The 57671-nt window shown below is 71.7% G+C and carries 30 protein-coding genes (2 of these 30 cut by a window edge); 11 read left to right on the top strand and 19 right to left on the bottom strand.

What is annotated here, in order from left to right:
* Positions 1-51: the start of a MerR family transcriptional regulator gene (locus H343_RS0103300; RefSeq protein WP_028429964.1), read on the bottom strand. The gene continues 291 nt to the left of window position 1, outside the view; 51 of the gene's 342 nt are visible here — the first part of the coding sequence; it begins with the start codon at positions 49-51; its stop codon lies beyond the left edge, outside the window.
* A 1203-nt stretch (positions 52-1254) separates the two neighbouring features.
* On the opposite strand from H343_RS0103300, the gene H343_RS0103295 reads away from it, so the two are divergent.
* Positions 1255-2664 carry a GntP family permease gene (locus tag H343_RS0103295; RefSeq protein WP_028429963.1) on the top strand — a complete coding sequence of 470 codons (1410 nt, stop codon included), beginning with the start codon at positions 1255-1257 and terminating at the stop codon, positions 2662-2664.
* Positions 2665-2776: 112 nt separating this feature from the next.
* Here the strand turns inward: H343_RS0103295 and H343_RS33475 are convergent, their stop codons facing one another.
* The 4 genes from H343_RS33475 to H343_RS0103275 all read right to left on the bottom strand — a co-directional run bounded on the left by H343_RS33475 (position 2777) and on the right by H343_RS0103275 (position 7251).
* Positions 2777-3256 (bottom strand): Ig-like domain-containing protein, encoded by a 480-nt coding sequence (locus H343_RS33475; protein ID WP_486586767.1) that lies wholly within the window; start codon positions 3254-3256, stop codon positions 2777-2779.
* Positions 3257-3521: 265 nt separating this feature from the next.
* Positions 3522-4580 (bottom strand): IPT/TIG domain-containing protein, encoded by a 1059-nt coding sequence (locus H343_RS0103285; RefSeq protein WP_051264544.1) that lies wholly within the window; start codon positions 4578-4580, stop codon positions 3522-3524.
* Between the two features lie 257 nt (positions 4581-4837).
* A complete protein-coding gene (locus tag H343_RS0103280) occupies positions 4838-5581 on the bottom strand; it encodes an IPT/TIG domain-containing protein (protein WP_028429961.1) in 744 nt (247 codons plus the stop codon).
* A 461-nt stretch (positions 5582-6042) separates the two neighbouring features.
* Positions 6043-7251 (bottom strand): amidase, encoded by a 1209-nt coding sequence (locus H343_RS0103275; RefSeq protein WP_051264543.1) that lies wholly within the window; start codon positions 7249-7251, stop codon positions 6043-6045.
* Positions 7252-7516: 265 nt separating this feature from the next.
* Between H343_RS0103275 and H343_RS28665 the strand changes: the two genes are divergently transcribed.
* Positions 7517-8167 (top strand): hypothetical protein, encoded by a 651-nt coding sequence (locus tag H343_RS28665; protein ID WP_051264542.1) that lies wholly within the window; start codon positions 7517-7519, stop codon positions 8165-8167.
* A gap of 25 nt (positions 8168-8192) precedes the next feature.
* On the opposite strand, the gene H343_RS0103265 is transcribed toward H343_RS28665, so the two are convergent.
* Positions 8193-8660: an SRPBCC family protein gene (locus H343_RS0103265; protein WP_051264541.1), complete on the bottom strand. Its 468-nt coding sequence runs from the start codon at positions 8658-8660 to the stop codon at positions 8193-8195.
* A gap of 63 nt (positions 8661-8723) precedes the next feature.
* On the opposite strand from H343_RS0103265, the gene H343_RS0103260 reads away from it, so the two are divergent.
* On the top strand, positions 8724-9335 hold the full coding sequence (locus tag H343_RS0103260; RefSeq protein WP_051264540.1) for a TetR/AcrR family transcriptional regulator: 612 nt from the start codon (positions 8724-8726) through the stop codon (positions 9333-9335).
* A 155-nt stretch (positions 9336-9490) separates the two neighbouring features.
* Complete coding sequence (locus tag H343_RS28660) at positions 9491-10432, top strand: alpha/beta hydrolase-fold protein (protein WP_051264539.1); 942 nt, start codon at positions 9491-9493, stop codon at positions 10430-10432.
* Positions 10433-10635: 203 nt separating this feature from the next.
* On the opposite strand, the gene H343_RS0103250 is transcribed toward H343_RS28660, so the two are convergent.
* The 6 genes from H343_RS0103250 to H343_RS0103225 form a co-directional block, all read right to left on the bottom strand.
* Entirely contained in the window at positions 10636-12063 is a 1428-nt protein-coding gene (locus H343_RS0103250) for a lipase family protein (protein ID WP_028429957.1), read from the bottom strand.
* A gap of 244 nt (positions 12064-12307) precedes the next feature.
* Complete coding sequence (locus H343_RS33470) at positions 12308-16060, bottom strand: type I polyketide synthase (RefSeq protein WP_051264538.1); 3753 nt, start codon at positions 16058-16060, stop codon at positions 12308-12310.
* Positions 16057-21219 (bottom strand): non-ribosomal peptide synthetase, encoded by a 5163-nt coding sequence (locus H343_RS0103240; RefSeq protein WP_158679504.1) that lies wholly within the window; start codon positions 21217-21219, stop codon positions 16057-16059. The genes H343_RS33470 and H343_RS0103240 overlap by 4 nt, the downstream gene beginning before the upstream one ends.
* Positions 21220-21350: 131 nt before the next feature.
* Complete coding sequence (locus tag H343_RS28650; protein WP_051264537.1) at positions 21351-23798, bottom strand: SpoIIE family protein phosphatase; 2448 nt, start codon at positions 23796-23798, stop codon at positions 21351-21353.
* 170 nt (positions 23799-23968) lie between these two features.
* Positions 23969-24976, bottom strand: coding sequence for a 1-aminocyclopropane-1-carboxylate deaminase (locus H343_RS0103230; RefSeq protein ID WP_028429955.1), 1008 nt, complete (start codon positions 24974-24976; stop codon positions 23969-23971).
* 81 nt (positions 24977-25057) lie between these two features.
* Positions 25058-25753: a GntR family transcriptional regulator gene (locus H343_RS0103225; RefSeq protein WP_028429954.1), complete on the bottom strand. Its 696-nt coding sequence runs from the start codon at positions 25751-25753 to the stop codon at positions 25058-25060.
* Between the two features lie 309 nt (positions 25754-26062).
* Here H343_RS0103225 and H343_RS28645 point away from each other — a divergent pair, with 309 nt between their 5' ends.
* Together H343_RS28645 and H343_RS28640 are read left to right on the top strand one after the other, a co-directional pair.
* A complete protein-coding gene (locus H343_RS28645; protein WP_078504974.1) occupies positions 26063-27127 on the top strand; it encodes a pirin family protein in 1065 nt (354 codons plus the stop codon).
* A gap of 680 nt (positions 27128-27807) precedes the next feature.
* Complete coding sequence (locus tag H343_RS28640) at positions 27808-29250, top strand: Glu/Leu/Phe/Val dehydrogenase dimerization domain-containing protein (RefSeq protein WP_078504973.1); 1443 nt, start codon at positions 27808-27810, stop codon at positions 29248-29250.
* Positions 29251-29349: 99 nt separating this feature from the next.
* On the opposite strand, the gene H343_RS0103210 is transcribed toward H343_RS28640, so the two are convergent.
* Complete coding sequence (locus H343_RS0103210; RefSeq protein ID WP_028429953.1) at positions 29350-29856, bottom strand: Lrp/AsnC family transcriptional regulator; 507 nt, start codon at positions 29854-29856, stop codon at positions 29350-29352.
* A 128-nt stretch (positions 29857-29984) separates the two neighbouring features.
* Between H343_RS0103210 and H343_RS0103205 the strand changes: the two genes are divergently transcribed.
* Positions 29985-32339, top strand: coding sequence for a transketolase-like TK C-terminal-containing protein (locus tag H343_RS0103205; RefSeq protein WP_486586766.1), 2355 nt, complete (start codon positions 29985-29987; stop codon positions 32337-32339).
* Positions 32340-32394: 55 nt separating this feature from the next.
* On the opposite strand, the gene H343_RS0103200 is transcribed toward H343_RS0103205, so the two are convergent.
* The 3 genes from H343_RS0103200 to H343_RS28635 all read right to left on the bottom strand — a co-directional run bounded on the left by H343_RS0103200 (position 32395) and on the right by H343_RS28635 (position 35900).
* Complete coding sequence (locus tag H343_RS0103200; protein WP_028429951.1) at positions 32395-32892, bottom strand: hypothetical protein; 498 nt, start codon at positions 32890-32892, stop codon at positions 32395-32397.
* Positions 32893-32930: 38 nt separating this feature from the next.
* Entirely contained in the window at positions 32931-33632 is a 702-nt protein-coding gene (locus H343_RS0103195; RefSeq protein ID WP_051264535.1) for a response regulator transcription factor, read from the bottom strand.
* A 744-nt stretch (positions 33633-34376) separates the two neighbouring features.
* Positions 34377-35900: an MFS transporter gene (locus tag H343_RS28635; protein WP_051264534.1), complete on the bottom strand. Its 1524-nt coding sequence runs from the start codon at positions 35898-35900 to the stop codon at positions 34377-34379.
* A gap of 300 nt (positions 35901-36200) precedes the next feature.
* On the opposite strand from H343_RS28635, the gene H343_RS0103185 reads away from it, so the two are divergent.
* Positions 36201-37052 carry a cupin-like domain-containing protein gene (locus H343_RS0103185; RefSeq protein ID WP_028429949.1) on the top strand — a complete coding sequence of 284 codons (852 nt, stop codon included), beginning with the start codon at positions 36201-36203 and terminating at the stop codon, positions 37050-37052.
* Here the strand turns inward: H343_RS0103185 and H343_RS0103180 are convergent.
* Positions 37027-38046 (bottom strand): AMP-binding protein, encoded by a 1020-nt coding sequence (locus H343_RS0103180; RefSeq protein WP_106958765.1) that lies wholly within the window; start codon positions 38044-38046, stop codon positions 37027-37029. The two genes, H343_RS0103185 and H343_RS0103180, sit on opposite strands and share 26 nt — an antisense overlap.
* The gene (locus H343_RS33465) at positions 38043-44282 is read right to left on the bottom strand and encodes a non-ribosomal peptide synthetase (RefSeq protein ID WP_051264533.1); all 6240 of its coding nucleotides are present in this window, start codon (positions 44280-44282) and stop codon (positions 38043-38045) included. Before H343_RS33465 ends, H343_RS0103180 begins: the two co-directional genes overlap by 4 nt.
* A gap of 501 nt (positions 44283-44783) precedes the next feature.
* Here H343_RS33465 and H343_RS33460 point away from each other — a divergent pair.
* Positions 44784-45410, top strand: a complete 627-nt coding sequence (locus H343_RS33460) for a class I SAM-dependent methyltransferase (protein WP_051264532.1) — start codon at positions 44784-44786, stop codon at positions 45408-45410.
* Positions 45411-45567: 157 nt separating this feature from the next.
* Here H343_RS33460 and H343_RS0103165 read toward each other — a convergent pair whose 3' ends face one another.
* Positions 45568-46371: a tryptophan 2,3-dioxygenase family protein gene (locus H343_RS0103165; RefSeq protein WP_051264531.1), complete on the bottom strand. Its 804-nt coding sequence runs from the start codon at positions 46369-46371 to the stop codon at positions 45568-45570.
* A gap of 499 nt (positions 46372-46870) precedes the next feature.
* Between H343_RS0103165 and H343_RS28620 the strand changes: the two genes are divergently transcribed.
* Both H343_RS28620 and H343_RS28615 read left to right on the top strand, forming a co-directional pair.
* On the top strand, positions 46871-54697 hold the full coding sequence (locus H343_RS28620; protein WP_051264530.1) for a hybrid non-ribosomal peptide synthetase/type I polyketide synthase: 7827 nt from the start codon (positions 46871-46873) through the stop codon (positions 54695-54697).
* Positions 54694-57671: the 5' portion of a non-ribosomal peptide synthetase gene (locus H343_RS28615; protein ID WP_051264529.1), read on the top strand. It continues 325 nt past the right edge of the window; only the first 2978 of its 3303 coding nucleotides appear in the window; the start codon lies at positions 54694-54696; the stop codon falls past the right edge of the window. The genes H343_RS28620 and H343_RS28615 overlap by 4 nt, the downstream gene beginning before the upstream one ends.

Below are 57671 nucleotides of genomic sequence, written 5' to 3'. Positions count from 1 at the left end.
GTCGTCGTCATCGAGACGGTCGAGGGCTTCCGACTGGCTCTCTGCGGGCACTTTCACCTCTGTCCTCGGCTGTCTTCTGCTGTTTTCGGGTCCGGCGGAACTTCCGGGACGCGTCGAGGGGCCCCGGTGCCGAACGGCACCGGGGCCCCGAGGGGTTTCAACACCATCTGCCGACGCCGGGCGCCGGCTCCTTGGTTACCGCAAGCGGCCTGACGGGCCGGAATGCGGGGATCGCGGTTGCTGGACCGGGGACCACCTTCCAATCCGGGGTCTGCGGTACCCGGGCGACCACTGGTGCGACCCGGGCGATCCCGATGGCGTCTGACTCCTCTCCTGTGATCTTTGATGCGGCGGTTGTTCCTTCTCTGCGGTGTTACGGAGGCGGCCCCTGGGGCCGCCCGGTCCGGCAGTCGGTGACAGGACCTTCGACGTCCTTCCCGGCCCTGTCGTCACGCTGCCGTACCGTCCTGCGCGCGCGCCAGTTCGTCCTCTGTCGCGCCAATTCGGCTTCCTTGGTGACGAGAAGAACGCTACTCCGGCGCATGGGGCATGTCTACTCTCGCCACGACAGATTTTTGAGATCGCGGAAAGAGTTTCTGCCTGCCGCCCGACACGTCCGGCGGGCGGACGTGCTGACGTCGTGGACCGGGGTGGGCAGGTCCGCGAGGGCGGTCCGCTCTGTCTCCGTCCGCCGGTCCTGCGTGGCTCGGCGGCGGCCTCTGTGGTGGCCCTCCGTGTCCGTTCCGCTGCCCTGTGTCGAGGGCGGCGGAGTGCGTCGCCCCCGTGGGTCGCTTAAGTATGACCAAGGGACGCCGACCTATTGAATAAGTCGTACGTATGGGCTTGAGTGTGCTCTCGGCAACGAGGCCGACGAAGACAGCGAGAGCACGATGTCCCCTTCCCACCCCGCGGCCGTCCCGGTGACAGCCGGTTCGGGCAGACCAGGGGACGTTCACGGCCGCAGCGCCGGGCTCCTCCGAGCCACGCTCGCCGCCCTCGTCGGCCACCGCGCCGGTACCCGGGGCCTCCCGGACGCCGGGCTCCCGGCAGGGAGCCGGGCAGCGCGCCCGCCCCGCACACCGCCGGGCCTGGGGACGTCCGTCCGCGCGACCCCTTCAAAGACGGCGGGCCATGCACCACAGTGCCCGTCACAGCAGAACCGGAAGACCCCGCCCGGACGGCGGGCAGCCCTCCGTGAGAGTCACGAGCCGCACCAGGAAGCCGAAGGCCTGGAGATAACGATGGAGCGCCCCCATGGAAGCAATTGAGCCGGTTTACGGCACCGCCACGCTGCTGCTCATAGCAGCGGGCGCTGTCGCCCTGCTCCTGTTCCTGATCATGAAGGTGAAGCTGCACGCCTTCGTGGCGTTGGTTCTGGTGAGCGTGGTGACGGCGATGGCCGTCGGGTTCCCGCTCGGGGACATACCCGACGTCCTGATGTTCGGCTTCGCGGACACGATCGGATCAGTCGCACTGCTGGTCGCCTTCGGCGTCATGCTGGGGCGGCTGCTGGAAGTCACCGGAGGCGCGCAGACTCTGGCCGACACTCTGATCAACCGGTTCGGGGAGAAGCGGGCACCGCTCGCTCTCGGTGTGGCCTCCCTGCTGTTCGGCTTCCCGATCTTCTTCGACGCCGGTCTGGTCATCTTCCTGCCGATCATCCTCACGGTGGCCCGCCGCTTCGGCGGCTCACTTCTCCTCTACGCCCTGCCGGCAGCGGGTGCGTTCGCCTCGATGCACGCGATCGTCCCGCCGCACCCGGGACCGGTCGCGGCGGCCGAAGCCCTGGACGGCAGCATCGCCGTCACGATGCTGGTGGGCATTCCGCTCGCCGTGGTGGCCTGGTACGTCGGTGTCATGCCGATCTCCCGCTACCTCGCGGCGAGGATCGAAGTCTCCGTGCCCGAAGCACTGTTCGGTGAGGTCAACGACGGGCACGGGGGAGCGGAGGAGAAGGAAGAGGGCCCCGCCGTCCGGCGCTCCCCGTCCTTCGGCACCGTCCTGGCGATGCTGCTCCTGCCGCTGGTGCTGATCTCGCTCGGTACGGTCCTGGACACCCTCATCACGGCCGGGGCCGTCGCCGAGGACGCGGGCTGGGCGGCCTTCCTGCGGCTTCTGGGCAACACGCCGGTGGCCCTGATGATCACGGTCCTCGTCGCGATCGTCGTGCTCGGCCGTCCCCACAAGTCCCTCGCCCAGGTCACCAAGTTGCTGGACAGCGCCCTGGGGCCCGTCTGTTCCATCATCCTCATCACCGGCGCGGGCGGCATGTTCGGCGGCGTACTCGAACTCAGCGGTATCGGGGACGCCCTGAGCGGATCCCTCGCCGACCTGGGACTGCCGCTGATCCTTCAGGCGTTCATCATCGCCACGCTGCTGCGCGTCGCTCAGGGCTCCGCGACGGTGGCTCTGACCACCACGGCCGGGCTGATCGGCGGCGCGGTCGCCGACGCGAACCTGGGCGACTTCCAGATCGCGCTTCTGGTCGTCGCGGTCGCCGCGGGCGCCACCGTCCTCTCCCATGTCAACGACTCCGGCTTCTGGCTGGTCAGCCGCTTCTTCGGGATGGACGAGAAGACGACCCTGAAGACCTGGACCGTGATGGAGACGACTCTGGGCCTCTCGGCGTTCGTTCTGGCCTCGGCTCTCTGGGTCGTCACATAGAGACATCAGGGAGAGCCGGGACAGCCCGGGACACGACTGTGGGCGCCACCTGAGGTGGCGCCCACAGTCGTTCGTGCGCGGTGACCGGAGCGTCCGGTCACCCTGCCGGTGATCAGTTGTTCGTGGTCACCATGTCGCCGCCGCTGACGGTGATCGACCTGCCGCACGCGCAGGTTTCCGGAGACGGCGTCGGAGGTGTCGGCGGCGTCGGCGTCTCGCTCACCTCGACGGTGGTCGTGTTGTTCGAGGCGAAGCACTCGGGGTTGCCGTTGTACGCCGCGGTGATGGTGTACGAACCGGGGGTGTCGAAGGTGGCCGTGTACGTCGCCACTCCGTTCGCGTCGACCGGCACGGTGTCCAGGAGGTCACCTCCGGCGAAGAAGGTCATCCCCAGGCCACCGGAAGGGTCGTTGGCGCACGTCACGTTGGCCACCAGTTCCACGGGCTCTCCCACGGCCACGCTCGAGGGCGTCGCCTGGACCGTGGTCGTCGACTGGTCCTGTGCCGCAGCCGGTGACGCGAGCGCGACGACCGCGGCCATCGCCGCGAGGGCCGCCGTCCACCATGCTCTCCATACTCGCCAACGCTCCACGGTTCCTCCTTGTCGGCCGCCTTGGGCGGCTGTTCTGGCCGGGTGGTTCCGGAGCACTTTCTACGTCGCATCGTTGGTGATCCGGGGAGGAGCCGGTGTGATCGATCCACATGGTCTACGGACCTCACTCGAACGGGAGGCCGAGGAGAGGCCGGCATCGGCCGGCGTGCGCGGAGTCCCGTCGCATCCCGGACAACGGATCAACGGCACGCCGAAGTTGATTGCCGGGATGATGAAATGGCCGGGCTGGGGGAGAGGGCGGTGGCTAAACCATCGGCGGTGGTACGCGGGTGTAGGGCAGCGAGTTGCTGGTCCCGCCGGAGGTGGTGACGGTGACCGGCACCGTGCCTGCCGCCCCGGCCGGAGCGACTGCCGCGACCACGGAGTCCGACGCGACGGAGAACGCGGCGAGTGCGGAACCGAAGCGCACGGCGGAGGCGGTGGTCAGTCCGCTTCCGGTGAGGGTGACCGAGGCTCCGGAACTGACCGGCCCCTGGGACGGGGTGAGCGAGGTGAGCACCGGTGCCGCGACGTAGGACCAGGTCAGAGGGTTGCTGGTGCCGCCCGGCCCGGTGACGGTGACCGCGACGGAGCCGGCTGTCCCCGCGGGGGTGAGGGCGGTGATCTGGGTGGAGGAGTCGATGGTGAAGCTTGCGGGGGTGCTGCCGAAGTTGACGGCTGTGGCTCCGGTGAGGCCGGTGCCGGTGAGGGTGACGGTGGTGCCGCCGGAGGTGGGGCCCTGTGCGGGGGAGATCGCCGAGAGCGCCGGCGGCCCCACGTAGACGAAGTGGACCGGGCCGGAGACCCCGCCCGGTGTGACGACGGTGACGGGGGTGGAACCCGCCCCTCCGGGGGTGAGGGCGGTGATCTGGGTGGAGGAGTTGACGGTGAAGCTTGCGGGGGTGCTGCCGAAGTTGACGGCTGTGGCTCCGGTGAGGCCGGTGCCGGTGAGGGTGACGGTGGTGCCGCCGGAGGTGGGGCCCTGTGCGGGGGAGATCGCCGAGAGCGCCGGCGGCGCCGGTGGTGCCGCGTAGGTGTAGCTGACGGAGTTGCTGATCGTCACGGGCGTCCTGACGGTGACGCCCACGGTTCCCGTTCCCGCGGGGACCGAAGCGGTGATCTGCGTAGGGGAGTTGACGGTGAAGCCCGGGGAGGGACGGCTGCCGAACTGGACAGCGGTGATCCCCGAGAAGCCGGTGCCGTTCAGCGTGACGTTGTTGTTCCCGGCCGCCGGGCCGGTGTTGGGCACGACCGAGGTGAGAGCGGGCGCGGCCGCAAGCGCGGCCACCCGGGCCGGTCCCGCCGTGAAATCGCGATTGTCCACTTCGTCTCCACATGTTGTCGCGAAGGCCCCGGCCGGGAACCGGAGTCGGGGGCCGTGCCGGATACCCGGACATGCCCGGGGGCAGGGGCGCAATGGCGCCGTACGCAGGGGCTCCGGGAGCCTGATTCCGGCTCAGCGGTCCCGTTGCCGGCGGCTGGTGAGGCGCGGGGCGTTCGAGGAGGCGGAGCGGTGCGCTGCGGTCCTGCCGCGCACCGCTCCTGGTCACACGCTCCGGGCGGCCGGGCGCCCCGGGCGGGTCAGATGCCCGGCCCGGCGAGGTAGGTGAACCCGTCCGTCGCGGTCGCGCTGCCCGCGGCGTTGGTGACGACCACGTCCACCGCACCCGCGGCCCCCGGCGGGGTGACCGCTGAGACGGAGGTGTCCGAGATGACGGTGAAGGGCGCCGGGGTCGCGTCGAAGGTGACCTCGGTGGTGGAGGTGAGCCCGGTGCCCGGGATGGTCACCGCGGTGCCGCCCGAGGTGGGTCCCGAGGCGGGGCTGAGCACGCCCACCGTCGGGTCGGCGACGTAGGTGAACGACAGACCGTTGTTGGTGCCTCCTGCCGTGGTGACGGTGACGCCGACGGGGCCCGCGGCGCCCGCCGGAGTCGCGACGGTGAGCTGGCTGTCCGACACCACCGTCGGTACGGCGTTGGCGGCGCCGAAAGCGACGTTGGTGGCGGTGGAGAGACCGGTGCCGTTGATGGTGACGGTGTCACCGCCGGCGGTTCCGCCGGAGGTGGGGCTCAGCGTCTGCTTGAACGGCGCTCCGACGTAGAAGAACGGGATCGGATTGCTCGTCCCGCCCGGTGTCGTCACCGTGACGCCCACCGCTCCGCTGCCGGAGGGTGAGGTGGCGGTGACCTCGGTGGCCGAAACGACTGTGACTGCGGTGGCCGGCTTGTTGCCGAAGCGGACCGCGGTCGTTCCCGTGAGATTGGTGCCGGTGATGGTGACGGCGGTGCCGCCTCCGGTGGAACCCTGATTCGGGCTGATGGGCATGGCGGATTCCTCCCAGCCCGGAATGCGGTACATTGCCGGGCAGTGTGTGGGGCGTTCGGATCTCGCGTACGTCCCGGTGGAGGCGAGGTGCCTCTCGCATCCACTTCGGCCCCGGGGCCGCGGGGCCGGCGGTGTGGACCGTCGGCCCGCTGACCCGGGGTCAGCGATGAAGGGCTCCGGCTCCCGGCGGGCTGAACTTCCCCCCGGGTGCTTCTCCTTCATCTGCTGAGAATTCGTACGCTCACATCTGAAGTAGTCCATCAGCGTGGTGGCGATGGCAATCAAAAGGGCGCTGATTGACCCTCCCGGGCGAGCGCTCAGGGGTGAAATCCGGGCGTGTGCACGGCGTATTCGCGAAGTACTGTTCATCGCGCAATACGACCGGGGTCAACGCGTGCTTTTCTGACCCGTGTTGAGCGGTGTGCCGGCGACGCGTCAGGACGCGGGAGGTCTCCGCGGGCTCATCCGCCGCACAGGACGCCGAGTTCGAGCAGTTCCTCGTCGCTTCCGGGGGCCGCCACCACGCACAGGCCGAGAGGCCGGCCGCCCACCGCCATCGCGGGGAGGACGAGGGCGGGGAGGCCCGCCATGCTCGCCAGGCAGTTCAGCGGGATGGTGGCGTTCCGGGTGGGTGGCGGGCCCGCCCCGTCCGAGTGGGGAAGTGGTGCGGGGCCGCTCGTCGCGGGCAGCAGCAGCACCGTGCCCCGGGGAAGGGCCTCGTGAGCCGCGCGTACGGTCTCCTCCACCACCGCGTCGGCGGCCTCGCGTTCCTGGGCCGTGATCTTGGAGGCCCGGCCGAACCGCTCGCCGATCCCGGGGCCGAGCGCTCCGGGGTGCCGGCTCACCCACGGGCCGTCGCACTCCCACACCTGCGCTCCCTGCGCGGTGGAGAAGGCATCGGCCCGCGCCCGGGGGTCACCGCCGACGGTCGGGACCTCAACGATCTCCAGACCCACCCGTTCGGCCAGTCCGGCGGCGGCTGTGCCGAACGCGTCGCGTACCTCCGGGTCGGCGAGCGCGACGATGTCCGTCGACACCAGGGCGGTCCGGAAGGTGCGGTGCCCTTCGTCCTCACCCCGCTCCGGCAGGAGCACACGGCCCACCCGCGCCAGCGTCACCGCGTCCCGGGCCAGCCATCCGACGGTGTCGAAGGCCGGTGCCAGCGGCAGGACGCCCTCGGCGGAGACCGCTCCATGGGTGGGCCGCATGCCGTACAGCCCGCAGTAGGACGCCGGGACACGGATCGACCCGGCGGTGTCCGTGCCCAGGCCCACGTCCGCCTGGCCGAGCGCGACGGCGGAGGCCGGGCCGCTGGAGGAGCCGCCGGGGATGCGGCCCGGTGCGGCCGGGTTGGGAGGGGTCCCGTAGTGGACGTTCGTACCGTTCAGGCTGTAGGTGAGCTCATCGGTCTGGGCGATGCCGGTCACCTCGGCGCCCGCGTCCAGCAGGGCGGCGACTGCCCACGCGGAGGAGGTCTCCGGCTCCGCCTCGCTCAGCCATGCGGGAATGCCCGCTCCGATGCGGTGCCCGGCGACGCCGAAGACGTCCTTGACGGCGAGGCGCAGGCCCTTGAGCGGGCCGCCGTCCGCCCCGGCGACCAGCGGCGCGCCGCGCTCCCGCCACACGGCCTTCTCGGTGATGTCCTGCGTCGGCTCCTCAGGCGTCCCCATGGGGCTTCCTCCTCGAGCGGCACGCGTGCCGCCTCACCCGGGGCACCGGCTGTGCCGGTCTGTGCCGAGCATCTCCCGGTGTCCGGCTCCTCGCAAAAGGAGCCGGACACCGGGCGGGTGGCGGTAGGACGGGGGCGGCCCGTGGCCCGCGGCGGTGAGGCGGACGCGCGGGAGCGGTGCCGCGTGCAGTGATCGAACCCGTGTCCGTAGATGTATCCGGAAGTTGCCGGTGTCCTCATATGATCGGCGCCGGAGGGGTGATGGCGTGACGACATCTGGATTCGTCCGGTTCCCGGCGGCCTGGGCGGCCGGGACGGCGGTACTGCTGCTGGCGGGGTGCGCAGGCGGATCCGGGGCCGGCAGTGAGGACAGGGCCGCGGCGCTGCCCCGGAAGGATGTCGGGGCGGTTCTGCCCGGCAGGGAAGCCATGCCCGGCTGGAAGATGTCCGTGATGCCCTCGGCCGTGCCCATGAACAGCGCACGTGAGGAACAGGCGTGTGTGGAGGGTGAGGGATGTGAGGGCTCACGCTTCCACAACGTCTCGAGCTTCACCAGGGAGGACGGCACAGCCACCGTCGGCTTCTCGCTCGTCGCGTACAGGAACGGGAAGGCCGCGGCGGCCGCCTACGACGTGCTGTGGAAGCAGCACGAGCGCGCCGCCGGTGCGAAGTCCTCGAAACTGGACCTGAAGGCCGGTGACAGGAGCGACGCCCGGCTGGGCGTCGCCGGCTTCAGGAACGAACTGGGCGCCGTCGTCCAGATGCGCGTGGGGACGACCCTGGCCTGGGTGGAGCTGCGGGGCGAGGCCGAGGGCGCCTTCGACGACGGCCTCGTGCGGGAGCTCGCCGAGATGCTCTCCGAGCGTGCCCGGGAGGCGGAGGGGGGCGACACACCCACCGCCGGGCTGCGGGGCTGAGCACGGGGAGCCGCCGCCGTGTCCCTCAACCGGCCTGCCCGCCCCGTTCCTCCGTCTCCTTCTCTGCGTGGGCTGCCAGCCCTTCGGCGCACCGGCGGATGAAGCGGGCGAGAACGCCGCGCAGGAGGATTCCCGTCCCCGGGACCCGGGCGGTGAAGGACGACTGCCAGCGGATCGTGGTGCCCGCTGCCGCGGTGTCCAGGTGTACGTCCGCGCGGTAGTCGCGCACGGGGAGCCCGGAGAGCAGGGTGTAGCCGAAGTGCAGGCCGGGCTCCAGCGCCACGACCTCCTCGCGGCTGGTGATCCGCCCTGTACGGAAGACGCGTACCGCGCTGGGCCCTTCCCTCTCGCCTTCCCCGGGTCTCTCGAGCGTGAAGGAGCCGATGGGCGACCAGTTCGGCCAGCTCGCGCCGTTCCTCAGCAGTCCGTAGAGCACTGCCGGTCCGGCCGCGGTCCGGATGCGCACATCGATGTACCGGCGTCGGCGTCGCACGGCTCTCCCTCTTCTGTGTGAGGCGCGTGGTGCGGGGCGCCCGCGCCGTGATACTTGTACCAAGTGGTACACAGAGAATCCTCGCACGATACGGACGGGCCGAGAAGTACGCCGGCGAAGCAGCGGCTGCTGGAGGCCGCCGTGGAGCGCATCGCGGCGGACGGCCTGGGTGGGATGAGCCTGCGGCAGCTCGCCTCGTCGCTGGGCACCAGCCACCGCATGCTCATCTACCACTTCGGCTCGAAGGAGGGTCTGCTCGTCGAGGTGGTGCGTGCGGTGGAGGAACGCCGGCGCGCCGACTTCGCCGAGCTCGACCTCACCGTCGGGCCCGGCGACTCCCCCGCACAGACCGCCCGGCGGTTCTGGGAGACGCTGGCCGACCCCGGGATGTGGCCCCGGGAGAGGCTGTTCTTCGAGCTGTACGGACAGGCCCTGCAAGGCCGTCCGGGCACCACGGCCCTCCTCGACGGGGTCGTCGACGCCTGGCTCGCGCCGCTCACCGAGTGGCTGCGGACGCAGGGCGCGGATCCCGACAGCGCACGGACGGACGCCCGTCTGGGTCTGGCGGTCGTACGCGGCCTGCTGCTCGACCTGTTGGCCACCGGGGCGCGGGAGGACGTCGACCGGGCCATGCGGCGCTTCTTGTCCCTCTACGCCGCGGAGCTGGAGCGCTGAGCCCCGCACGCTGCGAACGGCGTGCTGCGCGGCCGTACCGGGCAGGACCGGTGCCCCATAGGATCGGCGCCGTAAGGACGAGGGCGTGACAGCACGGAGGGCCGGACGGAGGACCGGACGGTCACCGGTGTGACGAGAGGTGTGGTGAGGTCGGCATGAAACGCGGCAGCCAGGTCACCGCTGCGGCAGCGGCGCTCGCGGTTGCCGCAGCGGCAGTCGCCCGCACGGCGGGCGGCAGGGGAAGCGTCCGGGAGAACCTGCGGATGCCCAGCCGGACACTCGGCACGGACGTGCGCTACTCCCTCTACCTGCCCCCGGGTTACGGCTCCTCCCGGTCCCGGACCGTGCGGCGCTTCCCGGTGCTCTTCCTGCTGCACGGCGGCGGGGACGACGACAACACCTCATGGCTGCGCAAGGGCGACGCCCAGCGGGTTCTGGACGAGGCGATAGCGCGGCGCCGTATTCCTCCGGTGGTGGTGGCGATGCCGGACGCCCGCCGCGACGCGTCACGTCCCCAGCCCGCGCAGCAGTCGACGTTCAACATGAACGACGCCGACGGTTCCCACCGTTACGCCGACATGTTCGTCGACGAGTTCGTCCCCTGCATCGAGTCGGCGTACCACGTGGGCGGCAGCGCGGGCAGGCGCGCCATCGGCGGACTGTCGATGGGCGGCTTCGGGGCGCTGTCCTACGCACTGCGCGAACAGGACATGTTCGCGGCGGCGTTCGCACTGAGCGGCGCGCACCGCACGGACGAACAGATCGCCGAGCTGGACATGGAGCACTACAACAACCGATACGGACGCGCGTGGGGGGAGGACCTGGCCGGGCGGGCGCGGCTGAACGACCTGAGCCGCCAGTGGAATCTCCGCGAGGCCATCGACCGTACGAGCGCCGTCGCCCTCTCCCGTACGGGCTGGTTCCTGGACTGCGGCGCCTACGACGACCTCTTCGCGGGCAACGCGGAACTGCACCTCGCGCTGACCCGCAAGAACGTCCCCCACCGGTTCATGTCCCGCGAAGGGACGCACGACTGGTCCTACTGGACCACGGGCCTCCCGGCGGCGCTGGAGTTCCTCGGGGACCACCTCGGCTGAGGCGGCCCCTCGCCGGTCGCCGATGGCCGCCGCCGGCCGGTGCGCACGCGCCGGCCAGGACGGAGGCGACGCGCTGGGGACCGAGCGCGGGTTCGAGCGGAAGGTAGTCCCTCGAACCGGGTCTCCCTGTGCCCGCCGGGGACCTGGACGGGCACATCGCCCCGTCCCCGGGCACCGTGGGGCTCCGGGGACGGGAGACCGGGTCAGTCCGCCGGAGACTGCGCCGGGCAGTTGGAGACGGCCGCCTTGCCCGAGAGCCGGGCGGTCATCCAGGACACCGCCTCGCCCTGGTCGGTGATGAGGGGGACGAGGTGGTTGGTGAGCAGCTTGTCGCCGAGGTTGGGCAGGTCGATGGCCTTGTAGGTGACGTCGCCGCCCTTGCGGCACCAGTCCTCTGCCAGCCGGCGGGCCTGGTCGTGGGGCACGATGTCGTCCTGGACGCCGGTCGCGAGGCGCACCGGGCCGGCGGGCTTGAGCTTTCCGATGCGCTGCTCGTCGAGAGCTGCCTGTGCCCGGGGGTCGGCGGCGATGATGTCACCGATGGACCTGCCGCTGGTGGTCCACCCGGTGCTCCGGGTGAACCCGTAGCCGAAGATCGCGTCGCCGACGCACATGGTCGACATGTCCTTCAGCGCGGCCCTGCCGGTGGAGTTGACATTGGCCTCCACGACCTCGCGCAGATACGGATCGGCCTGGGCGAATCCGTTGACCGACCAGCCCAGCGCACCCGCCAGGGCGCTCCCGTCGATTCCCTCCATGACCGCGGTCAGGTCGGCGGGCGGCGCACCGGAGTAGGTGCCGGCCAACTCGACCTCCGGTGCGTAGGAGGGCTGCAGTTCGGCGGCGGCCGCGCTCGCGCCGCCGCCCTGGCTGTAGCCGTACAGGCCGACGCGCGAGCCGGGGGTCACCGACGCTCCGGGCACGGCGCGCGCGGCGCGGACCGCGTCCAGCAGAGCCCGGCCCTGGTCGAGGCGGTTGACGTAGGTGTGGAGCCGGTCGGTCGCGCCGAGGCCGACGTAGTCGGTGACGACCACGGCCGCGCCGGAGGAGAGAAGACGGTAGATCGCGAGGTCCTCGTAGGCGACCGAGACGGTCTGGCCGTTCAGGGTCAGCGGGTGCTGCAGTGCCATCGAGGGCGCGCACTGGTCGCCCTGCCCCATGGTGCCCGACGCGACCGCGACCAGAGGCCGGGGTCCGTCGCCCTTCCATGCCGCGGACGGCTCGATGTAGGCGCCGGTCACCGCTACGGGCTTCCCGCCCGAGTCGGTGGACTTGTACATCAGCCGGGTCGCGGTGCCCGGCATCGGACGGCCGTCGAGGCCGGGAAGGGCCAGTCCGAGAGGCAGGGGTTCGGTGCGGATCATCTCGCCGTCGGCGGAGGGCAGTTCGGCGGGCGGATCGTAGAAGGCGGGGATGGTCACTCCCCGGGAGACGACGGACTCCGGGGAACCGTCGTCGGCGGAGGCTGGCACGGCGTGTGTGCCCGCACAGGCCGCGGCGGCCACCGCGACGGCCAGCACACGCATCCCGCGGGGCCGTTGCCGGGCGCGGGCGCGGGCGCGGGTGCGGGTGCGGGGCTCCGGGTCTGCGGTGCTGGAAGCGGAACGCGTACGGGGGCTGTTGCGGCTCACGGTTCACTCCTCGGGCTGCTGCGATGCGGGTGCGCGGGTGCTGTGGCCGGGAGGGTCCACCGGCTCGCGGCGCCCGGCACGGACGCCGCGAGCCACCCGGCGAACCTTCCTGGCCACAGCACAGCAGCGACGCTTACCGCAAGTAACCCACTGGTAAGTTACGCTCTGGTAAATATTGCTCCGGGCAACCACCTGACCCCGTGAAGAAGCCGGCGGCGACCGCCGCTGCGGGGAGCGCCGGGACCTACAGCGATGCCCGTACCTGGGAGATCAGGGGCGTGAGGAGGCGCCGGTCGCCGATCTCCCGGAACTCCGGGTCGTGATCGGCGATGGCCCGTTCGACCGAGCGCCACCACAGGACGGTGTTCTCGATCTGGGCGATGAGCTGCTGCCGGACGCCGTCCGGCTCGTGCGGCCGGGCGGTGGTGTTGGCGATGACGGGGACGGACGGCGGTGCCCAGTCCCGTGCGTGTGCCGGACTCCCGAGGACGGCGCGGAACTCCCGTGCCGCGGGCCGCATGAGCCGTGAGTGGAACGGGCCGCTGACCTCCAGTCTGCGCACCGAACGGGCGCCGCGTCCGAGCAGCACGGGTGTGAGTGCGTCGAGGTCCGGACCGGGCCCGGCGAGGGCATGGGAGCGCGGGGCGTTCGCGGCCGCGAGGTGGACCCGCACGGGGCCGGGGGCCGGCCCCGTGGCCACGTCGTGCAGGACCTCCCCGATCTGCTCCTCCGAGAGCCCGTTGACGGCGATCATTCCGCCGCCTCGTACACGGGCCATCGCTGCGCCGCGCTCGGCGACCAGTCGCAGACCTTCGGCGAAGGAGAAGACGCCGGCGGCCTCCAGCGCGTTGTACTCGCCCACGCTGTGGCCGAGCGCGGCCGCGGGTTGCTCCCCGGTCTCCTCCAAGTGGGCGCGCAGCGCGAGGGCGTTGACGGTGTAGACGGCGGGCTGGGTGTAGGAGGTGTCCCGGAGCGGACGGTCCGGATCGCCCGCGCACACGTCCGCGATCGAGTAGCCGAGCACCTGGTCCGCCTCCGCGACGAGTTCGGGGTACCGGGTCATCAACTCCCGCCCCATACCGGCGTACTGGGTGCCCTGCCCGGCGAAGACCAGTGCGACGGGGAGCCGGTGGCCCGGCCCCGGTGGCGGCGGGGGCATCTGCCCCGCGGGCCCGGGGTCGAGCGCCCGGTCGTACGCGGCGCCCAGGCTCGGCAGGTGGACGGCGTCGAACATGCTGAAGTGGTGCCCCGGTACGGGTGTCGTCCGCAGGTCGCCCGTGAGGTGTTCGCGCCGGAGGCGTTCCTCTTCGGCGGCGTCACGGGTGGCGTCCACCGCGTCCCTGATCCCGTCCGGCGTTCCCGGCGGAAGAGGGTCTTCCGCGGTGAAGAGATGGACCGGACCGCTGTACGGGCGGGGACGGTGCTCGGCGAGCGCGCGGTCGCACACGCGCCAGACCGTGTACATGGCTTTCAGTTCGCGGACCGTGGCCGGGGTCCAGTCGGGCGGACGGACGGACTCGATCGCCTCGTCCACCGTCCGGGGCCGGCTCGGGGCTTCGGCCGCTTCCGGCCGGGGCAGGCCGAACATCAGCCGCAGCAGGCCGGGGAAGAGGTCCAGGGACTCCTGGTCGCTGTGCGGGCGGACGGTCTCCGCGTGAGGCGGGGGAGTGTCCCACAGCAGCACCTGCTCGACCCGTTCCCCCATGTCGCCGAGGAGGCGGGCCACTTCCAGGGCTACCGCCCCGCCGAACGAGTAACCGCCGATCCGGTACGGGCCGTGCGGCCTCGCCCGGCGGACGAGCCGGGCATGATGCCGGGCGATCCGGGACACCGTGGTCAGCGTCCCGGCCAGCTCGCGCGGGTATCCGATGCCGTACAGAGGCCCCGGGTGGGTGCTGTGCCCGGCCAGGGCCAGGGCGAAGGAGATCGTGCCGCCCGAGGGATGGATGAGGAAGACCGGTGTCCCGCCGGGACGGCCCTCCTTGATGAGCGTCATCGTCTCGTGGCCGTCGGCGCCGCCGCACCACTCCGCCACCCGTCTCGGTGTCCTGAGTCTGGTGAACTGCTCCAGGCTCAGCTGCGTGTCCAGCCGCTCGCGCAGCGCGTCGACGACCTCGATCGCGTGCAGCGACTCCCCGCCGAGCGCGAAGTAGTCGTCGTCCGGGTGGACGGAGTCGAGGCCAAGGCGGGTGCGGAAGACCTCGGCCGCGGCCTCGACGGGATCACCGGCGCGACGGTGGGCGTGGTGAGGAGTTCCTCCTAGGCCCCCTTCTCCGTTCGGCGCTCCTGCGCTCTCCGGCGACCGGCCCGCCGCCGCCTCCGGTTCGATCCAGTGGCGGACCCGGCGCAGCCGCGTCCGCGGCAGCCGGAGCATCCGCGCCCGGCTCACATCGCCCGTCCACCCGGCGTCGTCCGTGCCGCCGGGCGCTGCTGCCTCGTACCGTCCCTCGCGCACGTCGCGCAGGCCCGTGAGTGCCTGCTCGCGTGTCGAGACGGTCAGCGTGGCCCGGTGCTCAAGCGTGGGCCGGCCGCGGGAGAGGGTGTGGGCGAGGTCGTCCAGTCTCGTTCCCGGGTTCCTCTCAAGATGGGTGATGAGATCGGCGGCCGTCCCGCGCACACGTTCCTCGTCGGGTGCCGAGAGCATCAGTACGAAGTCGCCCGCGGGGGCGGGGTCACGAACGGGCGGCTCGGGGGCAGGGGTCAGTACGCAGTGCGCGTTGGTGCCGCCGATGCCCAGCGAGGTGACAGCGGCGGCGCGGATCGGCCGCTCGGGCCTGCGCAGCTCGGTGTTCACGACGAACGGTGTTTCCGCCAGGCGCAGTTCGGGATTGGGTTCGCCGAAGTTGGCCTGTGGCGGGATGGTCTGGTGGTGCAGTACCAGGACCGTCTTGATCAGTCCGGTGACGCCCGCCGCCGCGTCGAGGTGCCCGATGTTGGCCTTGACGCTGCCCAGCGCGCATTCAGAAGGCGGATCACCCCTCGCCCCGTAGGCGAGGTCGAGGGCGCTGACTTCGATCGGGTCACCGAGGTAGGTGCCCGTGCCGTGGGCTTCGACGTAGCCGACCGAGGACGCCCGGACTCCGGAGGCGTCCAGACAGGCGCGGACGACCTCCTCCTGGCCGGCGGCGCTCGGCGCGCTGTAACCCGCCTTCAGGGAGCCGTCGTTGTTGACGGCAGTGCCCGCGACGGCCGCGTAGACGTGGTCGCGGTCGGCGACCGCGTCGTCGAGGCGCTTGAGGACGACCACCCCGCATCCGCTGCCGCGCACCAGGCCCGTGGCCCGCGCGTCGAAGGGCCGGCAGTGCCCGTCACGCGAGTACGTGCCGCCCGTGCGGTACCGGTGGCCCACGGTCTGCGGAGTGAACACGCTGACCCCGCCCGCCACGGCGACATCGCACCGCCCGGAGCGCAGCGCGGCGCACGCCTGGTCGATGGCCACCAGCGAACTGGAGCAGGCCGACTGCACGCTGACACTCGGGCCGCGCAGGTCCAGCGCGTACGAGACGCGTGTGGTGAGGAAGTCCTTGTCGTTGCCCAGCAGCACCGGATAGGTGAACGCCTGGTCGCGGAACTCGGCGGAGGGGAGCACGTGGTGCAGCATGTACGAGCTCAGGCTCGTGCTGCCGAAGACACCCACCCTTCCGCCGTACGCGGCGGGCGCAGCGCCCGCGTCCTGGAGCGCCGCCCATACGCATTCGAGGAAGATCCGGTGCTGCGGGTCGACGAGCCGGGCCTCGCCGGGCGTCATCCCGAAGAACGCAGCGTCGAAGTCCTCGATGTCCGGCAGGTCGGCGCCGTAGGGCACGTAGTCCGGGTCGGCGGCGAGGTCGTCCGGCACCCCGGCCGAGTGCAGTTCGGCGGCCGAGAACCGGCGCACCGCCTCCGTGCCCGCCGACAGCATCGACCACAGCGCGTCGACGTCCCCCGCCCCGGGGAAGCGTCCGGCCATGCCGGTGACCGCCATCTGTCCGTTGCCTCCGGGGCCCGTGCCGCTCACTGCTGCCCACCCGCCTTCTCCTCGTCGCACAGACGCTGCACCAGGGCTGCGTACGTACGGAGCGTGGGATGGCTGAAGAGGTCGACCATGCGCAGCCGCGACAGTCCGAAGTGTTCGGCGACGCGCTGGTGGATCAGGGTGACGTGCAGCGACGCGCCCCCTATGTCGAAGAGCCGCTCGTCCGGGCCGAGGGTGTCGACCGGGACGACGTCGCGCCAGATCCGGGCGATCTCGTCCTGGACGGAAGCGGCGTCGGCGGGCGCTTCCGCGGGGGCGTCCACACCGCGCTGCGGGAGGCGCCCGTCGTGGCCGTCCCGCTGCGTGTCCGTGCCGCCGACCGGGTGCCCGTCCCCGCCGATGTCGGCGGGGGCGTCTCCCCGCGCGGCCCTTACGGCCTCCGGAACCGGCAGAGCGCCGCGGTCCGTCTTGCCGCCCGCGGTGACCGGGAAGCGCTCCAGCGCCGTGAACATCCGGGGCACCATGTACGCCGGCAGGCGGGCGGCCGCCAGATCCGTCAACTCACGTGAGGGGACCGGTTCTCCGCTCGCGGTGGTGTAGTAGGCGGCGAGATGCGGACTGCCGGGCCGGTCCTCGCGCCGGATGACGACAGCGTGGGTGACGTCGGGGTGCGTACGCAGCGCCGCCTCGATCTCACCGGGCTCGACGCGGTAGCCGTGCAGCTTGAACTGTTCGTCCCTGCGGCCCGCGTAGTCGATGGTGCCGTCGGGCCTCCAGCGTGCGAGGTCGCCGGTGGAGTGGAGCAGTTCGCCGGGTGCGCCGAACGGGTCGGCGGTGAAGCGCTCGGCGGTCGCACCGGGGTGGTGGAGATAGCCACGGGCGAGGCCGGGCCCGCCGAGGTGAAGTTCCCCCACGACGCCGACGGGGACCGGCTGCCTGTGGCCGTCGAGGATGCGGGCCCGGGTGTTCGGCGTGGGAATGCCGACGGGCACGGGCTCGGTGACGTCCTGAGCGCTCGTCAGGGCGTGATACGTGGCGTAGGTGGTGGCCTCGGTCGGACCGTAGCCGTTGATAAGGCACAGCCGCGGGTTGGCTTCGAGGGCGGTGGCGGCGAGTGCCGGACTGAGGACCTCACCGCCGACGAGGAGGGTGCGCAGGCCGGCCAGGGAAGCGGGGTCGTCCTGGACCTGACGGTGGAAGAGCGCCGTGGGCATGTCGCCGTGTGTGATGCCCTGCCCGGCGATGAGCGAGGCGATCTCCCCGGGCGTCGGAGTGTCCGGCGGGGCGAGGACGAGCTGCGCGCCGTTGGCGAGCGCCCCCCAGATGTCGAACGTGACCATGTCGAAGGAGAGCGAGGCCACGAGGAGCAGCCGGGAGGCGGGACCGATTCCCGTCCAGCGGGGCGCGTGCACAGCGAGGTCCGTGACGGCCCGGTGGGGGATCTCGACACCCTTGGGCTGCCCGGTCGAGCCCGAGGTGTAGATGACGTACGCGGTGTCCTCTCCCGTGACGGCGACGGCGGGCGCGCGTGCCGGGCAGCCCGCGATCGCGTCATGGTCGTCGCGGAGGACCTCCGGGGTCAGCTCCAGCACGAGACCGGCGTCCTGCGCCATGAAGGAGGTCCGGTGCCGCGGCTGGGCGGGGTCGAGGGGGACGTAGGCGCTGCCTGTCTTGAGGACCGCGAGGAGGGCGACGACCGCGTCAGGGCCCCGGGGCAGGCGGACTCCGACCCGGGAGCCGGGCTCGGCGCCGCGTTCGGCGAGATGGTGCGCGAGCCGGTCGGCCCGCTCCACCAGTTCCCGGTAGCTGAGCCGCCTTCCGCCCCCGGCAAGGGCGGGGGCGTGCGGAGTCCGCGCGGCCCAGCGGTCCACGAGTTCGTGAACTCCCCTGCCGGCCAGGTGCGGAGGCTCCTGCACGGTGCCGCCGGCGAAGGCGCCGAGGATCTGGGCGCGTTCCGCGTCCGTCAGCATCCGCAGCCGGGTGACCGGGACGTCCGGTTCGCAGACGGCCGACTCCAGCAGCGTGCGGAAGTGGCCGAGCAGCCGGCGGGCGGTGGAGGCCCGGAACAGGTCGGTGCGGTACTCCACGGTCAGCCGCAGGCCGCCCCCGGCGTCGGGTATCAGATTGACCGTCAGGTCGAACTTGGCGATGCCGGTGTCGAAGTACTCGAAGTCCGCCTCGATCCCCGCGAAGGTCATCTCGTGCCGGTAGACGTCCTCCGGCACCAGGCACACCTGGAGGTAGGGGCTCTCCTCGGCCGAGGAGCGGCCCAGCTCCTCCAGCAGGAGACCGTAGGGGGCCCGCTGGTGGGTGTAGGCGTCCGTGACGGTCCGCCGCGTGCGGGCGAGCAGTTCGCGGAAGTCCGGCGCACCGCTCAGGTCCGCGCGGAGCGGCAGCGTGTTGAGGTAGTAGCCGACGGTCCGCTCGTCCCCGGGCCGGTCGCGGCCGGAGAACGGCGCGCCCACGGCGACCTCATCGGTGCCGCAGTACCGCGAGACGAGCGTGTGGAAGGCGGCCAGCAACGCGGTGTAGCGGGTCGCTCCGGCCGAGTGGGCGAGCTCGTCGATACGTTCGGTCAGCTCGCGCGGCAGGTGCCCGCGGACGAGTGCGCCCTCGCCGGAGGGGGTCTGCGGGCGGGGGAAGTCGGTGGGCAGGTTCAGGCTGTCGGGCAGCCCCGCGAGTTGTCCGCGCCAGTACGCCAGGTCCTCCTCGAGATGCCCGCCGGTGATCAGGGCGTGCTGCCGGAGCGCGTGGCCTGCGTACTGGCCGGGCGGTGGACCGAGAGCGGGCTCCTCGTGTGCCGCGTACGCGGTGTAGAGCGCGGACAGCTCTGCGAGGAGAGTGTCCGCCGACCCGCCGTCGAAGACGCTGTGGTGCATGGACAGCACCAGCAGGTGCTCCTCGTCGCCGCACCGCAGCAGGGCCGCGCGCAGGTGCGGCCCGCTCGCCAGGTCGAAGGGCTGCCGGACGGCTTCGCGTACCGCCCGTTCCTCCTCCGCGGGGCGTTCGGAGGCGGGAACATCGCGCAGACTCCGCACGGTCAGCCCGTGCGGGGTGAACGGGCGCACCTCCTGCCTGAGTTCGCCGCCGCTCATGACGAGGCCGGTACGCAGGGCCTCGTGCCGTTCGACGACGGCGTCGAGGGCACGGGAGAGGGCGGTCACGTCCAGGGGCCCGCGAAGGCGCAGAGCGAGCGGTTCGCTGTAGACCACGGAACCGGGGTGCAGCGCGTCGTGGAACCACAATCCGCGCTGCCCGTAGGTCGCGGGCACGGGTTCGCCCGGCGGCGCCGGCGGGGGAGCGGCCTGCCCCCCGTACGGCTCGGGCTCGGCGGGTGCCTCTGCCACCACGGTCTGCAGAGCGTCCAGGTCCTCGGCCAGCAGGACGTCGAGTACCTGGACGTGCTTGCCGAGGCGGCGTGAGACGCCGGCCGCCATCCGGCCGGCCGCCAGGGAGTCACCCCCGTTCGCGAGGAAGGAGATCCGGGGATCGGGGTTGCCCGTCCCGAACACCTCGTGCCACAGATCCAGCAGTCCGGGCTCGGCCCGGGGTGCGCCGGGGTCTCCGCCGGGCGTCTCGAGCGCCGCCGGCGGGGGTGCGTCCCGGACGAGGGCCTCTCTGTCGGTCTTTCCGTGGGCGGTCAGCGGGAACGCGTCACGCACCACGATCCGGTGCGGCACCGCGTACCACGGAAGCCTCGCCCGCAGGAGCTTGTGCACCTCGCCCGGATCGATCCGGGCGTCGCCGGACTCCGGTGTCACATGTGCGACGAGCTGCTCGGTGCCCGGCTCGAAGACGCCCTCGGGCGCCGGGCTCTTGAGCACGACGGCCTGTCCGATGCCGGGGTGGCCGATCAGGACGTGCTCGACGTCGCCCGGCTCGACCCGGTAACCGCGGACCTTGATCATGTGGTCGACGCGGCCGAGGAAGGTGTGGACGCCGTCGCAGTCCACCCGGACCAGATCCCCGGTACGGAAGTAGGGCCGCCGCGTCCCGTCCTCGTCCGTTCGCGTGTAGAAGGCCGGCCGCTCGCCGGGCTCCGGCCGGATGTACCTGCCGACCCCGGCCCCGCCGATGTGGAGCTCGCCCCGCCGGTCACCCGCGGTGCCCGGCGCGGCCGCCGCCGGCCCGCCGTCCCGCTCCGGCGGCTCCACCAGCAGGTCGGTCGCGCGGATCGCGGTGCCGATGGGGGTCCGCTCGGGTCCGTGGTCCTCTTCGCCGACCTCGTACAGCGATACGCACACCGCCGCCTCGGTCGGGCCGTAGCCGTTGAGCAGGGTCAGGCCGGGCAGCGCCCTCTTGATCCCGCCGAGGAGGCCGCGAGGTATCGGCTCGACGGCGACGATGACCCGCCTCAGCGACCGCAGGTCGAGGCCGTCGCGCAGGCCCTCCGCGACTGCGGGGAGGAACGCCGCCGGGATGTAGGCGTGGGCGATGTGCTCCCCGGCCAGCCAGCCGGCGAACTCCCCGGGATGCCAGCGGCAGGCGTCCGGGGTGACGACGAGTTCGCCGCCCGCGGCCAGCGCGGTCCACGTCTCCAGGACCGCCGCGTCGAACCCCGGGCTCGCGCATGTGCTGTACCGGCAGCGGGCGGGAACGGCGCGCCGGGCCGCGAACTCGTCGAGGAGGTTCACGATGCCGCGGTGCTGGATCACGATGCCCTTGGGCTGCCCGGTCGAGCCCGAGGTGTAGATCACGTACGCGTCGTCCCCGGTGACCTGCGTCGTACCGCCCCACCGGCCGGCACGGAGATGCGCGGCCGAGGCGAGATCCGCGGCGCTGCCGAGAGCGGGAAGTCCGTCTTCGGGCTGTGCGACGGCGGCAGGGGTGGAGGCGTCACCGGGCCCGGCAGCCCCGGCGCTGAACAGCGCGGCGGGAGCGGCGTCCGTGAGAATCCGCTCCACGCGGTCGTCGGGGTAGGCGGGGTCGACGGGCAGATACGGCTTGCCGCAGCGCATCGCTGCGAGAGCGGCGGCCACCTGCCCCGGTCCGGGCTCGAGGAGAACGGCGACCGGTCCCGTACGGTCCGCCGCGAGGGGGCGCAGTCTGTCGGCCAGCATGCGCGACGCGGCGGCCAGCGTCCCGTAGGTCACGGCCGAACGGTCCGTCCGCACGGCTGTCGCCTCGGGATCCCGCTCCGCCGCGGTGTCGAAGCGGCGCAACAGGGTGCCTGGCTGTTCTGCGGAGAGTGGATCTGTCATATCGGACATCTCGCACGACTTGCCGTGTCTGCTCTTCCGCACGGCCCCCGGAGGACGATTCCGTCCGCGGTGCGAAATCCTGTGAAAAGTCGCTTACCCGCTGAGTGTGACTCCATGCGGCGGCGGAGCTCTCAGCCCCGGCCACGGACCGCACCGCCCGTCCGGTCGCCTGGGCTGCCGCTCGTGCTGCTGCCCCCGCCGGGGAGCGGCAGCTCGAACCAGACGACCTTGCCGTCCGTGACCGACCGCGCCCCCCACTCCTTCGCGCACTCGCTGACCAGAGTCAGCCCCCTCCCGCTGTCGTCGTCGAGGCTCATCCGGGTCCGGTGGGGCAGGCGCTCGTCGTCGTCGGCCACCTCGATCACCAAGGTCCCTCCCTTGGCCATCTGCAGGAGGATCTCCCCACGCGCGTGTCCGAGGGCGTTCGTGATCAGCTCACTCGTCAGCAGCTGCGCCGTGTCCTCCAGGGCTTCCAGACCCCAGGCCCGCAGTTCACGGCCCACCAGCGACCTCGCGTGCGACGCGGACCTGGGGTCCGGTGACACCCGCCAGCGGACCGACCGGTGGTCCGGCATGGCATGCGCCGAGGCCATGAGCACCGCGAGGTCGTCGTCGTCGGTGGGTTCCTTCAACTGCGCGATCACGTCGTCGCACTGCTGCTGCAGCGAACCCGAGGGGTTCGATGACGCGAGCACCTCACGCATCGTCCCGATGCCCACATCGATGTCCTGGTGCCGGCGCTCGATCAGGCCGTCCGTGTAGAGCACCAGAGCGCTGTTCTCCGGCAGCAGCAGGTCGACGACGGTGAACTCGGAGCTGCCGAGACCGATACCGAGCGGCACGCCGCTGCCCACCGGGACCATCCGGGTGCTCCTGTCCGGGTGCCACAGCACGGGCGCCGGATGTCCCGCGTTGGCGATGCCGCACTCGCGGGTCACCGTGTTGTACACGGCGTACACGCATGTGGCGTACTGCATCGCGGGAGAGATCTCCACGATCTTGTCGAGCCTGCTGAGCAGGTCCACCGGTTCCAGATCGAGCCTGGCCAGGGTGTGCATCGCGGTGCGCATCTGCCCCATGCCGGCTGCCGCCTGGATGTCGTGGCCCATCATGTCGCCGACGACGAGGGCGATGCGGTGGCCGGAGAGCGGGATGACGTCGAACCAGTCCCCGCCGACCTTGGCGGAGCGGCTGCTGGCCCGGTAGTGATAGGCGATCTCCAGCCCCGGCCGCCGGGGGAGGTCCTTGCCGTCGGGGAGCATGTTGCGCTGGAGCGCGACCGCCACGCGGCGCTCCTCGTCGTACAGCCGGGCGTTGTCCAGGCTGAGTGCCGCGCGGGCAGCCAGCTCCTCGGCGACCTTCAGGTCCTCCTCGTCGAGCGGTGCCCGTTCGGCGGAGCGGGCGAACTCCACGAGGCCGAGGGCCTTGCCGCGGGCCACCAGCGGCGCGACGATCACGGAGCCCAGGGCGGTCTCCCGCGGCGGGCGGGCCTCTCCTTCGAGATGGGTCAGTTCGGCCAGGGCGGTCTCGTCGATCCGTTCCCTGCGCCACGGCCGTCCGCTGGTCAGGCTCCCGTGCGAGTGTGAGCCCACCTCGTGGACGTGCTCGGTCCGGGAGCCGGAGAAGAGCATCCGGTCCGCTGCGCCGCCCGTCAGCAGGCTCCTCCCCGCGAGGCGCACGGTGGTCACCGGATCGTCGGCGGAGGGGGAGCGGACACCGTCGAGGAAGTCCTTGCGTATCTCCACCGACGCGGCGTCGGCGAAGTCCGGAACGACGAAGTCGGTCAGCTCACGTGCGGTCTGGCCCATCTCCAGCGTCGTACCGAGCCTGCTGGTGGCCCGGTTGACCAGGGTGAGCCGGTGACGGAAGGCGGATGCCTCCAGCAGAGCCGTCTCCCGCTCCGTCACCTCCACGACCAGACCGCCCAGACCCAGCACCTTCCCCTCGCGGTCCGTCAGGCGGAAGAAGGAGACCGACCAGACCTTGTCACGGTCCCGCTGGCCGCGGCTCCTGGTGCCGATCAGCACGTTGGAGAGCGGCTCCCCGGACTCCAGCACGTTGCGCAGGTGCTTCTCGTACTCGCCGCCGTCAGCGGCGTTCACCAGTTCTCCGACGCGGCGTCCGATGTGGTCCTTCGCGGGCACCCCGTTGAACTCGGCGAGCGCGTCGTTGACGAACACGTACCGGAGCTGGCTGTCGATCATTCCCAGGCCGAAGGGGGAGGCCCGCATGAGAGCGTCGACGAACGCCGTCTGTCCCTCCCACCAGGAAGCCTCCGCCAGGTCCGTGATCTGGCAGAGCAGGCCCACGCCGCCGTCTGCTTCCCTCAGCGGGGAGCAGTTCAGAAGCACCTCACGCGGGATGTCGTCACTGCGCGCGACCGTCGTGACACCGCTGTAGTACTGCCCTGCGGCGGCGTCGCTGAGCGCGGCGCGCAGGGCATCCCGTGCGCTGCCCTTGAACAGGGAGCGGCAGTGCGTGCCCAGTACCTCCTCGGCCGGGCGGCCGAACCATGCGGCGGCGTCGGCGCTCCACGCTGTGATGTGCCCGCTGTGGTTCAGGGCGAGGGAGATAGGCATATCACCTCAATATGCACAGAATGCAGTGAAAGCCATTCTATGGAGTGATCAAGCTTCCCGCTCGCCGGTCCTGACGGCCCACGGACTCCGCTGCGTGGGCGGGCGTGGGAGGGCGCGCCGGGCGGGGGCCGGGGGCCCTGGAGCCGGCCCGCCCGCCCGGCTCCACCCGGTCAGTGGAAGATGCCGCTGTAGGCGTTGAGGGCGGGCTGGCCGCCGAGGTGGGCGTAGAGGACGTCGGAGTCGCGGGGGATGTCTCCCTCCCGGACGAGGTCGATCAGTCCGGCCATGGATTTCCCCTCGTAGACCGGGTCGATGATCATGCCTTCCAGGCTGCCGGTGAGGCGGATGGCGTCCACGGTGGACTGCACGGGGATGCCGTAGAGGTCGCCCGCCCACCCCTCCAGTACGGTGATCTCGTCGTCGCGCAGGTCCCGTCCCAGACCGATGAGGTCGGCGGTGCCACGGGCGATCTTCTCGACCTGGGCACGGGTCTGGTCGATCTTCGCCGAGGCGTCGATCCCGATGACACGCCGGGGCCGGTCCTGGCCCGCGAATCCGGCGATCATGCCCGCGTGCGTGCTGCCGGTGACGCTGCACACGACGACCGTGTCGAAGAACACGCCCAGTTCGCGCTCCTGGCGCTCCACCTCCCGCGCCCAGCCGGCGAAGCCGAGACCGCCCAGAGGGTGGTCGGAGGCGCCTGCGGGGATCGCGTACGGGGTGCCGCCCGCTGCCTGGACGTCCTCCAGTGCCCGGTGCCAGCTGTCCTTGAAGCCGATGCCGAACCCGGCCTGGACCAGGCGTACTTCGGCGCCCATGATCCGGGAGAGCAGGATGTTGCCGACCTTGTCGTTGACCGCGTCCGGCCAGTCCACCCAGCTCTCCTGCACCAGCACGGCCTTCAGTCCCGCCCGGGCGGCTGCCGCGGCCACCTGACGGGTGTGATTGGACTGGACCCCGCCGATGCTGACCAGGGTGTCGGCGCCCTGGGCGAGGGCTTCGGGGAGCAGGTACTCGAGTTTGCGGGTCTTGTTCCCGCCGAAGGCGAGCCCGCTGTTGCAGTCCTCGCGCTTGGCCCATATCCGGGCCCCGCCGAGACTGTCGCTGAGCCGGTCCAGCGGGTGGATTGGACTGGGGCCGAAGAGCAGGGGGAAGCGCTCGAACGCGTCGAGGGACATGGTGACTCTCCTTCGCGAGTGCCCCTGTCGGGGCGGTGGGTGCCCGGCCCCGGGGCGTGACCGGAGGGGGAGCCGCGGCCGTCAGTGCCGAGGGGGAGGGGTGCCGCCGTCGTCGTCCGGCGGGTGGGTGTCGAGGAGGGGCGCCAGCGTCTGCCAGTTGGCTCGGGCGGCGGCCGCCGCGCTCTCGACGTCCCCGGTCTCGCACAGCGCGATGATGCGCTCGTGCTGAGCGACCGAGCCCCGGCCGCTCAGCGACGAGAAGCGCAGCCTCTCCACGCGCCGCAGCACCGGAGTGAACTGTTCCAGCACGCTGCGCACCGCGGGGTTGGCGCACGCGGTGACCGCGACACCGTGGAAGTCGTCGTCCGCGAGGACCGCCGCGTCGACGTCGTTGCGCCGCAGGGCGCCGGCGAAGCGCGCGTTGGCCTCCCGCATGGCATCGAGTTCGGCCGTGGAGAGGTTGGGCAGCGCTTCACGGACGGCGAGTTCGTGCATTGCCGCCGTCACGGACTGGGCGCCACGCGCGGCACGGACGTCCAGCGGACTGACCATGGTGTAGCGGCCGGGTTTCGTCTGCACGAGCCCGGCCTGCTCCAGACGCGTCAGGGCCTCCCGCACCGGGGTGCGGCTGACTCCCAGCCACTCCACCAGATCCCCGTCGTTGAGCCGCTCGCCCGGGGCGAGGGTGCCGTCGACGATCGCGTCGCGGATCGCCCGGTAGGCGTTCTCCCTCAGCAGGGATCTGGAGACGAGCCCACGGCTCCTCGGAATCGGCATGCAATATATTGCATGCTGCATGATGGCGACTGTCAAGGGTTGGTCCCGCTCGGCGGAGTCACGGAGGGCCGGGCGGCGTGGAGCCCGGACGGACGAGCGGCACCCTGTGCGTGCCCCCTGCCGTCGCCGCGACCGCACGGCGCGAGCGGGTGAGGACCCAGGTAGGGAACGGTGAGGACAGGCAAGACATCGCCCACAGCAGGGATTTGGCCCGCGCCGGGCCTCGGGAAGCCGGGGAGGGCCCGGAATAATTGAAACGTTGACTTCATTGACCGGGGTGAACTGCTCCCCGGCGTCCAGGAGGTCACCATGCCGGCCGTAACCGCGGACACCTTCACCCTGCCGCGTGTCCCGTCCCCTGCCGGTGAGGACACCCGGTGGCGCGAGGTCACCAGGACCGTCACCGCCCACCGTCAGCTGGAAGGCGAAGGCTTCGAGGTCCGCCGTCCGTTCCCCGGGGCGGATCTCCCGGCCGCGGACCCGTTCCTGCTGCTGGACCATCTGGGTGCCGTCGAGTACGGGCCCGGCGAGGCCAAGGGCGCTCCCTGGCATCCCCACCGCGGCTTCGAGACGGTGACGTACATGCTCGACGGGACGTTCGAGCACACCGACTCCACCGGCGGCGGCGGGCTCATCACGGAGGGCGCCACCCAGTGGATGACCGCGGGCGCCGGAGTGCTGCACTCCGAACTGCCCCCGCAGGACTTCGTCGCCAGGGGCGGTCTCTTCCACGGCGTCCAGCTCTGGGTCAACCTGCCCAGGGCCCTGAAGTGGACACCGGCCCGCTACCAGGACATCACCGCCGCCCGTACGGTCCTGCTCTCCAGCGACGACGGCGGAAGCCTGCTGCGCCTCATCGCGGGGGACCTCGCCGGACACCGGGGCCCCGGCGTGACCCGCACCCCCATCACCTACGTCCACGCCACCGTCAGCCCCGGTGCGCAGCTGGCCCTGCCCTGGCCCCGGGAGTTCAACGCGCTGGTCTACGTACTGGCCGGGCGCGGCACCGCGGGCACCGGCCGGCGGCCCCTGGAGGAAGGCCAGCTCGCCCTTCTGGGGCCCGGCGAGGCCCTCACCCTGCGTGCCGCGGAGACCCAGGACTACAACGGCAGCCGCACCGGCTGGGAGGTCCTGCTCCTCGGCGGCCTCCCGATCGGCGAACCGGTCGCCCGCTACGGCCCGTTCGTCATGAACACCAAGGCCGAGATCATCCAGGCGGTCGAGGACTTCCAGAACGGCCGCCTCGGCACCGCCGCGCCACAGCCGCTGCCCCACCGGGCGACCGCCGACGCGCACCTGGACCGGCAGTCCGCCGGAACCGGGCAGAAGCAGGACGGGGAGGACAAGAAGGAAGGGACTTCGGAGGCGGGGTGACCCGGAGCGGCGCCCCCGGTACGCCCGCCCGCCGCGCCGCCGCCGACGGTCCCTGGCGCCCTCCGGCACCCGGAGGGCGTACGCCGCCCCCGCGCGAGTACGGGCGGAGCGGGGGCGGTTGGAGGGGCGTGCTGTTCGACCCGGTGACGACTCGGCCCTCGTGCACGGACGGCAGTCACTCCCCGGATGAACCCGGCCCGGAGGGCGCCGTCCGAGGGCCTTCCCGTCCGGTTCGGGCGGAGGGGAAGCACTCCCCGTCACCGAAGCCCGTGGCCTTCCGGCCGGCCGGGCTGAGCTGCATTTTCTTTCTGTTCGAATTGGGCGCCGGCAAGCGGAAAAAGCGGCACGGGAACCGACCCAAGAGACGCCTTGACAAGGGATGAAGCGCGACCTCACAGTAGGCGCTACGCGCACAACGCAACCAGACGCATTCTCTGCGTGTTTCCGATACATTTCCTCGCGCCCGTTGAGGGCCCACCACAAGTGTGCCCTGCGGGCGTAATTCGGCCTGCCTGTACGGTCGTCGGCCGCTAACAATTGCGAGCAGCCGCCCGAATCAGCGGAGCATTCTGCGCAGTTCCCGGGAAGTGGCGACGAATGTCCCTCTCCCGAACCGGGGCGGGAAAAGTCCCGCACGTGAGAGTAAGTGCCTATCAGTGACCGGAAAGGGTGAGTGCCAAGTGACGCAAACTGCTGTCGAGACGCCATTGCAGGTTTTCGAGCATGAACCCTATCTGCAGGTCACGTGGCGCGACACCCTCACCCCCGCCCGCGGGTACGTCGTGATCGACCAGCTGGTCACCGGCATCGCCACGGGGGGCCTGCGTATGCGGCCGGGGTGCACGATCGGTGAAGTGACGGAACTGGCCCGGGAGATGACCCTGAAGATGGGTGCGTTCGGCATTCATGTCGGCGGCGCCAAGGGCGGCATCGACTTCGACTCCACGGACCCGCGGGCCGACGAGGTGCGCGAGCGGTTCCTGCAGGCGGTCCGGCCGCTGCTGGAGCGCTTCTGGGTGACCGCGGGCGACCTCGGCACTCAGCAGGAGCAGCTCGACCGGGCTTTCGCACGGGTCGGTATCGGTGAGAACTCCTTCCATGCGGCAGTGGTGCGTTCCCCTTCCCAGGCCGAGGTGCTCTCGCGTATTCAGCAGGCGTTCACGACACGCACGGAGGGCCTGAAGCTGTCCGAACTGGTCGGCGGCTTCGGTGTGGCGGAGGCCGCGCTGGCGGCTCTGGAGCACCGGCGCATCCCCGCAGGGACGGCCCGTGCGGTCGTACAGGGCTTCGGCGCGATGGGCGGCTCCACGGCGCTCTACCTGGCGCGTGCCGGGGTGAAGGTCGTCGGGGTGACGGACGCCCAGGGCCTGATCCTCAACACCTCGCGCGGCCTGGACGTGGATCTCCTGCTGTCGGCGCGGAGCGCGGGCGGCCTCATCGACCGCTCCGTGCTGCGCGAGGACGACGTGGAGGGCCCCGGTGACACCTGGCTGAGCCAGGACGCCGACCTGCTGGTGCCTGCCGCCGTCTCCTACTCGATCACCGCGGACAACTGCGACCGGATCCGCGGCAAGCTCGTGGTGGAGGCGGCGAACGTGCCCACCACCCCGGAGGCCGAGCAGCGTCTGCTGGACCGGGGAGTCACGGTGGTTCCCGACTTCATCGCCAACACCGGCGCCGCCGCCGGGGCCTGGTGGGTGATCCTCGGGGAGGTGGTCAGTCCTGCGGGTGCGTGCACCCGGCTGTCCGAGCAGATCCGTCCGCTCGTCCGGGGTCTGATGAGCCGGGCGGAGGAGACCGGGACGTCCATGCGGGCCGCGGGTGTGCGGTTCGCGAGGGAGAACTCGCAGCGCATGATCGGCGAGTACGGCGGAGCGGTGGCGTTCCAGGACCTGTTCCCCGCCCTGCCGCAGGGGCAGCACCTCCCGGAGGACGACACGGAGACCGCACTCGGCCTCTCGAACTCCCCGGACCTCACCGAAGTCGTCGCCCACCCGCCGAACGGTGCCTTCCCGGTCTCGGCCGATCCGGTCGATGCTTCCCTGGAGACCGGCCGGCAGCCCGCGGGCGCCTGTCCGGCGTACTGGCCGGGCCCTGCGGACCCGGACTCCGGCCAGGCCTGACGGCACCCGGAGCGACCACACCCGCACCGGAGTGTGCGTGTAGTGCCCTGCAGCCGGCGGAGTCCGGTTGCAGGGCACGGCCAGTACGCGCCTGCCCGGTCAGCCGGCGGGGTTCTCCGGCCGCCCCGCGGACCGTTCGAGCAGCGGCGTCAGACGGTGGTCGACGAGCTTGTGCATGACGAGCGCCGTACTCGTGCGCTCCACCCCCGGACTGGCCAGGACCCGGCCCGCGATCCGGTACAGGTCCTCGGCGTCGACGGCGACGACCCGCACCAGGAGGTCGGTCTCCCCGCTGAGGCCGTCGACCTCGACCACCTCGGGTACCCGGCTGAGCGCTTCGGCGACCTCCGCGAGCCGGTCCTGCGTCACGCGCGTGGTGATGACGGCCGACATGGGGTATCCCAGAGCGGCCGGATCGATCCGCCGCTCGAAAGAGTGCAGCACGCCCCGCCGTTCCAGCTTGCCGAGCCTTGCCTGGACGGTGTTGCGGGAGAGCCCCAGCCGCTGGGACAGCGCCATCACCGGGGCCCGCGGTTCCTCCGCCAGCGCGAGCAGCAGCCTTGCGTCGACGGTGTCGAGGGGCTCCTCACCTGTCACAATGCTCAACCTTGCTGTTCGTCGGTGCGCCCTCACTGAGCAGATTGCTCAGTCGGAACTCTCCTGCTTGTGCGGTCATCATCATCCTGCTGTCATTCAGAAGCAATCTGCTGACCTCTACGCTTCGGGCGGACGGCATGAAGACGACGGACCACATGGCAGGAACCGACCCGGTGCGCGGACCGGCCGGCGGGCCGGCGGACAGCGACCTGGAGGTGCTCAGGGCCGTCGAGCAGCGGGTGCTGTGGCTCTCCGCGTCGATCATCGACCACGCCAACCGCGTCCGTCCGAACCCGACCGGCCTGAAGGTCGGCGGTCATCAGGCGTCGAGCGCCTCCATGACGTCCGTCATGACGTCCCTGTGGTTCCACGAACTCGGCCGCGAGGACCGCGTGTCCGTCAAGCCGCACGCCTCACCCGTCCTGCACGCCATCAACTACCTGCTGGGTGAGCTGGACGAGACCTACCTGACCACACTGCGCAGCTACGGCGGCCTGCAGAGCTACCCCAGCCGTGAGAAGGACCCCGACCCCGTCGACTACTCCACCGGCTCCGTCGGCATCGGAGCGACCGCGCCGGTCTGGGGAGCCGTCGCCCGCCGGTATGTGAACGCCCGTTTCGACGGGGCCGGTTCGGGCCGCCAGTACTCGCTGATCGGGGACGCCGAGCTCGACGAGGGCGCCTGCTGGGAGGCCATTCTCGATCCGGGCGTGGCCGACCTCGGCGAGGTCGTGTGGATCGTTGACTTCAACCGGCAGTCGCTGGACCGGGTCGTGCCCAACATCTCGGCGACCCGCCTGCAGGGAATGTTCGCGGCGGCGGGCTGGCAGGTCCTCAACGTCAAGTACGGCCGTCTGCTGGAGGAGTTGTTCACCAGGCCCGGCGGCGAGGCACTGCGCACACGCATCGACGAGATGACCAATCCCGAGTATCAGCGGCTCCTGCGCTGCACCCCCGGGCAGCTGCGCGAACGTCTGCCCGGTACGGGCGCGGGAGGCGACCGCATCGCGCAGCTCCTCGCGGAACTCGACGACGCCTCCGTGGACGCCGTCGTCCGCAACCTGGGCGGGCACGACCTCGGCGCGCTGACCGACGCCTACGCGTCCATCGACGACACCCGCCCGACCGTCGTCTTCGCCTACACCGTCAAAGGCCACGGCCTCGCGACGGCCGGTCATCCGCAGAACCACTCGGCGCTGCTCACGGGCGAGCAGATGGCCCAGCTCGCGGACAGTACGGGCGCCGACCGGGAGCGGCCCTGGGCCCGCTTCCCGCAGGGCAGTGCCGAAGCGGAGCTGTGCGACCGTACGGCGGCCCGGCTGCGACGCCGCCCCTCACCCCCGCACTCCCCTCCCGCCCTGCCGGCGGACTTCAAACGCACGCCCTCCGGCAGCGGGTCGACCCAGCAGGCCCTGGGCAGGGCCCTGCTGGACCTGACCCGGGAGGCGCCGCAGGCGGCCCGGCACGTGGTGACGGTCAGTCCCGACGTCGCCTCGACCACCAACCTCGGCGGCTGGCTGAACAAGGTCGGCACATGGTCCCCGACCGAGCGCACGGACTGGTTCGCCGACGACGCCGAGACCATCCTGCACTGGCGGGAACGTCCCAGCGGTCAGCACATCGAGCTGGGCATCGCGGAGACCAACCTGGTCGGTCTGCTCGGGGAACTGGGCGCCACATGGAGCCGGTGGGGCACACCCCTGCTGCCGATCGGCGTGGTCTACGACCCCTTCGTCGGGCGGGCCCTGGAACCGTGGTCCTTCGGAATCTACGCGGGCGGGCAGTCCATCCTGGTCGGAACGCCCTCCGGGGTCAGTCTCGCGCCGGAGGGCGGCGCCCATCAGTCGGTCATCACCCCTTCCATCGGGCTGGAGCAGCCCGGCTGCACCGCCTACGAACCCGCGTTCGCGGTCGACGTGGAGTGGTGTCTGCTCGCCGGCCTCGCGTGCCTGGGCAGGCCCGGGGGCAACTCGACCTACCTGCGGCTGTCCACGCGTTCGGTGGACCAGGCCCTGGCAGCCGTGCCGGGTGACGCCGCGGCCCGGGAGCGCCGGCGCAAGCAGACGGTCGCCGGAGGCTATACGCTGCGCCGGCACGCCGACCCTGCCCTGACCATCGCCGTGACCGGCGCCATGGTGCCCGAGGCGCTCGCCGCTGCCGACCGGCTCGGCGAACTCGGTACGGGCGCGGACGTCGTGTGCGTGACCAGTCCCGATCTCCTCTTCCGCGCCGTACGCGCACGGCAGGGACTCCAGGAGGGCTCCGACTGGATCCTCGATCAGATCTTCCCCCGTGAGCGGGCCCGGCCGCTGGTCACCGTCCTCGACGGTCACCCGCACACGCTCGCGTTCCTGGCGGGCGTCAACCACGTACGCAGCAGGTCGTTGGGCGTGACCAGCTTCGGACAGTGCGGCACGCTCACCGACGTGCACCGGCACCACGGGATCGACGCGGACGGAATCGTCACCGCGGCGCTGGATCTGACGGACTGAACGGTATGTCTCCCGGCAGGGAGAGCACACTGTGCACCCCGGCTGGGCCTGCGGCTCACTCGGCCGCCGTGGACCGCCGCTGTCCGTGCGCCGCGGACGGGACCGCGCGGCGCAGGCGGGCGCGCAACGCACGCCTGCTCGACCAGAGATGCGCCAGCGCACCGGCAACCAGCAGGGTGCTGGTGGCGGCGTGCGCGCTGTACTCCGGTGGAACCCCCGCCCAGCGCATCACGCCCGACGCCGTCATGAGGAACGCGGCGAGGAAGAAGAGCACGTACGCGGTCCGCCGGCTCCACCTCTGCCGCCTCTCACGGCGGTCGCCCCGGAACAGCCCCGCGATCTTCCCCCGGCGCGTCCACAGGTGAAGCAGGATCAGGGCGGCCAGCGCGAAGCCAGTCGCCAGATGCGCCCAGGCGACGGGCACCAGCATCCAGCAGGCCACGAGCATGACCAGCACCGGCAGGTCGGTCGTCAGCGCCGGTGGAATGCGGCGGACCCGGTCGAGGGGACGCCGGGGGAGGGGGGCCGCACGGGTCTCATCGGTCCTACGCATGTGTCAGAAAGCCTCACAACCGCCGAGTTCACCGTGGATCACACGCATTCGTCGCCCGGATCGTCGATGAGGCCCTCCCGCAGGGCGAGGGCGACCGCCAGTGTCCGGTTGGAACAGTTGAGCTTGGCGATGACGTTGGCGACGTGCCGTTTCGCCCCGTGCTGGGAGATGCGCAGCGATCTCGCGATCTGCTTGTTGCTCAGGCCCTGCGCGAGGAGATTGAGGGTCTCGTTCTCACGGGGGGTCAGCGAGTAGGAGCGTTTGGTGCGGTTGGGCTGCCCCTCCCTCAACTGCCCCAGCAGCCATCGCGACAGCGATGCCGGAAGGGGGATCTCGCCACAGGTCAGGCGGGTCAGCGACTCGCCGAGCGACTGGACCGTCAGGTCCGCGGCGAGGAGGAACCCGTCAGCCGGAACCGCGGAGGCGAGCGCGAGCTGCTGCTCCTGAGGCCCTTCCAGCAGCGACAGCAGCTTCGTCCCGTGCTCCTGGCAGGTCAGAGCCAGGTCCCGGACCTCGTCGGTGGCGGCGCCCCGGCAGATGAGCACATCGGGGTAGGCGAGCCCGAGCCGCCGCACGGCCGTCCCGACATCCTCGAACACCCGTACGTGTCGCACGAGGTCCAGCTCGTTCATCATGGCCTCGAGCCCGCACCTGACCATCTCGTGCGGATGCACGACGAACACGCGCAGGCCCTGCGGGTCCGCGGAGCCCAGGCCGTCTGCCTCGCCGGGTGCCGGCACGCCCGCGGTTCTCAGCCGTGGTATCGACGCGGGTAGAGAGCCGGTGTGCCGGTACCGCTGTTTGCCGGTGTCATGCATTCGGATTCCCCCAGGATTCCGGTTCATGTCAGCGCGTCATTGATCAACGGGTTTCGGCTCGGACTCCGTCCGCAGGAGTGTGCGGGATTCTGGGAACTGGAATTCGCTGCAGCGCGAAGTCGGCCTCGGTCATGGGCATGGTACGTCAGTGGACCGGCCAACGGTATCGTTCTCGCACGCGATGATCGAGTGAACTGGTTTACGGCACCGGCTATTCCGTACTATCGGCGGTGTTCGCGTGTTTTCGACTCGCGCCGTCAAGAGCGCCGAGGCGGCGACCGGGTCGAGAGATGCCCTCTGACCAGCTGGTTACGCCTTCCGTCGCATGTTCCGCCGCGCGTCCCGCCGGTCGCAGAACCGGGGTGGCCGACGAATCCCGTAAAGCGGACCGATAGGGTACCGATTGAGCGGGGCGGCATATTGCGCTCTTCGCCCGCACGATCGGTAATGATGTCCGCTGGGCGGTCCGGTGGGAATGTCGAATTTGCCCGCATCACTCCGGTGGAACATCAAGAAGACTACCTCTGAACGGCAAGAAACACGAATTCCGTCGCCCCGGGCGGCGTGATAATCGGAGCAACTGTGATGACGCTGGTCAGCGTCGGGACGTGCCCTGATGGAATTCGTCGGTCCGACGCCCGCGCCCGTGCCGGTCCCGGAGGAGTCTCAGGTGTCGGCGGTCTCGGCCTCCTGTGAGCGCCTCCTGTCGGCCACGAAGGAGACGGTGAGGACCGCTCCGAACAAGTAGGCCGTGCCGCTCACCGTGAGCCCGCGCCGGATGCCGTCGGCGAAGGAGCGGTCGATCGCCTCCTCACGCGCACCGTCCCCCGACCGCCCCACACCGAGGCTGCTGTTGACCGCGGCGTGCGCCAGCCGGCCGGCGGCGGCCGGGGACATCTCGAGCTGATCCGCCCGTTCGGCCAGCGAGGCGGAGAAGCCCGCGCTCACCACGGCGCCCACCACCGCGACGCCGAGCACGTTGCCGACCTGCTGACTCGCGATGGACGTGGCGGAAGCGATCCCCGCCTTCGCCTGGTCCACGCTCGCCATCAGCGCCGCGTTGGTCGGCGTCACCGTCAGGCCGATTCCCGCGCCCACCGGCACCAGAGCCGGCCACCAGTGGGCATACGGAGTCGCGGCTCCCGCCGCGGCCAGTGACAGCAGCCCGCCGCCCGCGCTCACAAGCCCGCACACCATCGGCAGTGCCGGGCCGTAGCGCCCCGCCAGCCTGCCCGCCACCGGAGCTGCCGCAGCGGCCGGCAGCAGCAGCGGAAGCATGCGCAACCCGGCCTGGACGGGTGTGTGGTCCTGCACCTGCTGGAGGAAGAGCGAGAGGAAGAGGAAGGAGCTGAGCAGGCCGAAGGCCACCACGAACAGGACGCCGTTGCAGGCGGCGAAGCGCCGGTTGCGGAAGAGGGACAGGGGAATCATCGGCTGGGCCGCGCGTGCCTCGGCGAAGAGGAAGGACACCAGCGCCACCGCCGCGACGACGAGCAGAGCCGTGATGCGGGGTGAGGACCAGCCGGCCTGCTCCGCCTCGATCAGCGCGTAGGTCATGCAGCCCAGCCAGCCGATCCCGAGGAACTGGCCGGGCATGTCCAGGGTCCGTGGCGTCAGAGGCGTCTCCTTCAGCACCCGGCCGGACACCAGCAACGCCGCGACGCCGACCGGCCCGTTGATCAGGAACACGCTGGGCCAGCCGAACCCGTCCACGAGGAAGCCGCCGGCGACGGGGCCGAGAGGCAGAGCCAGCGCGGAGACACCTGCCCAGAGACCTATCGCGCGGGCCCGTTCCTTCTGTTCGGGGAAGAGGTGCGTCAGGATGGCGAGCGTCGTCGGCACGAACAGGGCCGCTCCGAGACCCTGGACGACCCGGCCCAGGACGAGCGCCTCCAACGACTGTGCCGCCCCGCACACCAGGGACCCGGCGGTGAAGACCGAGAGGCCCGACAGGAACATCCGCCTGCGCCCGAACCGGTCGCTCAGTGAGCCTCCGGTCAGCAGCAGGCAGGCGAAGGCCAGCACGTAGGACCCCACGACCCACTGGAGTCCTGAGACCCCGGCGTCCAGGTCCTCGCGGATGCTCTGCATGGCGAGGTTGACCACTGTGCTGTCGAGCATGGACATGAACTGGGCTGCGCAGAGCGCTGCGAGCGCCCAGGACCGTTCCGTGCCGCGCGCTTGTCCCAATGTCTCTCCGTGACGTGGTGCGACGCCGAGTCCGCCATCCGTGCGAAGGACCGTACTGGCCGACAGCGCTGACGACAGTCACGAATGAGCCGACCGGTCGCGGTGCCCGATCGGTCACCCCTGGCGTGGCGGGACGGGTATCGCACTGTGGGCAAGCAGAAAAGACGCCCCCGGCGGCTACAGGAGAGACCGGTCTTCGGCCTTAGGTTCTCGCGCAGGGGTGTCCCGTGCCGCGTGCGAGGAACGGACAAGACCGCGGACGCACCAAGCCCTCGGCCCAGAACACGGACGGAGGAGCCCATGTCACGCTCTCAGGTGGTCGAGTCGCTCAGCGCGACGGATTTCCTGCACAGCTACCTCGAGCCCGGCCGGCCTGTCGTGGTCCGGGGCGCTCTGAACGGCTGGAAAGTCCCTCCTCCCTGGGGCCTGGCGTATCTCAAGGAGCGCTTCGGCGACTGCGAAGTCTCGCTGTTCGACACCCTCTTCGCGCTGGAGGAGGTGACGACCTTCGCCGACTACGTGGACGACTTCACCGGCCGGCAGGACAGCACCGGGATACCGCCCTATCTGCGCTGGTTCACCCGGCAGAGCCATGACCAGATGATCTGCGCGGACGACGCGTTCGAGGAGATGGCCGACGACTGGTCGGTGCCGTCGTGGCTGCCCGAGGAGGACTACGTCTTCCCTCCCGCCGCCGGCCGGCTGGACGCCACCAGGGACGCGTTCCCGGCCAGGGGCCTGTTCGTCTGCGGCACGGGGGGACGTACGCGCCTGCACGTCGATCCGTGGGCCAGCGACGCGTGCCTGTGCCAGGTGACCGGCAGCAAACGCTTCATCATGTTCCCGCCGGAAGCAGGTGAGTTCCTCAGCGACGGCGACGGCGGCACCGTGGATCTCGACCGGCCGGACGGCACCAGGTTCCCCGAGTGGGAACGGGCCGTCCCCGTGCTCGACGAAGTCCTCTCACCCGGCGACGCCATCTTCATCCCCTCGGGCTGGTACCACACGGCCATCGCGCTCGAGGACAGCGTCTCCCTCACCTGGAACTTCGCCCACCGTGTGCACGAGGAGCGGTTCGAGACCCACCTGCGCTCCGGCGGTGACTCGGACCCCGTCGTCGCCTACTTCATGTCGAACGGCCGGAGCGCATAGCCGGGTTGCCCCCTTCGTGCGGCGGGGAGACGCCCCGCTGCACGAACGTCGCGTCGGGCGCGGCGGAGGCTTCCAGCAGCGACCGGACCGCCTGCGCGGTCAGCCGACCGGAGCTCGCGACGAAGCGCCGCACCGAGGAGAACGGCATCGTCGGCGCCGAGGTCAACGGCGACCAGGCGGCGAGGGTTTGAGCCGGTGCCTCGACCGAGGAGGGCCGGTGCTCCCGCAGCAGCGCGTCCACCGCGGGCAGTTCGGTGCGGGTGAGGGCGAGGAAGGGCACGGCGTGCACGAGGGCGTCCAGCACAGTCGCGCAGGCGTGGGCGTGGCCGAAGTCCAGGTGTGCCGCGTCGGTGCCGGAGTCCCCTTCCGGACGGCCCTTTGCCAACCGTTGTGCCGCTTCCCACAGTTGGCGGGCGCCGAGCGGACGCAGAGAAGGGGTGCCGGGATCGCAGGTGATGACTTCGACCGGGTGTCCTGACGTACGGTCGCGGGGTGCCGTGCTGCTTGCGGACGGCAGCGGCGGCGCCCACCACGCTGTGGACTCGTCGATCTCTCCGAGAGTGAAGACCCGCTCGCACCGGCTCCTGACCTCCTCCTCCACACCGTGGAGCCGGACCACGCCCGCGACGTCCAAGAGCAGGTGCGGGCGGTCCAGCCGGCCCAGGAGACCCAGGAGTTGCTCTCGTCCCAGCTCCAGGGGCAGCATCGCCGGAACCGCGCCGACCCGCAGCGCGGCGTACAGCAGCGCCTGCACATCGGGATGGTTGTGCTTGACCACCGCGACGACGCTGCCCGGTCGTACACCACCCGCTCGCAGACCGCCGGCGAGTCCGGAGACCGCCGAGGCGAACCCCGCCACCGAGTCCACGAGTCCCCGCCCGGCCCTCCAGCGCACGTCACTGCCGAAGGGCAGATCACCGTGCGACTCCGCTGCCAGGTCCGGTAGGCGGTGCAGCGGCGCGCCGCGAAGGGTGTGCACGGCGGTCCCGCTCATCCGCGACGCCGCGACGGACGGCGGTGCCGGGACCTGGCGCGTGCACGTTCCAGCGCCTCGTCCACGGTGTTCTGTCCGGGGCCGGCCCCGGACAGGAACTCGGCGAGGCGCCGGACCGTGGAGTGCTCGAACATGGTCATCAGCGGGAACTCCCGGCCCAGCGCTGTCTGGAGCGCCCGGTGGATGCGGACGACGGTGACGGAATCGGCCCCCATGTCGAAGAAGCGGTCGCGGACGCTCGTCCCCGCCTTCGTCCTCAGCTCGGCACGGAAGACGGAGAGGATCAGCGCTTCGGTCTCGTTCTGCGCCCCGCCGTCGCCCTCGTCCCTCCCCTCGCTCTCGCCCCCGGCGCCGCCGGCCTCCTCGGCGAGCCGCCGCAGCGCCACGCGGTCGAGCTTGCCCCGGGGCGTGAGCGGGAGCTGCGGCACCTCGACGTAGCCGGCGGGAACCATGTAGCCGGGCAGAGCGGCGGAGAGGTGGCGGGAGAGGACCTCGGCGAAGTCCCCTTCGCCGGTGCCGCCTTCGGGCTCGCCGGCCAGTACGCCCCCGAGCAGACCGTGCAGGACCTCCGCGGAGCCCTCCAGCGCCAGCGCGGTGTGCAGCGCCTCCGTGTCCTGGAAGTAGCCGACCTGGCACAGCCCGACGCCCTGCTCCGGTGCGGTGGTCTCCAGGAGCTGGGTCATCAGACCGGCCTCCAGCAGACAGAAGTCCCGGGCCCGCCTGCCGTACAGCGGCTCGATGGCCTCGCGCCGGGCGACGAGGAAGACCGCGAACGCGGCGCCCTCGTGCGTCTGCCTGTTGTCGGGCGCGTGGATGCCGGCGTCGAGCGAGGCGCCGGGCCGGACCTCGATCAGCCGGTGCCCGTCGGGGTCGTGGTAGTAGGTGCCTGCGGGAAGTCCCCCGACGCGGCCGTGTGCGACGTAGAGGTATGTCTGGACGGGGTAGAGGGCGCCGGCCGAGGCGTATCGGCGGCCGGGCAGCGCCCCCGCGGTCCCGGTCCCGGATCCGGTCTCTGTGCGCAGCGGTTCCAGAAGCCGTCCGAGAGCGGAGAGCGGCAGCGGTTCCGCGCCGTAGGTACGGCGGCTCCTGCGCGCCGGTGCGTCGGGCCGCTGAAGGCGCCCGGCGCCCGGGGGAGTTGCTGCCAGCGGATGTGCGGTTCCGTGCAGGTCCGTACGCAGACCGGGGCGGCGTGCCTTGAATTCCAGCCGATCCATCGGATCGGTCAGGACCTCGCCGAGAGCTTCGTCGTACACCTCGTGCCGGGCGGACGCGGACGGCTCCGGCCTGTCAGCCTGCTCCGCCTTCCCGCCGCCGTGACCGGCCGCGAGCCCGGAGTGCTCACGGACGAAGACGGCGGCGAGGCGCTGGTTCTCGTGGCTGTCGCCGACGGGTGTGACGGCCGCCGCGCGGATGTCGTCACGGCGCAGCAGCGCGGCTTCGACCTCGCCCAGTTCGATGCGGTGGCCGCGGATCTTCACCTGGAAGTCTTCCCGTCCGAGGATCTCGATCTCCCCGTCGGGCAGGCGCCGGCCCAGGTCGCCGGAGCGGTACAGACGGCGTCCGGAGCGTGGGTGGACCACGAAGGACTCCGCGGTGCGCTCCGTGTCCCGCCAGTAGCCGTCGGCCAGTCCGCCGCCGCCGATGTACATCTCACCCGGAACCCACACGGGGCACGGCTCCATGCGGTCGTTGAAGACGTCGATGGTGTGGTTGCGCATCGGCCGGCCGTAGGGAATGGAGACGCGGTCGCTGTCGGCGTCGGTCACCTCGTGGGCTACGCACCAGATGGCGGTCTCCGTGGGGCCTCCGGAGGCCACGACACGGGTGTGGGGCGCGACCGAACGTACGCGGGCCGGCAGGTCGACGGGGATCCAGTCGCCGGAGAACCAGACCAGGCGCAGCGCCTCCAGGCCGGGGTGGGCGGCCCCTCCCCACCCCTCCGGGATTCCGACGTGATCGACGAGCATCCGCATCAGCGCCGGGACGGAGTTCCAGACGGTGACGCGGTGTTCGGCCATCAGCTCCAGCCAGCGGGCCGGGTCCTTGAGCGCTTCGGGCTCCGGCAGCACCAGCGCCCCGCCGCTGCGCAGCGTGGCGAAGAGATCGCCGACGGAGAGGTCGAAGCTGAGCGCGGAAAGGCCCAGGGCACGGTCGTCGGCCGTGAGCGCGCAGCGGTCGGCGAAGTCCGCGACGGTGTTGAGCACCGAGCGGTGCGACTGGGCGACACCTTTGGGCTCGCCCGTGGAACCGGAGGTGTAGAGGACGTAGGCGAGTTCGCCGGGGTTCTGGACGGTGGGCAGCGGGGAGTCGTCGCCGGTGTCGTCGAGGTCGACGGGCACCTCGGTCACCTCCGGGGGCCGCGGGAGCCCGGAGCCGCCCCGGGGGGTGAGCACGAGCCGCGCGCCGGAGTGGGCCAGCAGCCGGTCCTGCCGCTCCTGCGGCAGATCGGGGTCCAGCGGCACGTAGGCGGCGCCGGAAAGGTGCACCGCGAGCACCGCGGTGATCTGCTCGGCGCACTTGGGTAGACAGACGGCCACCAGGGCGCCCGGTACCGCGCCGAGTTCGCGCAGGCGCCGTCCCAGGCGGCAGGCGTGCCGGTACATCTCGCCGTAGGTGAGGGTGCGCGCGGGGGTGATGACGGCGGAGCGGCCGGGGTGTCGGACGGCCTGTTCGACGACGGCGGTGCAGAGCAGTTCGTCGGGGGTCTCGCCGGCGGTGTCGTTGGCCGCCCGGGTGAGTTGCCGCTGTGCGGGCGGCAGCAGGTCCGTGCCGTCCGGACCCCAGGTGTCCTCGTCGTCGGCGAGCGCGTGGACGAGACGGTCGTAGGCGCCGAACATCTCATCCATCACGCCCGGTGGGAACATCGCCTCCACGGCGTCCCACTTGTACGTGAGGGCGCCGTTGTCCTCGTAGACCTGGTGGTCGAGGAGGACCTGCGGGGTCTGGGAGACCGCGCACACCGTCTCACCCAGCCAGTCCGCGCCCAACTCGCCCTGCTGGAAGTCCTGGTCGCGCCCCTGCTCGCGGGCGCTGGCGAAGACGATGCCGGCGTAGGAGCCGGCGGGGACACCGTGCTGCCGGGTGATCTCGCGCATCACTTCCACGCCGCTGAAGAAGCGGTGGTCCAGGTCCCGCCACAACTGCTGCTGGATGCGCCGGGCGAGGGCGAGGAAGCCGCCGCCGGGCCGCAGGTCGACCTCCAGCAGCGTCACCGAGGTGAAGTCACCGATGATGCGGTCGATGCCGGGATGCAGGGGATGCCTGTTGAAGAGGGGGACGTCGACCGTGAAGTGGCCGGTGCGGCTCCAGGTGCCCAGAACGGCCGCGTAGGCGGCCAGTTGAACGGCGGAGGGCGTGATCCCGTGCTCCGCCGCGCGTTCCTTCACCCGCCTCCAGCGGTCGGCGTCCAGCCTGGCCAGACGGCGCCTGCGTTCCGGGCGGGTGCCCTCGGGCAGAGCACCGTGGACGAGCGGAAGCTGCGGGTTGGGCGGCAGGGTCGCGGCCCGGTCGAGCCAGTACGTCCTGGAGCGGGCGTACGCCTCGGTCTCCCGGAGCTTCTGGGCGGCGATCACGTAGTCACGGAAGGAGACCTCCAGGGGCGGGAGTTGCGCCTCCGGGTCGGCGTACAGGTCGCCCAGTTCGAGGAAGAACAGCCGGACGCTCGCGACGTCGGCCACGAGCAGGTCCAGACTGACGTGTACGCGGGCGCGTGTGCCGCCGGCGTCGCCGGTCCGGGTGACGCGGATGTCGAACATCGGCCATTGGTCCAACGGCAGGACCTGGTGGCCCAGTTCGTCACGGACCTTCTCCAGGTGGGCGTCGAGGACCTCTTCCTCGCTGCCGCGGTGGTCGTAGACGGTGACGGGCACCTCGCCCACCTCGGGCAGGATGCGCTGGTGTCCGTCCGCGCAGATCACCGCCCGGAGCATCTCCTGCCTCCCGACGAGGGTGTTCAGCGCCCGGCGCAGCCGCCCAAGGTCCAGATCCCGGCAGTCGTACTCCGTGTAGAGGTGGATCGAGGAGCCGCCCAGGTCGTAGGCGCTGCTGCGGCCGACGAGGTAGCCGTGCTGGATCTCGGTCAGCGGGAAGGGCTCGTGGCGGCCTGCCGGGTCGGCGACCAGCTCGGGCCAGGCGATGCTCTGCGGGCTGTCGCCCTCCAGGCCGCGCAGGATGCGCGTCACCACGTCCGTCACGCTGCCGCGCACGAAGTCGGCCATGGGAAGCGTGACGTCGAAGTCGCGGCCCAGGGCGTAGCGCAGCTCCACGATGCGCAGCGACTCCAGGCCGAGTGCGATGAGGGGGACGTCCGCGGGCAGTTCCTCCGGCTCGGTTCCCAGCGCCCCGGCGACGCGGCGGCGCACCTCGGCGGTCACCACCTGTCCGCGCAGCTCACCGGGCAGGGCGAGGGTCATGTCCCGCAGCGGAGCGGCTGCCGGCTGCTCCTGGGCGGCCTCGTCCGCGGCGGGCCGTGCGGAAGCGGTGTCGGTGTGCAGGGCGTCGATCCCGCCGTCGATGTAGGACTGCCGGCAGGTGGTGCGGCGTATCTTGCCGCTGCCGGTCATCGGGATGCCGCCGGGCCCGACGAACACCACGGCGTGCGGCTCGACCTCCTCGTCCGCGGCGACGGCGGTACGGACCCGGGCGGCCAGCGCCGCCAGGTCCGGTGCGTCCTCGGTACTCTCCAACGCCTGTACGAGGACGAGGTGTTCGCCTTCCTCGGCGTCCACGGAGAACGCGGCGCCCGGCGCGCTCGCCAGGGCCGGGTGTGCCCGGCGTGCGGCGGCCTCCACGTCCTGGGGGTGGATGTTGCGCCCCCGGATGATGATGAGTTCCTTGAGCCGTCCGCAGACCACGATCTCCTCGTCGTGCCGGAAGGCGAGGTCGCCGGTGCGCAGGAAGGGCCCCGTGCCGTCGGCGAGGTGGCCGGCGAAGGTCTCCTCCGTCTGTTCGGGGCGCCGCCAGTAGCCCTGGTTGACGACGTCGCCGCGAACCCAGATCTCGCCGACGTCGCCGGAGCCGCACTCGGAACGGGTCGCCGGGTCGACGATCAGCATGCGGACCCGGGGGTGGGCGGGGCCGCAGCCGACGAGCCCGGCGGAGCGGGCGGCGGTGCCCTCCTGAAGGGGGCTGGCGTGTCCCTTCTCCAGCTCGGCGGCGTCCACGGTGAGGGTGAGCGGGTCCGCGCTGCGGCGGCCGCTGATGCCCAGCGTCACCTCGGTGAGTCCGTAGCCGGGGAACCACGCCTCCCGGCGGAAGCCGTGCGGGGCGAAGGTGCGGGTGAAGGCGTCCACGGTGCGGCGCTGGATGCGCTCCGCCGCGTTGAACGCGGAATGCCAGCGGCCGAGTTCGAGCTGCTCGCGCTGCTCCGGGGTCACATGCTCGACGCACCGGTCGTAGGCGAAGTTGGGACCGCAGCTGAAGACCGGTGCCGAGGCGCCGGAGATCGCCTTGAGCCACCGGAAGGGCTCGGCGACGAAGTCCTCGGGCTTCAGCAGTGTGCAACTGCCCCCGATGAACTGGGACATCGTCACGGTCCCCGCGATGCCCAGCGCGTGGTAGACGGGCATCCAGGTCACGACCTCGGCGCCGTCGGGAAGTTCGGCGAGGTCGCGGAAGACCCGCAGCTGCTCCAGCAGGTTGTCCTGCGAGACCATCACGCCTTTGGGGGAACCGGTGGAGCCCGAGGTGTACTGCATCAGTGCCAGGTCGCCGCCCGTTGTCCTCGGCGGGGTCCACAGGTCCGCGTCGGCGCACTCGCCGTCGATCTCGATCCACGGTACGTCCGCCACGCCCGCCTCCCGCCAGGCGGCTCGCAACTCCTCGCGCTGCGCACGCCTGCAGACCACGGCGGCGACGTCGGCGTCGAGCCCGATCTGGATGTAGCGCTCGCCCTGCGCGGTCTCGGGCGCGCCCTTGGGCGGCGCGCAGGCCACGACGCAGGAGCCCGCGTAGTAGCAGCCGAACTGGCCCGCCACGAAGTCCTCTCCCGGAGGGAGCAGCAGCAGGACACGCTTCCCTCCCGCGCCGCTCTGCTGGAGCGTGGCCGCCGTCGCACGCGCCCGTGTGTCGAGCTGTTCCCGTGTGAGAGAGGCGGCCTTCAGCTCGCGGCCGGTGCGCTCGTCGAAGGCGGGGAAGCGGAAGGCGGACGCTTCCGGTGCGGCCTCGGCCCGTACGCGGAGGATGTCGAGGAGGCTCCGGGCGGAAAGCCCGGTGCCGGCCGGGATGCTGACAGTCATGACTGGTCCCCAATCTCGACGGTCTCGTGGGCGTGCGTGAGGAAAGCGGCACGTACGCCTCCCGGCAGGAGCATGGGGGCAGCGAGGGCCCAGCCAAAGCCCCGGGCGAGGTGACCGAACGGGTATGCACGCCGCCCCCGAATGCCATGCACTTCCAGTCCCTCCCCACCTCAAGTGGCGTGCGGCCGGGGCGGGTCCGGTCGTGCCGGCGGAGATCGACAAGCGGGCGCGGGGACGGCGGCGGTCCGTCCCGGCCGTCGTGACCGCAGGCGCGGGCCGCCCGCGTAGGCAGAGGGCGGGCCGCGCCCGGAGAAGGGGCGCCCGGGGACGTGGCGGGGGCGTGGCCATGTGGGCACTCCTCGCCCGAGGGGGACGATCAGCTACCCGCCCCCATGGTCGTTCTGCGCGCTCATGGGGGCTGTCCACCCTCCCGGACCGCGGCGAACAATGCCGCCGGTGGGACCACTGCTCCGAACCCGCACGTCACCAGAGGGAGAACCCGTGACCGTCAAACGCTGGATGTACAACGTGCTGTACCGGATCGGCGCGCCCTGGGAAGGCGGAGTCCGCGAGAATCTCGTGGATCTGGTGAGGGAGAACCGCATCTCGCCCACCGAGCAGAAGACCGTACTGGATCTCGGCTGTGGCGGCGGCACGTGCTCGGTGTACCTCGCCGAGCAGGGCTTCAAGGACGTGACAGGCGTGGACTTCACCCCCGTCGCCCTCCGCAAGGCCAGGAAGGCGGCAGCCGAGGCAGGGGTCACCGACCGGGTCCGGTTCGTACGGGGAGACCTCACCCAGCCGTCCGTCCCGGGAGTCGAGGGAACCTACGACCTGCTGCTCGACTTCGGAACCCTGGACGACCTGACGGGGCAGGACCGGCTGGACATGGCCGCGAACTTCAAGCGGTTCTCGCATCCCGGGTCGATGGTCGTCCTGTGGTGCTTCTACACGGAGAAGGAGGACGAGGAACTGCCGCGCTTCCGGTTCGAGGGAGTGTCCCGGTTCCTCAGCGGCATACGGCCGGGTGAGGAACATGAACTGTTCGGCGACGACTTCACCATCGAGCGTCTTCCCGAGCCGCCGGCCGATTCGAAGCTCGCGTGCTTTCTCATGGTCCGCAAATGACGGCCGGCCACGGCATCACGGCCGAGCCGCGGAAGTGACGGCCGAGCCGCGGAACTGACGGACACCGCGGCGCACATGAGGGCGGAGTGAGGGTGTCCGGTGCCCGTGCCGCCTCGGCGCGGGCGGAGGAACCGGGACATCCTCGCCGCCCGGGAGCCTACAACCGGGTGCGCAGCTCCCACAGTTCGGGGAAGAACCTCTTCTCCAGCGTCGAGCGCAGGTAGTGCGCTCCACTCGATCCCCCGGTTCCGGACTTCGCGCCGATGACGCGTTCCACCATGTGCACGTGCCGGGAGCGCCAGACGCTGAACAGCTCGTCGTGGTCCGTCAGCGCCTCGGCGACGGAAAGCAGATCGGAGTCGGGAATCTCGACGCGGAGCAGTTCGGCCAGGTCCGGATCACCGCGCTTTCCGCACAGCGCCTGGAACGCGTCTCCCAGGCTCGGTTCCGCCAGGCGGCGCTCGAGACGTTCGCGGTCGCCGGGTCGGAGGTCTCCGCGGGAGAGGTGGCGGCGCTCCTTCAGTCCGGAGAGGAACTCGATCTCCCGGAACTGCGCGGACTGGATGCCGCTCGCCTGGTACAGGAACGGCCTGAGCTTGGCGAAACTTCCGGGGCTGATCGTCTCCAGGGTGTCGACCTGCCCGATCAGCACACGCTCGATTGCCGCGACCCGGCGAAGACAGTAGAGCGAGCGCGGGACGTCGTCGCTGAACATGCTGTCCCGGGCGCACCCCAACTCCTCCAGGATCACCTTGAACCACAGCTCGTAGATCATGTGCGCGACGTAGAACAACTGCTCGTCGTGGAGATCCGTGTGCTTGGGAGGGAGTGCGAGAAGGTCGTCCAGGCGGAGAAGGTCGCTGTAGCCGGGGCCGGCGTCACCGTCTTCGGCGGAGGTCCGGTGTGCCACGGGACATCCGTTCACGCCCACCGTCTCGGGGCCGGCGCTCGAGCCGTTCATCAGCCCTCCTTAGCTTCGGTTTGCGCCCTTGGATCCGCGCTCCACGGTGGAACGCGGCAGAACAGCGCACAACCGCTTCCCAGGCGGTCGACCGACGTACCCGGATTGCCACTCCGGGGGCCGGGACTCACCGGCCCGTCGCTGCGGAGGGCCCTTTCACGCGTCTGATGCCGTCTCATGCGCGGTCGCCGCGTCCGGTCCCTGACGGAGGGACCGCGCAGAGCCGGGCCCTGCCCGCGGGGGCAGGCCCGGGGACCCGCACGGGGTGCCCCGCACGGGGTGCCCGGACGGGCGGCCCCGACGGCTACCGCTGAGGGCCCCCTGGGGCGCCTCCATGACCCGCCGCACGCGTGACTGTCCGACGGGCCTCTCCCGGCGGCACGAAGGACCTCTCTGAACGAGGTGGGACTCTTCCCGGCCACCTCTGCATCCTCGCTGTGTGGCCAGACTCTCCCACCACCAGGGGCGACCACGCGCACAGATCAGGAGGAGCCCGGGAATGACCACACCCCACAACAGCGTCCCCTCCCAGCCGGCGGCGGACGAGGACGACATCGCGGTCATCGGCATGGCCGGCCGGTTCCCGGGCGCGGCCGACGTCCCGCGGTTCTGGCAGAACCTGCGCGGCGGGAGGGAGTCGGTCACCTTCTTCGACGACGGTGAGCTGCTGGAGAAGGGGATTCCGCGGGAGTTGCTGGCCGATCCCGCGTTCGTGAAGGCGGGCTCCGTCCTCGAGGGCCCCGAGTTCTTCGACGCCGCCTACTTCGGCTACAACGCCCGTGACGCCTCCATGGTGGACCCCCAGCAGCGGATGCTGCTGGAGACGGCGCACGCCGCACTCGAGGACGCCGGGTGCGTGCCCGCGCTCTTCCCCGGCTCCGTCGGCGTGTACGCGGGCAGCAGCCTGTCCACGTACCTCATCTCCCATCTGCTCAGCGCCGGGCCGGGATTCGGTGACGTCGCCGACGTCACCGAACTGCTCACGACGAACGACAAGGACTACCTGGCCACCAGGATCAGCTACGGCCTCGACCTCGACGGGCCCGCAGTGTCCGTGCAGACGGCGTGTTCCTCGTCCCTGGTGGCCCTGCACACGGCCGTACAGGGACTGCTCGGCCACGAGTGCGACGTCGCACTCGTGGGCGGTGCGTCCCTGCGGCTGCCCCAGGGCCGCGGCTACCTGCACCGCCAGGGGATGATCTTCTCCGCCGACGGGCACACCCGCTCCTTCGACGCGGCCGGCAGCGGCACCATGTTCGGCAGCGGCGTCGGTGCCGTCGTCCTCAAACGGCTCGTGGACGCGCTGGCCGACGGCGACAGGGTGGATGCCGTGGTGAAGGGTTCCGCCGTCACCAACGACGGCGCGGCGAAGGTGGGTTACACCGCTCCCGGAGTGGACGGCCAGACCCGTGCCGTCGCGGGGGCGCTCGGAGTCGGAGGCATCGAGCCGGACACCGTCTCGGCCGTCGAGGGGCACGGCACCGCCACGCCGCTGGGCGATCCGATCGAAGTGACCGCGCTCAGCCGGGCGTTCGGGCGGCGTGCCCCCTCCTCCGCGCGCTGTGCGCTCAGCTCGGTGAAGTCCAACGTCGGCCACCTGGCGGAGGCCGCCGGCATCACAGGCTTCATCAAGGCCGTCCTCCAGCTCAGGCACCGCGAACTGGCACCCAGCCTCAACTTCGACACCGCCAACCCCGAACTCCGCCTGGACGAGACGCCGTTCAGGGTCATCACGGAGCTGGAGGAGTGGAAGACCGACGCGATGCCGCGGCGTATCGGCGTCAGCTCCTTCGGCATGGGCGGCACCAACGCCCACGTCGTCCTGGAGGAGGGGCCCGAGGCCGCCCCCTCGGCGCCTTTCACACGCGACTTGTTCCTGCTGCCCCTCTCGGCACGCACACCGGCATCGCTGGAGGCGGCCACCGACGACCTGGCCGCTGCCCTGGAGGGCCCGGCGGCCGGGGACCTGGCGGCCACGGCGACGACGCTGCAGCAGGGACGCGTGGCACACGAACACCGCAGGCTCGTCGTGGCCGCCGGCGCGTCGGAGGCGCGGGAGTCGCTGCGCGACCGGGACCCCGGCACGGTCGTCACCTCGCGGTCCGCCCCGGAGCCGCGCATCGCCTTCATGTTCCCCGGCCAGGGCAGCCAGTACCCCGGCATGGGCCGGCACCTCTACGGGCGGGAGCCCGTCTTCCGGGAGTGCGTGGACACCTGCGCCGAGCTGCTGTACGACGAACTCGGGCGTGACCTGCGCGAGTTGATCCATCCGGCGTCCGGCACGGACCCGGAGGCGGCGGCGGCCCTGCTGCGCAGCACGGCCTTCGCCCAGCCCGCGCTTTTCGTCGTGAGCTACGCCCTCGCCGAACTCCTCGAGAGTGTGGGCATCCGCCCCGACTCCATGGTCGGACACAGCGTCGGTGAGATCGTCGCAGGCTGCCGTTCGGGCGTGCTCCCGCTCGCGGACGCGCTGCGCACGGTGGCGGTCCGCGGACGGCTGATGCAGGAGCTGCCGGCCGGCGGCATGCTGTCCGTCGCGCTGCCGGAGGAGCGCGTGCGGGAGCTGCTGCCCGCAGGGCTCTCCCTGGCGGCGGTCAACGCACCGGATGTCTGCGCGGTCTCCGGCCCCGGGGCACAACTGAGTTCCTTCGCCCGGCTCCTTGAGGAACAGGGCACGCCCGTCCGGGAGTTGCACACCTCGCACGCCTTCCACTCGGCCATGGTCGAGCCCATGATGAGCGACTTCGCCGCGGCGCTGGCGAACGTCGGCCTCCAGGAGCCGGCGGTCCCCTACGTCGACAACCGCACAGGTGACTGGATCACTGCGGAACGGGCGACGGACCCGGACCACTGGGTCCGGCACATCCGGGAACCGGTCCGCTTCGCCGACGGCGTCACCCTGCTCACAGAAGGCGGGCCGAGCGTCCTGCTGGAGGTCGGGCCCGGGTCCACCCTGTGCACGCTGGCCCGTTCCACGGCGCGCGGCCGGGGTGCCACCGCCGTCCCGCTCCTGCCGTCCGCGGGCGAGGACGGTGACGAGATGCGGCACTTCACCCAGGGCCTGGGCCGTGTGTGGACGGCCGGCGGCGCGGTCGACTGGGACCGCGTCCAGGGCGGCACGGCCAGGCGTACGAGCCTGCCCACCTACCCGTTCGAGCGGCGCCGGTACTGGATCGAGCCGGCTCCCGGCGGGCACCCGGCCGGGGAACCCGGAGGGCACCGGCTCGGGGCGGACGAGCCGGAAGACGAAGCGGACCCGGGCACGACGGCGACGGCCCTGCCCACCGGCGCCTTCGACCCCAGGCCCGTCCTGACGACCGAGTACGCCGAACCCCGCGACGAGCGCGAGCGCCGCCTCGTGGGCGTCTGGCAGGAACTGCTCGGGGTGGCCCCCGTCGGAGTCCGGGACAACTTCATGGAGCTGGGCGGCCATTCGCTTCTGGCCGCGCGCATGGTCGAACGCGTCAAGGCCGACCTCGGAACCGGGGTGAAGCTCGGCGATCTCCTCGCCGACCCCACCGTGGCCGGGCTCGCCGGTCTGCTGGGCCAGGACGCGGGCGGAGACGTGCGGGAGGAGGCCGCCGGTGCCGGAGCGAGCACCGGACCGGAGGGGGCCGAGGGCGGCGAACTGCCGGTCGCCGTACCCGACACGGAGGCACTCCACGAGCCCTTCCCGCTGTCCGAGATGCAGCAGGCCCAGTGGATCGGCCGCATGGACAGCTTCGACGGCGGGAACGTCGCGGCGCACGTCTACTGGGAGGTGGACCTGGGCACCGACTTCGACCTCCCGCGGCTGGAGGCGGCCTGGCAGCGGGTCGTCGACCGTCATCACATGCTGCGTGCCGTCATCGGCCGTGACGGCCGCCAGCACATCCTCGCCTCCACCGAGCCCTACCGTTTCGGACTGCTCGACCTGCGCGACGCCACCGCCGAGGAAGGGGAGCGCCGGCTGACCGCGCTGCGTGAGAAGGTCTCCCGCGAGGTCCGCCCCGCGGACGAGTGGCCCCTGTTCGACGTACGGGTCACGCTGCTCCCCGACGGCCGCGCCCGCCTGCACTTCAGCTTCGACCTGCTGATCGCCGACATCGGCAGCATCCGGCTCCTGGTACGGGACTGGCGCAGGTACTACCAGGGCCGCGAGGAGGAGATCCGGCCGCTGCGCGTCTCCTACCGCGACTACGTCCTCGCCTCCGAGGAGCTGCGCGGCACCGCGCTCTACGAGCGGGCCCTGGAGTACTGGCGGGGGCGCGTGACCGAACTGCCGCCGGGCCCCGGTCTTCCGCTGGCGCTCAACCCCGGCTCCCTGGCCGACCCTGAATTCACCGCTCGGGAGGCGCTGTTGCCGACCGGGCTGTGGAACGCCTTCAAGGACCGCGCGGCGGCCGCGGGAGTGACACCGTCGGCGGCGCTGCTGACCGCCTACGCCGCCGCACTGGGCACCTGGTCACGGTCGGCCTCCTTCACTCTCAACGTCACCGTGATCAACCGGCTCCAGGTGCACGAGGACGTCCGCGACCTCGTCGGGGAGTTCGCCTCCTTCGACCTGCTGCCGGTCGACCTCGCGGAGGGAGCCGGCTTCGGCGAACTCGCCGCCGCACTCCAGAGGCAGAGCTGGGCCGACCTGGAGCACCGCTACCTCAACGGGGTGGAGATCCTCCGTGAGCTGGCCCGCCGGCGTGGCGGGACCAGCGGTTCGGTCATGCCCGTCGTCTTCACCAGCACCCTGGTGCAGGAGAACGAGGCCGAGGACGCCTCCATGTTCGGCTGGCTGGGCGAGATGCTCCATGAGATCGCCCAGACGCCGCAGGTGTGGCTCGACTTCGCCGTCATGGAGAACGCCGAGGGCGTACAGCTGAGCTGGCACTGGGTCAGGCAGCTGTTCCCGCAGGGGGTGATCGAGGACGTCTTCGACGGCTTCCACCGGCTGGTCGAGGATCTCGCGACCTCGGACGAGACGTGGCGCAGCACCGCGAGGTGCCCCCTGCCCCAGGCGCAGCGTGAACTCGCCCGGAGCGCCAACGCGACCGAGGGACCGCTGAGCGAGGACTTCCTCTACGCGCCGCTGATGACCCGGGCCGCGCAGGACCCCGACCGCGTCGCCGTTCTCGCCCCCGGGGCCGAACTGACCTACGGTCAGCTGCGCCGTCACGCGTGCGCACTGGCACACCGGCTGCGCGGCCTGGGAGCCGGCCCCGGCCGCCTCGTCGCCGTGGCCGTGGAGAAGAGCTGCGAACAGATCGTCGCCGCGCTCGCCGTCCAGCTCGCCGGCGCCGCCTACCTGCCGATCGACCCCGACCTTCCCGCGGAGCGGCAGGACCATCTGTGCGAGCGCGGCGAGGTGCGGCTCGTCCTGACACCGCTGGGCGGAGCGGCGCACGCGTGGCCCGAGGGCATCCGCGAGATCGAGGTGGACCTGGAGGCGGACCCGCGCGGTCCGGGAGCCGACGGCACCCCGCCCGAGGCGGTGCAGACACCGTCCGACCTGGCCTACACCATCTTCACCTCGGGTTCGACCGGCGAGCCCAAGGGCGTCATGCTCTCCCACCGGGCCGCGCTCAACACCCTGGAGGACATCAACGAACGCTTCGGCGTCGGCCCCGGCGACGCGGTGCTCGGACTGTCCTCGCTGAGTTTCGACCTGTCGGTCTACGACATCTTCGGCGTCCTGGGCGCAGGCGGCAGGCTCGTCCTTCCCCTCCCCGGAACCAGCCGTGACCCCGGCCACTGGGACGAGCTGGTGCGGCGGCACGGGATCACCCTGTGGAACAGCGTGCCCGCCCTTCTGCGCATGTACGTCGAACACCTCTCCGGGCCGCAGGCCGGAGGCGCGCCGGCGGCCGGCGGCGGGGGAGGGGCGCACGGCGGCGGAGCCGCACACCCGCTCCGGCTGGCCCTGATGTCCGGTGACTGGATTCCCGTCGAACTCCCCGCCCGGCTGCGGGAGGTGGCGCCGAAGGCGGAGCCGGTCAGCCTCGGCGGCGCCACCGAGGCCGCCGTGTGGTCCATCTGGCACCCGGTCGATCCCGTCGCCGACGGCGCCCGTGACTCCATCCCCTACGGCACACCCCTGCGCAACCAGACCTTCCACGTCCTCAACGACCGGATGGAGCCCTGCCCGGTCTGGGTCACCGGGGAGCTCTACATCGGGGGCTCCGGCCTCGCGCTGGGCTACTGGCGGGACGAGGAGCGCACACGGGCGTCCTTCGTCACCTGGCCGGAGACCGGCGAACGGCTCTACCGCACCGGCGACCTGGGACGGCGCCTGCCCGACGGCTCACTGGAGTTCCTCGGCCGTGAGGACTTCCAGGTCAAGGTCGGCGGTTTCCGCATCGAACTCGGCGAGATCGAATCGGTGCTGACGCGCCACGAGGGCGTACGCACCGCCCTGGCGGCCGCACCGGGCGACCGGCACGACCGGCGTCTGGTCGCCTACGTCGTCCCCGGCGCGCCGGCGGATCAGCGCACACCCGAGTCGGAGGAGGCGCTGCTCGAAGAGGTCAAGGCCCTCGCGCAACAGGCACTGCCGGGCTACATGGTGCCCGCTGCCTTCCTCGTACTGGACCGGCTGCCGCTCAGTGCCAACGGCAAGGTCGACCGCGCGGCGCTTCCCGATCCGGCGCGTGCCGCGGGCGGTTCCGGGGACGCCGCGGCCGGCCCCGTCGCGGCCCGGCTGGTGGAGATCGTCGGGGAAGTCGTCGGAGTGCCGGGACTCGGCCCCCGGGACAACTTCTTCTCCGTCGGCGGCAACTCCATCATGGGCATCCAGATCGTCTCCCGCGCCAACGCCGAGGGGCTCCAGTTCACGGCGGCCGACCTCTTCCAGCACGAGACACTCCAGGAACTGGCGGCCGAACTGGAGGCGCGAGGTGCCACCGTGACGGGTGCGGCGTCCACGGAGCCGCCGACCCTGAGGCAGAGGCGGCTCATCGAGGCGGCCTCTGCTCAGACACCCATGGGGGTCCACCGCGCCGAGCTGGAAGTCTCCGCCGAAGTCGAGCCCGCGTGGCTGGAGTCGGCTCTGGCCGCGGTGACGGCACGTCATACGGCGCTGCGCAGTCTGCTCGTCGAATCGGAAGACGGCCCCCGGATCGCCCGCGCCGCCGAGGAGACCGGAGACACGGCAGTACCCGACATCGACCTGACCGCGCTGCCCGACGGCCGCCGGGACCGGGCCTTCGCGAGCATGGTCGAGGAGATGTGCGACGAGCTGTGCCCGCGGTCCGGTCCTACCGTGAAGGCGGCGCTGTTCCGCCTGGGGGAGACCGAGCGGCGCATGGTCTGGCTCGTGCACGACCTGTTCGTCGACGGCAGCTCCTGGCGGGCGCTCCTGGACGACCTGTGCCGCGCCGTCGAGGCCGTCGCGCGCGGGGAGGACCCGGCGCTGCCCGGTGAGGACCCCCAGCAGGCACGTGCTCTGGCCGTCCTCGCCGGAGCGGAGGAGACCGCGGCCGACAGTCCCACGGCCCCGGGAGGCCGCTCCGGCGACGGCGCGGCGGCCGACGGGACGACCGGGGCGGCACCGCCCGCAGTCGTGGACCTCGGCGACGGAGGCATCCGGCACACCCTGCACGCCGCGCTCTCCGAGGAGGAGACGGCCGACCTGCTGGAGGGGGCCGCGGCCACCTACCGGCTCACGGCCGCCGAGATGGTGGCGGCGGCCTTCGCCCTGGCCGTTTTCGCCACCGGCGGCACGGGCCCTGTGTGCTGCGACATCGAGGACGACGTGCGCGGCCGCCAGGAGGCCGGTGCCGGGGCCGAGTTGACCTCCGGCAGCTTCGACGCCCCTCTCCCCCTGACACTCACGACCGGCGGCCCCCACGGGGAGGGCACCGATGCCGGGGCGCTGCTGCGCACCGTCAAGGACCTCCGCAGGCGCGGACCTTCCAGCGGCTCCCCAGCCCCCTCCCAGGTGCTGGTACGTCACCTCGGTGACCTGGACCTCCCGGCCGGGGGGCACCTGCGGCCGACGGGGCCGCCGGCGCTGGAGGGCGGCGGCCGGCCACTCACGCTCACGACCTTCGTGGAACAGGGACGGCTGCGGGCAACGCTCGCCTGCCGCGCCGATGAGCGGGCCGCCCCGGAGCTGACAGCCCTGAGCGAGGCACTCCCGGGGGCGTTCCGGCGGATCGCCGCGCACTGCCGCGACACCGACGAAGCGGTGCTCGACCCCGGCGACTTCCCGCTGGCCGGACTTGACCAGAACACCCTCGACACGTTCCTCGGCGCCTTCACCGGGAACGGCGAGACCCCCAACGGGAACGGCGAGACCCCCGGCACGTCCCCGTCCGGAGCCGCCCCGACCGCACACGCCGAGGAGGCCCTGTGAAGCCCGAAAATCTCCAGGACGTCTACGAGCTGACGCCCATCCAGGAAGGGATGCTCTTCCACAGCCTCTTCGCACCGGAGTCCGGCGTCTACCTGGAGCAGCTCTCCTTCACACTCAGCGGACGCGTCGACGCCGCAGCCTTCCGCAAGGCCTGGCAGGACGTCGCCGCACGGCACCCGATCCTGCGCACCGGCTTCCACTGGGAGGAGGTGGGCAAGTCCCTGCAGGCCGTGCACCGCCACGTCGACGTCCCCGTCGAGGAGCACGACTGGCGGGACGTGCCCGCCGGCCGGCGGGAGGAGCGCTACGAGGCGTTCCGCGCCGAACAGCGCCGCCTCGGCTTCGACCTGCGGCGGCCGCCGCTGATGAAACTGGCCCTGATCCGCTTCGAGGACGGTCTGCACCGTCTCTTCTGGAGCTTCCCCCACCTGATCATGGACGGCTGGTCCTTCGGCCTCGTGCTCCAGGAGTTCGCCGCCCTCTACGCCGCCCACTGCCGGGCGGAGCCGTCCGCCCTGGCACCCGCGCGCTCCTACAGGGACTACGTCGCCTGGTGGAAGCAGCGGGAGACGGGGGATGCGGAGGCGTTCTGGCGCCGTGAACTGGCGGGCCACATCCCCGCACCCGCCCTGGAGATCGGCCCGCCGGCGCCGGAGCCGCAAGGCCCCACCCACGGCTTCGTCCCCGACCGGTCACTGGGCTCGCTCGTCCGCGACCTGGACGAGCTCGCCCGCGGCAACCGCCTCACCCTCAACACCCTCGTCCAGGGCGCCTGGCTGCTCCTGCTGGGCCGGTACACCGGCCGTGACGACGTCGTCAGCGGTGCCACCTCCACCCACCGTCCCACCGATCTCCCCGGCGCCGAGACCATCGTGGGCCCGATGATCACGACCACACCCGTACGGGCGCACCTCGACCCCGCCGAGAAACTGCTCCCGTGGCTGCGGCGCCTCCAGGACGCGATGACCGCGGCCCGCGAACACGCCGACGTCCCCCTGCACCTCTTCCCCCGGTGGGCCGAACTGCCCGGCGGGCAGCCGCTGTTCGAGACGGATCTCGCCTTCGAGAACACACCGCCCCCCGAGATGGCACTGCACGGACTGGAGATCACCGGCTTCTCCTACGACGGCAGGCCGCACTACCCGCTGACCATGGTCGTCTTCCCGCAGGAGGACCTGCCGCCCCGCCTGGTGCACGACCGCCGCCGCTTCCCCGAACCGGTCGCGGAGAGGCTGCTGCACCACTTCCACCAGGTGCTGGGCGGCATGGCCGGCGACCCCGGACGCACCCTCGGCGAGATCGAGCCCTACACCCCCGAGGAGCGCGTCACGCTGCTGGAGGCGGGAGCCGGCCGGGAGCCCGTCGAGGAGGACGCCGACGTCTGCCTCCACGAGATCTTCAGCCGCCGGGCCGCCCGTACGCCGGACGCCGTCGCCGTCGTCAGCGGCACGGAGAGCGTCACCTACCGGGACCTGGAGGAGCGGGCGAACCGCCTCGCCCACCACCTGCGCGATCTCGGTGCGGGAGACGGAGGACGCGTCGGCCTCTGCCTGGAGCGCTCCACCGACATGGTCGTGGGCATCCTCGGGGTGCTCAGGAGCGGAGCGGCCTACGTGCCGCTCGACCTGGCCCAGCCGCAGGAGCGCATGGCCTACGTCCTCACGGACGCCGGCGCCTCGCTGCTGGTCACGCACGCCGCCGCCGCGGAGAGGGCCCCCGCCTTCGAGGGCGGTGTCGTGGACCTGGACCGGGACGCGGAAGCGCTCACGGCCCGCGACACCTCGCCGCCCTCGCCGGGCACAAAGCCCCCGGGCCTCGCGTACGTCATCTACACCTCGGGCTCCACGGGACGTCCCAAGGGCGTGGAGCTGACCCACTCCAATGTGGTGCGCCTGGTGCACGGCGCCGGCCGGCTCCTGGAGACCGGGCCCGAGGACGTGTGGAGCATGTGCCACTCCTACGCCTTCGACGTGTCGGTCTACGAGATGTGGGGTGCCTTCGCGAGCGGCGCACGGCTGGTGGTGGTGCCGCACGAGGCGGTGCGCGATCCCGAAGCGCTGCACACGCTGCTCGCCGAGGAAGGCGTCACGGTCTTCAGCCAGACGCCCTCGGCGTTCCGTCCGTATCTCCGGCACGCGATCGAGAGCGAGGGGAAGCAGCCGCCGCTGCGCCGCGTGCTGTTCGCGGGCGAATACCTGGACGTGCCGTCGCTGGCGCCCTGGTTCGACCACTTCGGCGACGACGAGCCCTGGCTGGTCAACATGTACGGCATCACCGAGGTCACCGTGCACGCCACCTTCCACCGGGTGACCAGGCAGGACCTTCACTCCGGCGTCCGCAGCAACATCGGGCGTCCGCTGCCCGACCTGAGCATCCGGCTCCTCGACGAGCACCTCCGCCCCGTTCCCCGGGGTGTGCCCGGCGAGATGTACGTCTCGGGACCGGGCGTCGCCCTCGGCTACCGGAACCTGCCGGAGCTGACCGGGGAACGCTTCCTGCCCGACCCGTTCCCCGGGGGAGGCGAGCGGATGTACCGGTCCGGCGACCTCGCGCGGCTCCTGGACAACGGGGAACTGGAGGTGCTGGGGCGGGCCGACGACCAGGTGAAGATCCGCGGCTTCCGCGTGGAGCCGGGTGAGATCGCACAGGTGCTCTGCGGCCATCCCTCGGTGCGTGACGTCCTCGTCGTGCCACGTGAGGAGGGGCCGGGCGATGTGCGGCTCGTCGCCTACGCCGTACGGGCCGACCCGCGAGGGGACGACGCGGACGCGGACCGAGGAGACGACGCGGACGCGACCGGCGGGACGGCCGCCGAACTGACCGCACTCGCCCGCGCCGGACTGCCCGAGTACATGGTGCCCTCGTCCGTGGTCCTCCTCGACGAACTGCCCCTGACGGCCAACGGCAAGGTGGACAGGCGGGCCCTCCCGGCCCCCGGCACGGGCCGTTCGGCCGCGGCGGGGGAGTACGTGGC

This window comes from Streptomyces sp. TAA204, assembly GCF_000424965.1.
Note: the sequence above shows the minus strand (reverse complement) of the source record. Positions and strands in the feature narration are given on the sequence as shown.

Bases quoted from the DNA above. Each gene is read 5' to 3' on its own strand.
- H343_RS0103280 (WP_028429961.1), bottom strand. From the start codon at position 5,581: ATGCCCATCAGCCCGAATCAGGGTTCCACCGGAGGCGGCACCGCCGTC.
- H343_RS0103275 (WP_051264543.1), bottom strand. From the start codon at position 7,251: ATGGGGACGCCTGAGGAGCCGACGCAGGACATCACCGAGAAGGCCGTG.
- H343_RS28650 (WP_051264537.1), bottom strand. From the start codon at position 23,798: ATGCCTATCTCCCTCGCCCTGAACCACAGCGGGCACATCACAGCGTGG.
- H343_RS28620 (WP_051264530.1), top strand. From the start codon at position 46,871: ATGACCACACCCCACAACAGCGTCCCCTCCCAGCCGGCGGCGGACGAG.
- H343_RS0103200 (WP_028429951.1), bottom strand. From the start codon at position 32,892: ATGCGTAGGACCGATGAGACCCGTGCGGCCCCCCTCCCCCGGCGTCCC.
- H343_RS0103165 (WP_051264531.1), bottom strand. From the start codon at position 46,371: ATGAACGGCTCGAGCGCCGGCCCCGAGACGGTGGGCGTGAACGGATGT.
- H343_RS28660 (WP_051264539.1), top strand. From the start codon at position 9,491: ATGAAACGCGGCAGCCAGGTCACCGCTGCGGCAGCGGCGCTCGCGGTT.
- H343_RS0103240 (WP_158679504.1), bottom strand. From the start codon at position 21,219: ATGACAGATCCACTCTCCGCAGAACAGCCAGGCACCCTGTTGCGCCGC.
- H343_RS0103185 (WP_028429949.1), top strand. From the start codon at position 36,201: ATGTCACGCTCTCAGGTGGTCGAGTCGCTCAGCGCGACGGATTTCCTG.
- H343_RS0103295 (WP_028429963.1), top strand. From the start codon at position 1,255: ATGGAAGCAATTGAGCCGGTTTACGGCACCGCCACGCTGCTGCTCATA.
- H343_RS28645 (WP_078504974.1), top strand. From the start codon at position 26,063: ATGCCGGCCGTAACCGCGGACACCTTCACCCTGCCGCGTGTCCCGTCC.
- H343_RS33465 (WP_051264533.1), bottom strand. From the start codon at position 44,282: ATGACTGTCAGCATCCCGGCCGGCACCGGGCTTTCCGCCCGGAGCCTC.
- H343_RS0103205 (WP_486586766.1), top strand. From the start codon at position 29,985: ATGAAGACGACGGACCACATGGCAGGAACCGACCCGGTGCGCGGACCG.
- H343_RS0103225 (WP_028429954.1), bottom strand. From the start codon at position 25,753: ATGCCGATTCCGAGGAGCCGTGGGCTCGTCTCCAGATCCCTGCTGAGG.
- H343_RS0103180 (WP_106958765.1), bottom strand. From the start codon at position 38,046: ATGAGCGGGACCGCCGTGCACACCCTTCGCGGCGCGCCGCTGCACCGC.
- H343_RS0103230 (WP_028429955.1), bottom strand. From the start codon at position 24,976: ATGTCCCTCGACGCGTTCGAGCGCTTCCCCCTGCTCTTCGGCCCCAGT.